The organism is Sphingobacterium deserti, assembly GCF_000757725.1.
In the GTDB taxonomy this organism is placed as follows: domain Bacteria; phylum Bacteroidota; class Bacteroidia; order Sphingobacteriales; family Sphingobacteriaceae; genus Sphingobacterium; species Sphingobacterium deserti.
Genome location: NZ_JJMU01000014.1, coordinates 115344 through 173014, shown reverse-complemented (window position 1 = coordinate 173014; position 57671 = coordinate 115344). Strand labels below are relative to the sequence as shown.

The 57671-nt window shown below is 42.4% G+C and carries 36 protein-coding genes (2 of these 36 cut by a window edge); 23 read left to right on the top strand and 13 right to left on the bottom strand.

The window, feature by feature from the left end; genetic code table 11:
- The 3 genes from hisF to DI53_RS04935 form a co-directional block, all read left to right on the top strand.
- Positions 1-51, top strand: the 3' end of a protein-coding gene (hisF, locus tag DI53_RS04945) for an imidazole glycerol phosphate synthase subunit HisF (protein ID WP_037496092.1). It extends 702 nt beyond the left edge of the window; only the last 51 of its 753 coding nucleotides appear in the window; its start codon lies off the left edge, out of view; it ends in the stop codon at positions 49-51.
- Between the two features lie 97 nt (positions 52-148).
- Entirely contained in the window at positions 149-733 is a 585-nt protein-coding gene (hisIE, locus tag DI53_RS04940; protein WP_037496089.1) for a bifunctional phosphoribosyl-AMP cyclohydrolase/phosphoribosyl-ATP diphosphatase HisIE, read from the top strand.
- Between the two features lie 56 nt (positions 734-789).
- On the top strand, positions 790-1704 hold the full coding sequence (locus DI53_RS04935; protein ID WP_037496086.1) for a WD40 repeat domain-containing protein: 915 nt from the start codon (positions 790-792) through the stop codon (positions 1702-1704).
- A gap of 269 nt (positions 1705-1973) precedes the next feature.
- Here the strand turns inward: DI53_RS04935 and DI53_RS04930 are convergent, their stop codons facing one another.
- The 4 genes from DI53_RS04930 to dacB all read right to left on the bottom strand — a co-directional run bounded on the left by DI53_RS04930 (position 1974) and on the right by dacB (position 7415).
- On the bottom strand, positions 1974-2453 hold the full coding sequence (locus tag DI53_RS04930) for a GAF domain-containing protein (RefSeq protein ID WP_037496084.1): 480 nt from the start codon (positions 2451-2453) through the stop codon (positions 1974-1976).
- Between the two features lie 129 nt (positions 2454-2582).
- A complete protein-coding gene (gene ruvA / locus DI53_RS04925) occupies positions 2583-3167 on the bottom strand; it encodes a Holliday junction branch migration protein RuvA (protein WP_037496082.1) in 585 nt (194 codons plus the stop codon).
- A gap of 366 nt (positions 3168-3533) precedes the next feature.
- Positions 3534-5810 (bottom strand): NADP-dependent malic enzyme, encoded by a 2277-nt coding sequence (locus tag DI53_RS04920; protein ID WP_037496079.1) that lies wholly within the window; start codon positions 5808-5810, stop codon positions 3534-3536.
- A 195-nt stretch (positions 5811-6005) separates the two neighbouring features.
- Positions 6006-7415 carry a D-alanyl-D-alanine carboxypeptidase/D-alanyl-D-alanine endopeptidase gene (gene dacB / locus DI53_RS04915; protein WP_081939385.1) on the bottom strand — a complete coding sequence of 470 codons (1410 nt, stop codon included), beginning with the start codon at positions 7413-7415 and terminating at the stop codon, positions 6006-6008.
- Between the two features lie 167 nt (positions 7416-7582).
- Between dacB and DI53_RS04910 the strand changes: the two genes are divergently transcribed.
- Positions 7583-9358, top strand: coding sequence for an aminopeptidase P family protein (locus DI53_RS04910; RefSeq protein WP_037496205.1), 1776 nt, complete (start codon positions 7583-7585; stop codon positions 9356-9358).
- A 4-nt stretch (positions 9359-9362) separates the two neighbouring features.
- The gene (locus DI53_RS04905) at positions 9363-11609 is read left to right on the top strand and encodes a glycoside hydrolase family 20 protein (protein ID WP_037496076.1); all 2247 of its coding nucleotides are present in this window, start codon (positions 9363-9365) and stop codon (positions 11607-11609) included.
- 219 nt (positions 11610-11828) lie between these two features.
- Here the strand turns inward: DI53_RS04905 and DI53_RS04900 are convergent, their stop codons facing one another.
- Positions 11829-12299, bottom strand: coding sequence for a helix-turn-helix domain-containing protein (locus DI53_RS04900; protein ID WP_037496075.1), 471 nt, complete (start codon positions 12297-12299; stop codon positions 11829-11831).
- A 746-nt stretch (positions 12300-13045) separates the two neighbouring features.
- Between DI53_RS04900 and DI53_RS04895 the strand changes: the two genes are divergently transcribed.
- Positions 13046-14140 carry an IS200/IS605 family element transposase accessory protein TnpB gene (locus tag DI53_RS04895; RefSeq protein ID WP_037496073.1) on the top strand — a complete coding sequence of 365 codons (1095 nt, stop codon included), beginning with the start codon at positions 13046-13048 and terminating at the stop codon, positions 14138-14140.
- 197 nt (positions 14141-14337) lie between these two features.
- On the opposite strand, the gene DI53_RS04890 is transcribed toward DI53_RS04895, so the two are convergent.
- From DI53_RS04890 to DI53_RS04880, 3 genes are all read right to left on the bottom strand, one after another.
- Positions 14338-15543, bottom strand: coding sequence for a DUF4374 domain-containing protein (locus DI53_RS04890; protein ID WP_037496071.1), 1206 nt, complete (start codon positions 15541-15543; stop codon positions 14338-14340).
- Positions 15544-15557: 14 nt separating this feature from the next.
- Positions 15558-17924 carry a TonB-dependent receptor plug domain-containing protein gene (locus DI53_RS04885; RefSeq protein ID WP_037496069.1) on the bottom strand — a complete coding sequence of 789 codons (2367 nt, stop codon included), beginning with the start codon at positions 17922-17924 and terminating at the stop codon, positions 15558-15560.
- A 378-nt stretch (positions 17925-18302) separates the two neighbouring features.
- A complete protein-coding gene (locus DI53_RS04880) occupies positions 18303-20081 on the bottom strand; it encodes an alpha-L-fucosidase (protein ID WP_037496204.1) in 1779 nt (592 codons plus the stop codon).
- A gap of 257 nt (positions 20082-20338) precedes the next feature.
- On the opposite strand from DI53_RS04880, the gene DI53_RS04875 reads away from it, so the two are divergent.
- Together DI53_RS04875 and DI53_RS04870 are read left to right on the top strand one after the other, a co-directional pair.
- Positions 20339-22627 carry a GH92 family glycosyl hydrolase gene (locus DI53_RS04875; protein WP_052072074.1) on the top strand — a complete coding sequence of 763 codons (2289 nt, stop codon included), beginning with the start codon at positions 20339-20341 and terminating at the stop codon, positions 22625-22627.
- 83 nt (positions 22628-22710) lie between these two features.
- Positions 22711-25083 (top strand): glycoside hydrolase family 3 N-terminal domain-containing protein, encoded by a 2373-nt coding sequence (locus DI53_RS04870; RefSeq protein ID WP_037496067.1) that lies wholly within the window; start codon positions 22711-22713, stop codon positions 25081-25083.
- A 97-nt stretch (positions 25084-25180) separates the two neighbouring features.
- Here the strand turns inward: DI53_RS04870 and DI53_RS04865 are convergent, their stop codons facing one another.
- Positions 25181-26407, bottom strand: coding sequence for an acyltransferase family protein (locus tag DI53_RS04865; RefSeq protein WP_241462373.1), 1227 nt, complete (start codon positions 26405-26407; stop codon positions 25181-25183).
- 360 nt (positions 26408-26767) lie between these two features.
- Here DI53_RS04865 and DI53_RS04860 point away from each other — a divergent pair, with 360 nt between their 5' ends.
- From DI53_RS04860 to DI53_RS04835, 6 genes are all read left to right on the top strand, one after another.
- The gene (locus tag DI53_RS04860; protein WP_052072071.1) at positions 26768-27964 is read left to right on the top strand and encodes an ROK family protein; all 1197 of its coding nucleotides are present in this window, start codon (positions 26768-26770) and stop codon (positions 27962-27964) included.
- A 248-nt stretch (positions 27965-28212) separates the two neighbouring features.
- Positions 28213-31575 (top strand): SusC/RagA family TonB-linked outer membrane protein, encoded by a 3363-nt coding sequence (locus DI53_RS04855; RefSeq protein ID WP_037496063.1) that lies wholly within the window; start codon positions 28213-28215, stop codon positions 31573-31575.
- Between the two features lie 21 nt (positions 31576-31596).
- A complete protein-coding gene (locus tag DI53_RS04850; protein WP_037496200.1) occupies positions 31597-33201 on the top strand; it encodes a SusD/RagB family nutrient-binding outer membrane lipoprotein in 1605 nt (534 codons plus the stop codon).
- A 325-nt stretch (positions 33202-33526) separates the two neighbouring features.
- On the top strand, positions 33527-34720 hold the full coding sequence (locus DI53_RS04845; RefSeq protein ID WP_052072070.1) for an ROK family protein: 1194 nt from the start codon (positions 33527-33529) through the stop codon (positions 34718-34720).
- Positions 34717-37962 carry a SusC/RagA family TonB-linked outer membrane protein gene (locus tag DI53_RS04840; RefSeq protein ID WP_037496061.1) on the top strand — a complete coding sequence of 1082 codons (3246 nt, stop codon included), beginning with the start codon at positions 34717-34719 and terminating at the stop codon, positions 37960-37962. Before DI53_RS04845 ends, DI53_RS04840 begins: the two co-directional genes overlap by 4 nt.
- Positions 37963-37988: 26 nt before the next feature.
- Positions 37989-39572, top strand: coding sequence for a SusD/RagB family nutrient-binding outer membrane lipoprotein (locus DI53_RS04835; protein WP_037496060.1), 1584 nt, complete (start codon positions 37989-37991; stop codon positions 39570-39572).
- Between the two features lie 356 nt (positions 39573-39928).
- Here the strand turns inward: DI53_RS04835 and DI53_RS04830 are convergent, their stop codons facing one another.
- Positions 39929-40372: a hypothetical protein gene (locus tag DI53_RS04830; RefSeq protein WP_037496058.1), complete on the bottom strand. Its 444-nt coding sequence runs from the start codon at positions 40370-40372 to the stop codon at positions 39929-39931.
- A gap of 709 nt (positions 40373-41081) precedes the next feature.
- On the opposite strand from DI53_RS04830, the gene DI53_RS04820 reads away from it, so the two are divergent.
- From DI53_RS04820 to DI53_RS04800, 5 genes are all read left to right on the top strand, one after another.
- On the top strand, positions 41082-42518 hold the full coding sequence (locus DI53_RS04820) for an alpha-L-fucosidase (protein ID WP_117624843.1): 1437 nt from the start codon (positions 41082-41084) through the stop codon (positions 42516-42518).
- Between the two features lie 12 nt (positions 42519-42530).
- Complete coding sequence (locus DI53_RS04815) at positions 42531-43571, top strand: sialidase family protein (RefSeq protein WP_037496052.1); 1041 nt, start codon at positions 42531-42533, stop codon at positions 43569-43571.
- 238 nt (positions 43572-43809) lie between these two features.
- The gene (gene rpsO, locus DI53_RS04810) at positions 43810-44088 is read left to right on the top strand and encodes a 30S ribosomal protein S15 (RefSeq protein ID WP_037496050.1); all 279 of its coding nucleotides are present in this window, start codon (positions 43810-43812) and stop codon (positions 44086-44088) included.
- Positions 44089-44303: 215 nt separating this feature from the next.
- Positions 44304-46481, top strand: a complete 2178-nt coding sequence (gene pnp, locus DI53_RS04805) for a polyribonucleotide nucleotidyltransferase (protein WP_037496048.1) — start codon at positions 44304-44306, stop codon at positions 46479-46481.
- 122 nt (positions 46482-46603) lie between these two features.
- The gene (locus tag DI53_RS04800) at positions 46604-47524 is read left to right on the top strand and encodes a hypothetical protein (RefSeq protein WP_037496046.1); all 921 of its coding nucleotides are present in this window, start codon (positions 46604-46606) and stop codon (positions 47522-47524) included.
- 110 nt (positions 47525-47634) lie between these two features.
- Here DI53_RS04800 and DI53_RS04795 read toward each other — a convergent pair whose 3' ends face one another.
- Together DI53_RS04795 and DI53_RS04790 are read right to left on the bottom strand one after the other, a co-directional pair.
- Positions 47635-47964, bottom strand: a complete 330-nt coding sequence (locus DI53_RS04795; protein WP_037496043.1) for a DUF493 domain-containing protein — start codon at positions 47962-47964, stop codon at positions 47635-47637.
- A gap of 77 nt (positions 47965-48041) precedes the next feature.
- Positions 48042-50300: a GH92 family glycosyl hydrolase gene (locus tag DI53_RS04790; RefSeq protein ID WP_037496040.1), complete on the bottom strand. Its 2259-nt coding sequence runs from the start codon at positions 50298-50300 to the stop codon at positions 48042-48044.
- A 220-nt stretch (positions 50301-50520) separates the two neighbouring features.
- Here DI53_RS04790 and DI53_RS04785 point away from each other — a divergent pair, with 220 nt between their 5' ends.
- Entirely contained in the window at positions 50521-51522 is a 1002-nt protein-coding gene (locus DI53_RS04785) for a LacI family DNA-binding transcriptional regulator (protein WP_037496037.1), read from the top strand.
- Here DI53_RS04785 and DI53_RS04780 read toward each other — a convergent pair.
- Positions 51509-51886 carry a methionine-R-sulfoxide reductase gene (locus DI53_RS04780; protein WP_037496197.1) on the bottom strand — a complete coding sequence of 126 codons (378 nt, stop codon included), beginning with the start codon at positions 51884-51886 and terminating at the stop codon, positions 51509-51511. The genes DI53_RS04785 and DI53_RS04780 overlap by 14 nt on opposite strands.
- Positions 51887-52288: 402 nt before the next feature.
- Here DI53_RS04780 and DI53_RS04775 point away from each other — a divergent pair, with 402 nt between their 5' ends.
- The 3 genes in view from DI53_RS04775 to nrfD are tightly spaced (at most 42 nt apart) and all read left to right on the top strand, a layout consistent with a single transcriptional unit that may run on beyond the window.
- Positions 52289-53569 (top strand): cytochrome c3 family protein, encoded by a 1281-nt coding sequence (locus DI53_RS04775; RefSeq protein WP_037496034.1) that lies wholly within the window; start codon positions 52289-52291, stop codon positions 53567-53569.
- 42 nt (positions 53570-53611) lie between these two features.
- Complete coding sequence (locus DI53_RS04770) at positions 53612-56626, top strand: TAT-variant-translocated molybdopterin oxidoreductase (protein ID WP_037496031.1); 3015 nt, start codon at positions 53612-53614, stop codon at positions 56624-56626.
- 27 nt (positions 56627-56653) lie between these two features.
- A protein-coding gene (nrfD, locus tag DI53_RS04765; RefSeq protein ID WP_037496028.1) for an NrfD/PsrC family molybdoenzyme membrane anchor subunit crosses the window boundary here: on the top strand, positions 56654-57671 show its 5' portion. It continues 464 nt past the right edge of the window; the window shows 1018 of its 1482 coding nt (coding positions 1-1018); the start codon lies at positions 56654-56656; its stop codon lies beyond the right edge, outside the window.

Here is a 57671-nt window from a genome sequence, read left to right as displayed (position 1 = left end):
ATTCCTAATCTAAAACGCGTGTTGTACGAAGAAGGCATCGTGGTTAGATAACGTAGTATTATGTCGTATCGAATTATATTCTCACTTCTAACTTCGCACTTCTAACTTTTGAATTTTTACTTTTTACTTTTGAATTTTACTTTTTAACATGCTAGATTTTGGAAAGGGAGACGGATTAGTTCCCGTAGTTGTTCAGGATAATCAAACATTGGAAGTGCTGATGCTTGGCTACATGAATGAAGAAGCGTGGGAAAAAACCCAACAAGAGAAACGCGTAACGTTTTACTCTCGAAGCAAAAACAGGTTGTGGACAAAAGGAGAGGAGAGCGGAAATTTTCTAGATCTCGTTTCTTACCATGTCGATTGCGACCAAGATACACTTCTACTTAAGGTGGTGCCAGCTGGTCCTACTTGTCATACCGGCGCACGTAGTTGTTTCCAAACCGAATACAACCAAAACTTTATCTTAGCGTTAGAAGGTATAGTCCAGAAGCGCTACGACATTCCGTCGGAAACGTCTTACGTCAACAGTCTGCGCAACAAAGGAATTAACAAAATAGCCCAAAAGGTAGGGGAAGAAGCTGTAGAGACTGTCATCGCAGCGCTTGCAGAAACAGAGCATGATTTCATTAACGAATCATCGGATCTGTTGTTCCATTTATTGGTCTTGATACGTGAAAAAGGGCTTGACCTAAATACTTTGGCGAAAAACCTGGAAAGCCGTCATCAATAGCTTTCTAATGACATAAAACCTATCGAAGTGCTGTATATTTGTGCAGCACTTTTTTTATGTATACGATAGATATCTCTTTAAAAACGACATTATCCGGGCATCAGAATCCTATTTTTGCGCTTTCAGAAGGTTTGGATGCATCAAGTATTTTTAGCGCTGGTAACGACAAGGGTGTCGTTGAATGGGATTTGGAAACAGGAGTTTTTAAGCGAATAGTATGTGCCGTGCCCGCATCGGTATATTGCTTACACCTTGTGCCAGAATTATCCCTGCTACTGGTCGGGATGCGTAACGGCGAGATTTGGTGCGTTGATGTGGTAAGACAGCAACTCATTAAAAAAATGAATGTGGAGCGTGGCGCCATCTTCGCCATAAGCACGCTGACAGAGAAGCGCGAGATTATTGCTATTGGCGAGGAAGGCGTGGCCTATGTGTGGTCATTAGATAGCTTTGATCTGTTGTATCGTTTCACGGTGTCGAACACTACGGTACGTACCATACAACCTTATCGAAATAATAAACAACTTGTTTTCGGCGATAAGGATGGGTATATCTATTTATATGATGTAGCGGATTTTAAACAAATTGAAAAGCGTAAGATTCATCATATGCCTGTCACGGCTGTAGCCGTCAGTGATTTACACCTGTATACAGGAGGTCGAGATGCAAAGCTTTACCAATTGCAACAGAAAGATCTGAGCGTAGTTCGTGAGTTAACTCCCCACCTCTTTACTGTATATAGCATTCTACCTCATCCGCATTTGCCTATTATTGCGACTGTAAGCCGGGATAAGTCGATAAAAATATGGGACAGCACAAGTTTAGCTCTACTTAAAAATATTAGTTTGGAAAGAGGATATGACAGCCACCGACTTTCTATCAATACAGCGATGTGGATCGAGGATAAGTTAGTCACAGCGGGAGATGATAAGCTTCTTAAAGTTTGGGACGTTTCCTTAATAAGTAAGTAGCTGCTTGTTATCTTGTGGTTTTTAGAGGGATTGTCCAACCCACATTCCTTCGTTCCTTCGCCAGGACATGGCCGTACTTTTGAGGGGCAAAAGGTACGCAAAACCCCGTCGCTTGAAACCTTTGCAGGGCGGGGAAGTGCTTTGGCAAATTTCAACATATTGCAAAGCTTTCGATGCGACATATCGCTCAATAAGGGGCAGGTGCATTTGTTTTGAGCTCAATGTAGATCCTTACTACGCATCACTCATTACCCAATACTCACTACGCACTACACATTACCCACTACCAATTTCGCTATTTCTACCAGGTGTTGCTGATCTACTTCATCAAAATGGTTAATGTATTCGCTATCCACATCTAGCACCGCTATACACTCCTTATCTTTAAAAACCGGAACGACAATTTCCGATCTGGAGAGCGAGCTACAGGCGATATGACCCGGGAATGCATCCACATCAGGAACGATGATCGTTTCCTGACGTTTCCAGGCGCCACCACATACACCTTTTCCGTAAGCTATTCGTGTACAGGCTACCGGTCCTTGAAATGGACCTAAAACAAGCTGTTCGCCTTTAACAAGGTAGAAGCCTACCCACCAAAAATTAAACTGCTCTTTAAGGGCAGCAGAGACATTAGCCATATTTGCAATGATATCGTCTTCGCCTTGCAGTAGTGCGCTGATCTGTTTTGTCAGCAATTCATACTGTTCTTTTTTGGAGCCCTTTGCAATGGTTAAGTCTTCAGCCATATTGTGTGTGCGTTTTATGTTATACAAAGATAGGCGTTCGAGTGCAAATAGATGTCATGACGCAGTTAAGATGTAGTGCGGGGAGCGCTTCATCATTCGGGAGATATACGAAGGGGTTTGCGGAAATTCTTACAAACGCTTTAATGCAGCTTTTATCAACGCTTCAACAGAAAGCGTAGGATCTGCGGTCACCAAGCTGTTTAATACCTTCTCCGCTTGCGGCTTTCCAAAACCCAGCATCACCAGTGCTGTCAGTGCTTCTTCACTGATAGATAGCTTGGCGGCCGGCAGCGGAATCAACGCATCAGGGCCTTGTTTTTTCAATTTATCCTGAAGTTCTAAAATCACGCGCTGAGCAGATTTAGGCCCAATACCTTTTATCTTCTGGATCACTTGCACCTGCCCGTTGACGATAGCGCTCTGTATTTCTTCTGGTGAAATTGAGGAAAGCATCATTCTCCCGGTATTTGGACCGATGCCGGAAACCGAAATCAGGTGGTTGAAGAGCTGCCGTTCGCCTTCGGTGGCGAAGCCATAAAGCGTATGCGCATCCTCCCGCACTTGAAAGGAAATGTATAGCTTACACTGCTCCAAATCCTTGATCTGTGAAAAAGTTGTCAGCGAGATATGCACATGATAGCCGATGCCGGAAACATCTAGGATAACATGTGTTGGAGCCTTAAACACGAGTTTACCACTGAAATAATCGTACATTTAAAGGGGGGTTAAAAAGTAAAAAGTAAAAATTAAAAAGTCAAAAGTGAGAAGTCAAAAGTGACAAATTAAAAAGTAAAAAGTAAAAATTAAAAAGTCAAAAATGAGAAGTCAAAAGTGACAAATTAAAAAGTAAAAATTAAAAAGTGATAAAATAAAAAGTTAAAATTAGAAAGTGAAAAATCACAAATCAAATCTTAATGGCCAACGCTGAAAAATGCGCCATTGCGAGGAAGTATGACGACTGCCTAAGGCAGCAAATTTAAAATTTTAGCACCTAAGATGCTTCGTCGTACTTCCTCTATCTCGCAATGGCTTGGTGCCCGCTTTTTACGCGGGCTCTTTTTGCAATGCTTTTACGCGCGTTTAGTTGGCGGATTTTTCGTGCTCCTGAACATCCACAACTGCAATTGTCACCATGTTAACAATTTCGCGTACCGAACTGTCTAATTGAAGCACGTGTACGGGTTTGTTCATTCCTAAAAGAATAGGACCTACGGCTTCTGCGTTGCCTACTTCTTGTAAAAGCTTGTAGGCGATGTTTCCAGATTCCAAGTTAGGGAAAACCAATGTATTTGCTGCCTGTCCGTTTAATACGCTGAAAGGGAAGTTCGCTTTTAGCAGTTCGCTATTCAGGGCAAAATTCGCCTGTATGTCGCCATCTACAATAATGTCTGGCGCTTTTTCACGGAGAATTTTGGCTGTTTCGCGTACTTTGGTAGCAACTCGACCGTCGTTTGAGCCAAAGTTAGAATAAGACAATAAAGCAATTCTCGGTTTAATATTGAATCGCTTGATAGCATCTTCCAACAGCATGGTTATTTCGGCTAACTCTTGTGGATTAGGATCTTCATTTACCGTCGTATCTCCGAAAAATATAGGTCCTTTCGTTGTTAGCATCATGTACATTCCAGCTACACGACTATTCGGCTTTGCTCCGATAACCTGCAAGGCAGGTTTGATGGTAGCCCCGTAGTTTCTGGTCAGTCCGGAAATCAAGGTATCTGCTTCACCAAACTGCACCATCGACGCCGCAAAGTAATTGCGATTAATTAATAACTTCCTTGCATCTTTCTCCGAAATACCTCTGCGCTGTCTTTTTTTGTATAGGTGTTGTGCAAATTTGTTGAAACGCTCTGTTTCAGTCTCTTCATTTGGATCGATAACCGGAACCCCAGCTAAATCAAAATCATATTCCTTGATCAGATTTTCTATCTTTTGCTTGTTCCCCAATAATATCGGGAAAGCGATCTTTTCTTCGTTAACGATTTGTGCTGCACGTAACGTTTTGTAGTTATCCGCTTCAGCAAATACAACTCGTTTCGGGTTAAGTTTTGCTTTCGTTGTCAGGTTGCGCATAATGCCATCATCCTTACCAAGACGCTTCCGCAAATCATCCCTGTATTTATCCCAGTCAGTTATCTCCACGCGAGCCACACCTGAAGCTATCGCCGCTTTTGCTACCGCAACGGACACTTCGGTAATTAGCCGAGGATCTGTTGGTTTGGGTATAATATAGTCTGGACCGAATTTTAAGTTGCTGGTGTCGTAGGCTTGGTTCACCTCTTCCGGTACAGGTTGTTTTGCCAATGCTGCCAAAGCTTGTACGGCGGCAATTTTCATGTCTTCATTAATTCCGGTTGCGCGAACATCTAGTGCCCCGCGGAAAATGTAAGGGAAGCCTAAAACATTGTTTACCTGGTTTGGAAAATCAGAACGTCCAGTACCCATAATCACATCATCACGTGTCGCGACAGCAAGATCATAGGCTATTTCTGGGTTAGGATTTGCCATCGCCAACACAATTGGGCGCGGATTCATAGAAAGCAACATGTCCGGGGTTAAGACGTCGGCAGCAGACAGTCCAATGAATACATCGGATCCTTGGACCGCTTCTTCCAATGTACGGATGTCACGGTCTGTTGCGAACTCAGCTTTTGTTTTATCTAAGTTCTCGCGATCCGTGCGAATGACACCTTTACTGTCAAGCATCACAATGTTTTCTTTCTTTGCACCTACAGACATATACATGCCCGTACAAGAAATGGCGGCAGCACCTGCTCCGTTGACGACAATTTTGATTTCGCTGATGTCTTTGCCGATCAACTCGCAGGCATTAATTAGTGCAGCGCCTGAGATGATGGCCGTACCATGCTGATCATCGTGCATAACCGGTATATTCATCTCCGCTTTCAAGCGTCGTTCTATTTCGAAGCATTCAGGCGCTTTAATATCTTCCAGATTGACGCCACCAAAAGTGGGCTCTAAAGCCTTCACTATATTAACAAATTCGTCGACGTTTTTAGTGTCCAATTCGATATCGAAAACGTCGATATCTGCAAAGATTTTAAATAGCAAGCCTTTCCCTTCCATAACAGGCTTACCTGCTTGTGCACCAATATCTCCAAGCCCAAGTACCGCAGTACCATTACTAATCACCGCAACCAAATTACCTTTTGACGTATATTTGTAAGCATCCTCTGGGTTCTCGGCGATTGCCAGACACGGCTCGGCTACTCCCGGTGAATATGCTAATGATAAATCCCGTTGCGAATTGTGCGGTTTGGTAGGCACGACAGCAATTTTTCCGGGTCTCCCCATTGCATGGTAATCCAGCGCGTCTTTTTTTCTGTTGTTACTCATTTTTCTAAGTAAAAAATAAAAAGTAAAAATAAAAGACGGAACTTTGGATAGCTTTAATTTCCCTGAATTCAGCAGTATTGCCAAGATCAGGGTTGCAGTTAACCTTGATTCCTTCTGGTATCTTTACTAACAATAAATATTAAATGTCAGGTTACAAAGCTAAAACATCAAAGGTGAATTAACTAATTTTTGAGATTATTTCAGATTATCCAATAGCTTAAACATATCTTGCCGCATGGCCGCACTGCTTCCAGAATAGTTGTTTATCAAGAGCGAGAAGGTGAATGCAGCTTCTTGATATCCGGTGTAGCCCAAAACGCCACCTATCGTGCCGCTTTTCATCGTCATACCGTTAATGTTAGGCAAGCTTTTCCGAAAGTCATTAAACCAAGGGCGTCCTTTAGCATAGTGCATTATTTTAGCGATCGCCATGGTCGTGACGCGATTCTGCGGAGAAAGGCCTGAGCCATCTTCAATATGAAGTTCGCTCGAAGAAATTTTTAGCTTTTGCTCCCAATATTTGGCTAGAAGCTTCGCAGCTTGTTGGGTATCAGATTTATTGCCGCTAAGCTGGCCAAAGCTTTTCAGCAATGCTTCGCCGTACAAGTTTATGCTCTTCTGATTGAACCAATGAACAATTTCTTTAAGGGGGGGAGATGTATGCGTATCTAATGCCGTTTTCGACGAGGTTAGTCGTTCCCCTTGATTCATCATGCGTTTGCTTGTGGTCGCTATACTATCTACTAATATATCCTGATCGTTCAAAGCCTGCAAAAGCTCGCTGGCAAGGTGTAGGGCAGGGTCGGGCATAGATGCTTCAATCTTTTTATTCAAGTCTTTGCCATACGTACCGCGCAGGTAGATTAATGTACTATAGGGGGAAGAGTAAGCATAGACGTTATCGCCTGAGCCAGCAGTACCTGTCGTCACCTCGTTTACAATGGTGACGTGGCCTTGTTTGATTTCATCGCGAAGCTTAGCTGGCTGTCCGACTGCACCTGCTACGAAGTTTAATCCGAATTTGTTTTCGCGCCAATTAAGACCAGAAATGCCAGCGCCATAATAATTACCAATATCGTTCCAGCTCCAACCACCTGGAACATCATTCCCATTGTAAAAAAGATCATCACCAATAATGCGCCCATGGATGGCTTTGATGCCGGCATTTTTGATGGTGTAAATCCATTTATTTAATAGCGTTTCGCCGTTAGCCTGTGGATAACGATCACTGCCCAGCGTAGGATCGCCGGTGCCGCTCACGATGATATCACCCTGGAGAACGCCCAAACTGTCAATGGAGCCGGTGTAGCTCAATTGTGTTTTGTATGTATAATTAGGTCCTAAAATGTCCAATGCCGTAACCGACGTGATAACCTTCAGTGTGGAGGCTGTTGGCAGTCCAGTCATTCCATTATCGGAAAAAACAATTTCGCCAGTTTGGCCATCCAGCACGGTAAAGGATGCTAAACCATTTGTTAGTTTTGAAGACTTGCTAAACGTTTGATAAGCAGTAGCGATCTTTTCCTTTTTAGATTGTGCTATGGAATATGTGCTGGTAAACAGGCCCGCGGACAGGGTCAATATTGAAATTATAAGTGTATTCATACGCATATTCTTTTAGACAAACATATCGAATTTTAGTTTCATTTCACTGAAAATAAAAGCAGTGTTCATCCTTTCATCCCGAAATTATTACCTGGTAAATAAACTTGGCCGTTACCAAGTCTATGACATATTCTTTAACTTGCACGCACACCAGAAAAATGAACAACATGACACATATAGCACGTTTAAACGCCATCCGGGCTGCGATGGCCGACCGTGGAATCGACGCGTATATTATACCCTCATCAGATCCACATATTAGCGAATACTTGCCAGAGCGTTACAGATGCATTGCTTGGACATCAGGCTTCACCGGATCTGCGGGAACTTTGGCTATCACGAAAGATTTTGCCGGATTATGGACAGATTCGCGCTATTTTGTACAGGCGAATGAGCAGCTAGCGGGAACAGGTTTTGAACTGGTCAAGCTAAAAGCACAGGGTGCCGCGGAGTATGCTTCGTGGTTGGCTGATACGCTGCCAGCGGGGAGCACGGTGGCATTTGACGGAAATTTGGCGTCTTTGTCTGTTGCACAAGCGGTAGAAGAGGCTTTAGCGCCAGTAGATATCCGCGTGGACGGTCACGTCGATTTGTTGGAAACAGTATGGGAAGGGCGTCCCAACTTGCCCGTTGAAAAAGCATACCTTTTAAATAATCAGCAAACAGGGGAATCTACAATGGATAAAATTGCCCGTGTAAAAGCTAAACTAAAGGAGAAGCATGCAGCTGCACATATCGTGTCAACCCTAGACGATTTAGCTTGGTTACTGAATATCCGCGGTAGCGATGTAAAATGTAATCCCGTAGTGCTTGGTTTTTTCCTGATTGATGAAAGCAAAACCACCCTTTTTATAGACGGTGCCAAATTGAGTGAAAGCGATCGTGAACGCTTAAAGCAGTCGGACGTGGAAATACGTCGTTATGAAGAAGCGTTCGCAGCGGTAGCGAGCCTAGACGCAAAATCTATACTGATTGATCCGAAACGTACCTGCTTCGCCATGTATGATAGTGTGCCAGCGACGACAAAAATCATAGAAGATATCAATCCCTCCACCCGTTTAAAAGCGGTGAAAAATGCCGTGGAAATTGCGCATACGCGAAACGCCATGTTGAAAGATGGTGTCGCGATGACTCGGTTTTTTAAATGGGTAGAAGAGGAAGTTTCACATGGAAAGTTGAGCGAGCTCGCTATTGCAGAACAGTTGCAGGAATTTCGGGCGGCCGGCGACGACTTTGTGGATATATCTTTTGACACCATTGCGGGCTATCTGGAACATGGTGCATTGCCCCACTACAAAGCTACAGAAGAAAGTAATGCAATCCTTGCGCCCAAAGGTTTGCTGCTTGTAGATTCGGGCGGGCAATATAAAGACGGTACTACGGACATCACACGCGTTGTGTCTTTAGGCCAGCCTACAGAACGCGAAAAGGCGGATTACACCATCGTATTGAAAGGAACCATTGAAGGCAGTCTTGCCATTTTTCCTTCAGGAACGCGCGGTTATCAAATCGATGCCATTACGCGCCGCCCTATCTGGGAAACGTTGCGCAACTATGGGCATGGGACGGGACATGGCGTGGGCTTCTTTCTGAATGTACACGAAGGGCCGCATACATTCAACCCTTCCAATGTTGATATCCCGGTTGAAGAGGGGATGATAACCTCTATCGAGCCGGGGCTGTACCGTGAAGGTGAATACGGTATCCGTATCGAAAACCTTGTGCTGAGCCGGGCCTTGGAAACCAATCAATTTGGTGAATTCATGCATTTTGAAACTCTTACCTTATGTTATATCGCCACAGACCTGGTTGAAAAATCATTGTTAGACAGTAAGCATATCGACTGGTTAAATGCATATAATGCCTGGGTATTTAAGTCGCTAGCCGAACATTTGACGACGGAAGAAGCTGCTTGGTTGGAGAATAAAACACGCGCAATTTAATACCATGTCGAGAATAGTAATAATTGCTCTGCTGGCCTTTTGTTGCCTGTCGAGCACTGTACGTGCGCAAGAAACGCTAATTCCCCGTCCACAAAAGATGGAGGTGCGTCCGGGAGCCTTTCCTTTTGATAAATTATCTCTCGCTGGCGGGGATAAAACCAATGAGGCTCATTATCTGGAAACGCAATGGCGGTCGATTTTGGAGAAAAAACCTTCCCGCGGGGATGGTAAGGGTACTGTCAAGCTACTTCTTGAACCTAGTAAGGGAGATCATCCTGAGGCTTATAAGTTGCTGGTCCACGCAGGTGGTGTGGAGATAAGATCCAGCAGCAGCACTGGAGTTTTTTATGGTGTCCAAACCTTATTGCAACTTTTGGAGGAACATAGGCATGAAGCCTCCCTGCCATATTTAGAAATCACAGATTATCCGCGATTTGGCTATCGAGGGATGCATCTCGACGTTTGCAGGCATTTCTTCAGCGTGGAGGAAGTGAAGCATTTTTTGGATTATATTGCAGCCTATAAAATCAATAAATTTCATTGGCACCTAACGGATGACCAAGGCTGGCGGATAGAAATTAAATCCCATCCGAAACTAACCCGAATCGGGGCTTTTCGTGAGCGAAAGCCATTTGATGGCGATGCACAAAAAACGGCTGATTCAACAGTTTACGGTGGGTTCTACACGCAGGATCAGATCAGGGATGTAGTAGCTTATGCTGCAAGCCTGCATATAGAAGTAATTCCAGAGATCGAGATGCCTGGGCATGCGCAGGCAGCTTTAGCAGCGTATCCAGAATTGTCCTGCACCGGAGGGCCATTTTCTGTTGGCGTTAATTGGGGCGTTATGAAAGATATTTTTTGTCCGAAGGAAGAAACATTCGCTTTGCTGGAAGATGTTATTGACGAGATAATACCTCTTTTCCCGAGTTCATATATTCATATCGGGGGTGATGAAGCACCCAAAGATCGCTGGAAGGCCTGTGCGCATTGCCAGGCATTGATTAAGAAAGAAGAATTGAAGGATGAGCATGAATTGCAGAGCTACTTCATTACGCGGATGGAAAAATACATCAATTCTAAAGGGAAGAAGATCATTGGTTGGGATGAGATTTTGGAAGGTGGACTGGCACCAAATGCTACGGTGATGAGCTGGACAGGGATTGAAGGGGGCATTCAGGCTGCCAAATCGGGTCACGATGCTATTATGACGCCGGCCTCACACGTTTATTTTGACTATTATCAGGGAAACCCGCAAACAGAACCGTTGGCATTCTCCGCTGATTTACCTTTGGAGCAGGTATACAGCTACAACCCTATTCCGGAAGCATTGACAGACGAAGAGGCGAAACATATTTTGGGCACCCAAGCAAATATGTGGACCGAATATATACCTAATTTTAAACAGGTGGAATATATGCTTTTTCCACGGTTGATGGCCTTAGCAGAAGTCGCTTGGGGTACATCCAATCCCACCTCTTATAAGTCTTTTGAAGATAGAGTCGTCAGCCAGTTCAAGCTATTGGATCGGAAAAATATCCATTACAGCAAAGCTATTTTTGAAGTTGTGGGTGAGGCCTCTCGAGATGCGGATAAGTTAAATTATACACTAAGCACGCGAAAAGATCCCTTATCTATACGCTACACCCGTGATGGTAGCGAACCCCAAGAGAAATCTTTTGTTTACAAAGACGTGATAAACGTTGGCGACGCAACACTTATTAAAGCCGCCTATTTCGAAAATGGAAAGAAAATCAGCCATACCATTAATCAGCATTTTGTACATTCGAAAGCAACTGGCAAACCAATACAGCTTGCCGAAGCGCCACATGCAAATTACGCGGAAGGCGGTGCAGCAGCATTGGTAGATGGTATTTTAGGTTCTCGAGCTGTGCACAAGAAGCATTGGCTCGGTTTTATTAGGAAGGACGTAGAGGCCACTATAGATTTGCAGAACGTGGACACAATAGCGAGCGTAGGTGTATCGGTATTAGAGAATAAAGGGATTGGCGCACATTATCCAGCATCTATAACTGTGCTTACATCGACAGATAACCAAACATTTCGAACCGTGAAAACGCTAATGGTTGAAGAGATCCGCAAGGCGGACGGTTTTGTTAAGTTGGCTATTACGCCGCAAAAAGCACGTTACGTTAAGTTCGTGGTGAAAAGCAGTGGGAAAATCGCCGCGGGAAACCCGCTTGAAGGAACAGATAGTTGGCTGTTTGTTGATGAAATCACGCTCGACTAATAGAAAACCCAATGAAGGGGTCTAAAAAGTGATGATTTTCGTCATTGCGAGAAGGAGGAACGACGACGAAGCAATCTTAGCAAAACAACAATGCAGATTGGTTTCCTTGGGAGGTCGTCATACTTCCTCGCAATGACGCAATTTGAAGTTAGTCAATTATCATTTAGACAGCCCTGTTGTTTTAAATGTCCTTGCAAGCGTTTAGACTACGCGCTTCACTTAGGGTCTTCTATATTTCTTTATGTTCCCTTCTTTAACGTATTCCAGCTCGCCTTCCTTGCAGTAGCTCGTCAAATACACGGAAAACTTGTTACTATCTCGTTTATCTGAATCGAGCTCTTTGATGACCTCTGCTACACGCTTAGGCTGCTTGAAGAAATCGCTGTTGTACACGAGATCATCTAGCTTTTGCGTAATTTCCAGTCTTCTCCTAGACTCGGGAGGCAAATCGTAAAGAGGTCGTAAGTCAATATCATCAACAAGCACATCCTTTGGTTGTATTTGCAATGCACGGCAGATTAATAAGAAATTGTTTAGCGTGGAACCCTTCCCGTTTTCAAATGTTGAAATCATGTTTACCGTTAGCCCAGTCATATTAGAAACGTCTTTTTGAGAGTAGGATAATTCCTCTCGACGCGCTCTAATTTTTAGACCAATTTCTTTTAAAATACCTTTATTTATTCCACTCACAAGCCAAATAAAATAAAAACAGGTCTAATTTTAATACATTTATTTTTGTATAATAACTTTGCGCAATATATTTATTTTATATTTTGCGCAAAATATATAAGTTTACTATATTTGCTTTATAAGGATTGGCCAAATAACTTTCACAGAGATGTTTAAACGGTTTTATTGATATAGATGTATAAGGTTCTTTGAATTATTTACCGCATTTAAAAGCATCATGCGAATACAGGTATATCGCGTATTTTGATAGTGTGGCAACGCGTACTATTGTTTTAAAACGAAACTTAGAGGCTCCTTGTGGCGCCGTAGGGTGAGGACGCTGGTCACTCACTGAATACTAACAACAGCCGTTACGGCTTATACATTTTTGGGAAGTATACACAACTAATTCTAAACATAATGATTCCATGCGATTGTACGAGGTCAATATGTCAAAGCAAAGTCTTACGGATATATCGCTGTCAAAAATTCGTTTAATTGCTCTCTTTAAGGGGTGGGACGACATTGCTGGAAATACTATTTACGACATGTGTTTATAGCAAAAAATGAAAAAAAATCAATAGGCCCCTATTGGAAGAAGGCGGGATAGAGGATTTGCTGCGGTAATTTGACTTTGCAGTACAGAGCCGGAATATCATAGTCCCTTGGCGACATTTGATAGTTCATTCAATGCTATTGACCAGCGCTTTGCATGAACGAGGTTGTGTATGGACGACGTTTGCATGTAAATAACATAATGGATTGATATGGAAAAGCAGACTCATATCTTGGTGCGAAAAATTCAATTGTACATAGATTGCGATAATACGGAACAACGCAGGGCGTATTACAGCACGCTGTTCGAATGGCAGTCACTAGTGTTTAGAGGGTCTAACTTAGTCTTTACTCATCAGTATGTGCAAGAGCGAATTTGCGATTTCATTTATTTGCAAGATGATATCCGCTTGAAGCTGTCCAGCCGCAAAAAAGATGAGCAGGGAATATTCACCACCTCCCGCTTAAATACGACCTATCAATTGTTGTCTCACTATTTTAAAGGGCAGGTTCCAGCGAAAATATTGACCAGTTTGAACGTCAGCGCCGTCAAGTGTTTCAATCAGCATCGTGTGGCGTATTGGAAAGGTGAGCGGTCGTTGTCTACCTCGAAACGAGATGTCCCCATACCGTTTTCAGGGTTTGATATGAAATTCAGAAGAGACGCTGATTCAAAGGAATTTAAATTTACGCTTTTTAAAATTCCCTTCCGAACGTATTTGGGTAAGGACCGTGGGAGCAAACGAAAACTTCTGGAAAAAGCCACATCAGGACAAATCAAAATTTGCGGAAGTTCACTTCAAATTCTGAAGGGTAAAATTTTCTTATTGCTCAGCTTAGAAATGCCTAAGATACAACATGCTCTTGAGCCATACGTTATTGCAGAAGCTTCGCTTTCCCTGGAGTATCCTATTACCGTACTGATCGATAGGGATAATTATCGTATCGGAACCAAAGAAGAGTTTTTATATCAACGACTCGCCATTCAGGCGGCGAGAAACCGACTGCAAAAGGCAGCTTCGTTTGCAAGAGGCGGGCATGGCCGCAAGCGAAAGACGAAAGGACTGACGAATTTTGACGATAAGGAAAAGCGCTACGTAGAAAATCGACTCCATAATTACAGCCGGAAGTTGATTGATATCTGTATTAAAGCGGGGGCCGGCACCTTGCTCTTGACAAACCAAACGGCTAGGGAAGAACGCGCGGCAGAAGAGCGATTTGTGCTGCGAAACTGGAGTTACTATGGGCTTATACAAAAGATAAAGTATAAAGCAGAGATGGCAGGGATTGAGGTTATCGTGGAATAGGGCTTACGTAAGAGGTCGTCTTTCCCGATAGATTAAAAAAAGCATGAACGCTCGTCGGCGCTCATGCTTTTTTATAAAATCGAGCCTTTAGTCTACACGCGATACGGCAGTTTACACAGGTTATTCTTGAAAAGAATAGCGTTTATGTTGCCCTGCGGGTTTTTTGAAGACTATAGGTTACTCGAAGATCTTTAATCCTAAAGTTTCATGATAGATTTAATCAAACCATCTACTTTTAAGCCTTTCGTTGCTACCGCAGTTTGTGCATTAACCTGGTAAACGATGTTTTCACTTTCTCCATTTACACCGACAGATACGGTGCCGTTTTCAACATAGACAGGGAAGCCAGACTCGTTGATAGTTGATGGCAAACCTGTTACCCATTTGAATTGTTTGCTTGCAACGTCAACTATAGCGTAGCGTGTTTTAGCACCACGTGCAGCATTCGCATCGCCATACATGGCTAAGAAAAATAGGTTATCTGCAATATATTTTGATGCTCTGACACGGTGTCCTCCTGATGCAGCAGTCAGATCAAAGAAATAAGTGGCATCAGTTTCCAATGTATTCGCATTGATCTTTAGTATACCAGATGGGTTCTTTGAAAGTGGGTACGTAGTCGTCGTCGACCAATAGTTCGGATGACCGGCACCAGCAAATGCATATACATCGCCGTTTCTAGTTTGGTGTACGCCCGAAGTTAGAATTCCTGTCCTTTTATCAAGGAACGTTTTTTCTAAGGTCATTGAAGGGTACGAAAAGACCGCAAAACGACTTTCATCTAGGTAGTTCGTCAAAAACTCTGAGCGACCGGTACCATCTACTACCGTATAGAATGGAGCCAAAACTTTATTATTTGCAAGTAAAATTGGCGTAGTGCTTAAGGACGCCACTTCTCCGTTGCCCGCTAAATCTTTATTACTTATACTGGCAGTACCTTTTACTGCTACGTTCTTTCCATCAATCAACGTAAAAATAATATTGGGGATATTGAAACGCGGATTGTTACGAATCATTAACACATCATCGCCTACAAGTGCGTTGACATCTGTACTTTCTCCTTGTAAACTTTGCCCAGCAGACAAATTACCTTCAGCTAGAGTATAAGAGGTGATTGATCCGGGATTTCCCTGTCCGTAGCGGAAGCTGAAGATACGGTCTGCCGCTTGGACGTAGGTGCGATAGCCCAATTGCTCAACGCCAGTCCCTGTGGTAGTGATGGATCCTTCCTGTAAAGATGGCGCAGTCAACAAGTAATCTGTGCTATTCGTACTACTTAACGTAGCCGCGGCAATGACGTAAGATCCTGGGGTCTCTACCTGTGTTGGCCCGTCTGATTTGCTACAACTGCTTAATGCTAATCCCAGACCAGCAAAAAGAGATAATGTATTGATTGTTCTCATTTTCGTATGTTTTTTTATTTATTGATGAAGTAACGTAGTTTAACGCTGAATGCGCGACTTGGCTTTTGCAGCATGAAATTGTCATATAGCCTGTTATCGAACAGATTTCGACAGGCTAATCCAATGTTGTATCGACCATCCTTCAATGAATAGGTAGCGGATAGGTCATGTGCAAACTGTTCAGGGATTTGATTCTTTAAACCACCTTGTGAAGGCCATGCCAAATAGAATTCATGTACATACAGTAAATTGTATGTGATGGTTAAATGATTTCCACTGCCGGCCAAATCATGTATAAAATAGGAAGCATCTCCATTACCATAGAAGTATGGTATATTGGGGATACGATCTTTGTAAACCGGACTAACCCTTGAACTACCGGGTTCAAATTCTACTTCGTTACGTAGGTTCTGATAAGTCCCGCTAAGTCCGATCGTGAAATTATTATGGTATCCATATCGCAGGCTGAAGTCAACGCCGCGGTTAGAAACATCCAAAAGGTTTCGCATCACTTGCTGCGTACCATTTGGATTTAAATCTGGGCGAATGAAATCTTTAGCTTCACGGAGCAAAAAATTGACATCGCCGTGCACATGATGCATTTTTGCGATTGTCTTGACATAAGATAGGCCTAGGTTTATGTTATTACTGGACTCTGGTTTCAGGGCTACATTTCCCTGTGTATTGATTAGATCTCCAAATAATTCGTAAGGGTCTGGCAGTCGGTAAGAACGTTCGAAGGAAACTTTAGCCTGTAATGAAGGTTGGATAAAATACGTACCTGCCAATCCATAGCCAAAAGCAGAAAATTTGGTGTCCATTTGACGGTATTGCAGTGGTTGACTTGCATCGCCTCCGGGGGTGAATGCTTCCGCAAACCTAACGTTTTGACGCAAGTCCTTCGCAAATACTGTCGCGTTCCAACGATCTCGGCTGTACTGGTAACTTAAGCCCAATACGTTTTTTATCGATTTTCGAGGCTGCTCATAGGCTTCGTTAAATGGAGCCAATTCATCGGAGCCTTGACGATTAAATGTACTCACTGTATTATTTAGGCTTAGGGTGTTTTGTTCGTTGATTCGATAATTTACCCCTGCGGCTCCAACTCCCATATTATTCCGGAACTTGTACATGGAATAGCTTCTCTCGCCTGCAGGGGCCGTGCGATCAATGTGTTGGCCTAACCAATTGTACAGACGCGCTACCGTATCGATATTTTGCTCATATCCTAGGTTGTAGTTTGCGTTGACATAAACATCTAATCCTTTTACGATGTCTTTTTTTCGGTACTTTAATGTGGGCATTACGATACTTCCTCGCCGAAACCAGTCACCAAAGACCGTTTCCATTGTGGCGCCGGTCTGAATATCAGCGCGGTTTTGACCGAGATTTATCCCAATTAACAAGGCGTCTGCAAAAGACTTTCCGACTACACCAAACTGTCCGATTACCGTTTCGTTGCGGTAGGTATCATGGAATCGACGTACGCGTGCATCAGCGTAGTATTGCCTCGTTTCCAAATCTGAAACTGCTGCATTGACCCAATAATTATTGTCTGAATAGTTTTGGTACGCATTCAATTGGAATGTCCAGCCAGAAGGTGTAGTGAAAGCACTATTGATAGTAGTGCGGTGCGTGTTAAAAGATCCATAAGAATAGGATACATCCAAATAATTGGGCTTGCCATTTCCAGTCACAATGTTTACAGCGCCACCTAAAGCATCCGACCCTAGCCAAACAGGTACCACACCTTTGTAAACCTCCAGTCTTTCCGCGAGGTTAATAGGAATATTGTTGATTTGAAAGGATGATCCGAAATTATCCATCGGGATCCCATCGATAAAAAACTTCACCTGATTGCCAGTGAACCCATTCAAAGAAAAGTTAAAGGCAGAGCCCACGCCCCCTGTTTCGCGCACCCGAACACCAGATACGCGATCTAATGCATGCGATAGGTCAAGCGTTGTGTTATGAAGAGCTTTCGCGTCAATTGCCACTACGTTATAGGCTTGTCTATTCACATCTTGGCTTTCTGTTCTTCCCAGAACATTTACTTCTTCTATCTCTTTATCTTCTTGCTCAAGATTGAAGACAAGCACATCTTTATTTGCTGTAGGTAACTTGACTTGATTCTTAAGGGGCTTTAAGCCAACAGCGGAAATTTCTATTTTAATTGTTGTTCCGGAGATGCCAGTAAATGTAAAGATACCGTTGTCATTGCTGTGTATGACTTGGTTGTTGATGCGAGCTGTTGCCGATGGTACAGCTTCTCCACCCGCTAGGACACGAGCTGTAAAGGTTTGTTTTTGTTGTTGTGCTATTGTCGAAAAAAATGACAGCAGCATACAAATAGTTAGTAAAAAAGTACTATTTTGTTTCATCTTTTAATGGTAATGCGTTAGAAGGTGCCTGCGTTGAAAACGCAGATAAATGCGGGTCTGATTGCCGTTAGGCCCGCTCTTAGCGCCATGCTCGAATTGCCGTTCGGTATGGCGCTACTTTTTTATGATGAATTCATAAGTTATGCGATGTAGTTGCGTCCTTGTCTTCTAGCCTAAATATCAAAATGATTGCCTAATCACTTATTTATTTAGATTTAATATAAACAACGCAAAGGTATATGTCTCGCTTCTAAGGTGCAAGTCTTTTGGAGATTTTTTTTAAATGTTACAATGAGAATCTAAAACTTATCAGGCATCATAGAAATAAAAAAGCCCTTTTGGAGCTTTCCAACAGGGCTATGTTGTTTTTCATCAAATCTACTTCTTTATGATCCAAAGTCTATTTAACCACAATGGCCGCCGGTTTAGCGATTGAAATTCCAATGTGTACTTCCCGGGTTGCGTGATTGTAATTTCACCCAATCTTCGATCAGCAAACTCTTCGACATAGTTTTTTTCATTGGGTTCCACCACGACTTTTCCATCAGGTGTTACCACGGCTTCTGCTGTTTGACCTGCTAGGGTGATGCGGACGGGTAGACCTTCATCATTTGGATTATGGGCCGATAAATCGATGCTGTACTGACCCGCTTCAGGCAGATATACAGACCAGCTTATCTTTTCATCACCCATAATCAGGTGCGCAGGACGCTTCCCATCATACTTAACCAGCTTCACGTTGTTTGCATCTTTAGCATTCATTCCCGTCAACGCAAATCCGCCAAAGGTTGATTCGGTAACAACGTCTTTGTCTAACTCAATGGTTTGAAACGTAAGTTTAAGTATGGAAACAAAGGGATCAGGCTGTTGTTTTGGTAACTGTATATGCAATAGCGGGCCATACTTATCAAATGAACAGGGTTGCGTTTGATTGTTTGCGAGCAATTCTATTTTTTCCGGCTTACTGTTTAATCCTGTTACGCGAAGGATACGATCCAAAGGCCAGTTGAAAACATGTAGATAGATAATGTTCTCACCTTTTTTGCGCGTCAGTTTACCCCAATCATGTCGGTTCGAGTTGAATTCAAGCCCGGTATTTCCGTATACTGACTCCCCATAATTTTGTAACCAATGCCCGATATCGTTCAACCGCGATGTACTTTCGAAAGGTATTGAGCCATCAGCGCGAGGGCCGATGTTCAATGTAAAACTACCGTTCAATGCCACGTTGCTGATCAGTGATTCAAATAACTGAGCAGTTGATTTCCACTCTTTCTCCTGTCCGTTGTAGCCCCACGAATGTGCGATTGTTCCCGGAGTTTCCCAAGCATGCTCTGTATAGGTTGTGCCGAACTGATTATCGCCCAAAGTTTCAAAGTCTACAAATTCACTATTGGTATCCAAACCAAGCCGCGAATTAATAAGACAGTTCGGTTGCAAGGATCTGATAAGAGAGGCTGCCTGTTCGAGCTGTTCCTTTTTAAAGATCGAACGCTGGTAGGGTATCCACATGTCAAACCACATCACCGCGATGTCTCCGTAATTGGTTAACAGTTCACGCAGCTGCGGTATAGCTTTTTCCTGCCAATATTGATCAAATTGTGCGTCCGTAACATGTCCCGTCAGTTCCTGATTATGATCCCACGCGTAGGGATGCTCCCAATCTATCCAGTGCGAGTAGTAAAAGCCGAGCTTCATATCGTGCTTTCTACAGGCTTCTGCTAGTTCTTTGATGACGTCGCGATTGCTTCCAGACAATTTCGGCAACGAATAGTCGCCCACTTGCGTGTTCCATAGCGCTACCCCATCATGGTGTTTGGCGGTCATGATGATGTACTTCATGCCAGACTTTTTTGCTGCCAGTACCCATTCTTCCGGATCAATCCGATCCCAAACAAAGCGCTCTGCGAGTTTGCCATATTCCTCTTTTGATATACGATTCCTATACCGTAACCATTCCGCATAATTATTCAAGTAGCGTAGTTGCTCTCCTTTCCACATGCCTTCGGCGGCACTGTATAATCCCCAGTGTATAAACATGCCGTAGCGCGCTTCTTCAAACCAGGAGCTTCGGGAAGATTGGGCTTGCGCATTCTGCAAAGCGAAAAAGCATTGGTAAGAAAGAATCAATGCGACAAGGATATAAATTTTCTTCATGTTAGCGTTTTTGGCAATGGCTACGCCTGTGCTTATGTCTGGCGCAATAATGTGACCAAGGTAATTATATTTTTTAAAATTTAGACTGCAGTATGCGATTGGGTATTGAAGGGTCAATTATGTAAAAATCCGAGGATAATATTTTTTTTATGTGCTAAAACGTTAATTTAGTCAGTTGGTTGGGTAGGGATTGTTGAAAAATCGCCATCTTTACTTTGTGTGTTTACATTTTATATAAACTATATAGTTTCTTGTTTATGATCGTAATGAAAGGTTTCGTTAAGAAACTCGTTCTTTTTAGTGCGCCCATTTTTGCGTTTAACGCATGCGGTGTTCAATCTGACCTTCCAAGCGCGGAAGAGCTTACACAATATGTAGATCCGTATATTGGCACGGGCGGACACGGCCATGTTTTTGTAGGTGCGAATGTACCCTATGGCGCCGTTCAGCTTGGTCCTTCTAATATATCGACGGGTTGGGACTGGGTGTCGGGCTACCATATTTCTGATTCTACCATTATGGGCTTTTCCCATCAGCATTTGAGCGGTACAGGTATTGGTGATTTAGGTGACATCGTCTTTCTACCTTTTACTGGTGAGGTACGTTTCGACCGCGGCGAGGCCGGTGATCAAAAAAGTGGCGCTTATTCTGTCTTCAACCGCGATAGCGAAACAGTTCGTCCAGGCTATTATGCCGTCCATTTGGACCGATTTAACGTGGATGCGGAATTAACGGCGACCGCACGCGTGGGTTTTCATAAATATGTTTTTCCTAAGGAAGAAACGCCTAAAGTTTTAATAAATCTTGATGCTGGAATAGGTTGGGAAGGTGAGAAGGAAGGACATATTGTTTTAGAAAATGACTCCGTTGTTTCTGGCTACAGATATTCGATGGGCTGGGCTAAAAATCAAAAGATATATTTCACCGCCAGCTTTTCGCAACCGGTTGTCAGTATCCGTTTAGCAGATAGCACCGCTGTACAGCCGGGCGACAGTATCCGTGTAAAGCGGGCCTATGGCGAGCTAAGTTTTGCGAAAAATGATGGAGGTAAACCCTTGTTGGTAAAAGTCGCTGTTTCGCCTGTCAGCATCGCAAATGCAAAACTAAATATGCAGGATGAGCTTTCTGGATGGGATTTCGACGCAACAAAAAAAGCTGCTGATCAAGCTTGGAACAACGAGCTTTCAAAAGTGCATGTAGAAACAAAAGATACCATAGCACGTAAAATCTTCTATACAGCGCTTTACCATACGATGATCGCGCCCTCACTCTTCAATGATGTGAATGGTGATTATATGGGTTCTGACTTTAAGCCGCATCGTTTGGAGTCTGGAAATAACTATACGACCTTTTCCCTATGGGATACCTATCGCGCTGCACATCCTTTGATGAGTATTATTCACCGTGATCGTTTGCCGGATATGGTGAATACGATGCTGCGCATTTACCAAGAGCAGGGCAAACTTCCTGTATGGCATTTGGTGGGCAACGAAACCGACTGTATGGTGGGCAATCCGGGAATTATTGTCGTGGCTGATGCTTACTTGAAAGGTGTAGAAGGGTTTGATAAGGATCTTGCTTATGAAGCAATGAAGGTATCAGCGATGAAAGACGATCGCGGGTTGGCATCCTATAAAAAGTATGGTTATGTGCCCTATGATAAAGAAAAAGTAGAATCGGTAGCAAAAGGTTTAGAATTTGCGATTGCGGACTGGAGCTTGGCACAGGTGGCAAAACTGCGCGGCGCAGACGAAGATTACCGCTATTTTAGCGCGCGAAGTCAAGCCTATAAACATTATTTTGATAAGGATCTTCAGTTTTTGCGCGGCAAGGATTCAAAAGGAAAATTCAGACCTGGAAAATTTGATCCGTTTCATTCTGCGCATTTAGCGAATGACTACACGGAGGGTAATGCATGGCAATATACCTGGTTGGTGCCGCACGATGTAAATGGATTTATAAATTTGTTTGGTAGTGAGGAGAAGTTTATCAATAAATTGGATTCCCTTTTCGTCGTTGAAGGTGATCTAGGAGAAGAAGCTTCACCGGACATCAGTGGCTTGATTGGGCAATATGCGCATGGCAACGAGCCGAGTCACCACGTCATTTATATGTATCCTTTTGCAGGGCAGCCATGGAAGGCAGCGGATCGCGTACGCCAAACATTAGCTACGCTATATACGGACAAAGTGGATGGTCTGTCGGGAAATGAGGATGTAGGACAAATGTCGGCTTGGTACGTCATGTCCGCCTTAGGATTTTATCAAGTTTCACCTGCTGGTGGTCCATTTATATTCGGAAGCCCGCTTTTCGATAAAGTAACCTTAGCGTTGGATGCTGGAAAGTCCTTGACGATCGTTGCCCATAACAACAGTAAAGAAGCGAAGTATATACAGTCCGTAAAGTTGAATGGTAAGGCCTATGAGAAATCATACATTAGCTATGCCGACCTTATGCAAGGTGGTGAGTTAACGTTTGAAATGGGGACCACGCCGTCGACAACATTTGGCGTTGCGAAAGAGGCTAGACCAACTTCCGTACAATAAGAGCTTGCCTGGTAGAAGAGTAAATTATTCAGACTAAAGTATCGCGCCAATAGGCGTCATCTTTATTGAAGCATATACAACGAATGAAAATTAAACATGTACTTATTTTAGGCATGACGGGTTTGTTCTTAACCGGACAAGCTCAGGTTTTGCCTTACAAAAATAGCAAGCTCCCGATCGCGGATCGTGTTGAAGATTTGATTGGCCGCATGACGGTAGAAGAAAAAGTGGGGCAACTCTCCAAGTTGTTGGGGTGGGAAATGTATGAGAAATCGGGAAACAACGTGCGTGCCAGTCAAAAATTAAAAGATGTGGTGAAGCAACAGCATATAGGTTTATTGTGGGCAACGTTACGTGCTGATCCATGGACACAAAAAACATTGACCAACGGTTTAAGCCCTCAGGAGGCTGCGAGAGCGACTAACGCTATCCAGCGCTTTATGGTGGATAGCACGCGTTTGGGAATTCCATTATTACTTTCAGAGGAAGCGCCACATGGACACATGGCGATTGGTGCCACGGTTTTTCCGACAGCTATCGGGCAAGCAAGCACTTGGAACCCGACATTAATCCAAACAATGGCGAGCGCAATTGCACGTGAAACATACGCCGTAGGTGGTAAAAATGGCTACGGCCCAGTGCTGGATTTGGCACGTGACCCACGCTGGTCTAGAACGGAAGAAACCTATGGGGAAGATCCTTACTTGATCGCGCAAATGGGGCAGGCCATGGTGAAAGGATTTCAGGGTGAAAAAATTGGGCAAACGGATAAAATTATTTCTACGCTCAAGCACTTCGTTGCTTATGCTGTTCCTGAAGGGGGGCATAACGGTGGAAGTGTAAGTATAGGCGAACGATCGCTGTTACAGAATTTTTTACCTCCTTTTGAGGCTGCGGTTAAAGCGGGTGCTGGATCAGTGATGACAGCGTATAACTCGATCGATGGTGTACCTTGTTCTTCAAACCCTTGGCTCCTAAACGAAATTTTACGTAAACAGTGGGGGTTCAATGGTTTTGTGGTATCTGACTTATTAAGCATATCTGGACTCAATGGCGGTCATGCTACAGCGGCGGATGCAGTCGACGCTGCGCAACAAAGCCTCAATGCTGGTCTTGACGTAGACTTAAGTGGATCTGGGTACAATCAAAATCTATTGGACGCCGTGAAAACAGGCCGTGTAGATCAACAAACGTTGGATAGGGCAGTGGCACGTGTGCTTCACCAGAAGTTTGCGTTGGGGTTGTTTGATCAGCCTTATGTGGATGAAAGAGTTGTTGACAAGAAAGTAGCAACAAAGGAACACATTGATATTGCTAGAAGAGTAGCGCGTGAGGCGTTAGTTTTGTTGAAAAATGAGCACAATCTTTTGCCCCTCAGTAAATCGCTTAAACGGATTGCTGTGATCGGGCCTAATGCCGATAATATGTACAACCAGTTGGGGGATTACACGGCACCGCAACCTGATGAGAAGGTGAAAACGGTATTAACGGGCGTTCGAGCGGCCGTGTCGAAAGATACAAAAGTAGAGTACGTCAAAGGCTGCGCCATTCGAGATACCAGTGCTTCCGACATCGCGGCGGCGGTACAGGCGGCTTCTAAAGCAGATGTAACGATTCTGGTGCTTGGCGGGTCGAGTGCGCGCGACTTCAAGACATCTTATCAAGCAACTGGTGCCGCGAATATTGAAAGTGGCGCAAGTGCGTTAAGCGACATGGAGAGCGGAGAAGGATTTGACCGCGCAAGCTTGGATCTATTGGGCAACCAACTGGCGCTGCTGAAAGCGCTTCAAGCCACAGGAAAGCCCGTAGTTTTGGTAACGATCATGGGGCGGCCATTAAATTTGAACTGGGCAGCGGCGCATGTGCCGGCGATCGTCAATGCCTGGTATCCCGGGCAGGAAGGCGGTATGGCCATTGCTGATGTTCTGTTTGGTGATTACAATCCTGCTGGAAGATTGCCTATTTCTATTGCGCGATCTGTTGGCCAGCTTCCCGTGCACTATAACCATACGAAACCGAAACACCACGACTATGTGGAGTTTGATGCGAAGCCGCTATATGCCTTTGGTTATGGGCTGAGCTATACAAAATTTGCTTACAGCGATCTCGAGGTGACACTGGCTGAGCAAGCAGATGATTTCGAGTGTACCGTTCGCTTAAATGTTAAAAATACCGGGGCGCGGGATGGCGAAGAAGTGGTGCAGTTATATGTGGTCGATGAAGTAAGCAGTGTCGTCACGCCTGTAAAACAGCTTAAAAAGTTTTCACGACAAGCCATTAAAAAGGGCGAAACGCGCGAGCTTTTATTCCATCTTTCCAAAGAAGATCTTAAACTGTGGGGCTTGGATAAAAAATGGAAAACAGAGAAGGGAAAATTCACCCTGTTAGTAGGAGCAGCTTCTGATGATATCAGGTTGACCGACGGATTTACGCTGACGAAAGATTATTCCTTGTAGTCTACGTCTAGTTGATTTTTGTAGCCCTGTATGTTTCAACCCACATACAGGGCTTTTTTATAGAGCCTATCGTAGCACTACGCTTTACTTCGAACGACTAAACCTTCACATAAATTTTCTTTTTATCTAACAGGTAGCAAATAACCCACATCAGCGCTAAAAAGCAAAGCGAATAAGCAAACGATCCTACTTCTGGCGGGCCGGGGATCTGCGCACATATATACTTGTAAAACCATGCCAGCGCTTGCGTATATTGGGTAGATCCGTCCTCCGCAAGACCGTCAGGAATACGAAATAATCCCAAGAAGCGCGGTAGAAGTCCGCTAAGTACGAAAATGAACAATGGATTTTTACCAAAGACATCGAAAAATTTCGTCAGGCTGTTCCTGATGCCTTGCACCTCAATATACCAAATCATAGTTCCGATAGTCAGTGTGCCCAATCCCGTCGTATAAAGTACATAAGAACTAGTCCATATCTTTTTATTAATTGGAAATCCTAAAGACCATATCCAGCCTAGCACGATCAGCATAAAGCCAGTGACGGTAAGGCCTGCAAGCAGCTTAAAGTGCGGTTCGTTGCTTTGTGGTATTTTTGTCCAAAGCCAATTGACCTGTCCCTGTTGCTTTATGAACACACCTGCCAGGTAACCGAATACAACTTGGACGATAGCCGGAAGTGTACTGGCCAATCCTTCAGGGTCGAAAGGCACCCCTTCTCCTTTGTACATATGCGGGACTCCCAAAACCGCTTTGTCGATGTCTGTGCCAAACCAGCCGGCTAGCGAGTATGGATCTTCGCCACCCAAATACGCCGTAACTCCCCAATAGGCAAATAATAAGGCAGCAGACAGGAGGATTAGCGTTTTCGGTTTTACATAGAACGCCAGTATAGATGCAAAGAAATAGGCGATAGCTATCCGCTGTAAAACACCAAGGATACGGATCCCGCGTTCAGGATTGACAGCATTAACCCAGCCTTTGAACTGTAGACTATCATCTATCCATTCCACGAAGGGCCACCAATTTAACAGCAAACCGATAGCGAAGATCAAGACGGTGCGTTTAACGATTTTCCTCCAGAAAACGGCATCACCGGCCTCCTGCAATCGTGGAATCACAAAGGACATCGCGTTACCTACTGCGAAAAGGAAGAACGGGAAGACGAGATCCGTTGGGGTACAACCATGCCATGGAGCATGTTTGAATGGTGCGAAAATATGGCTCCACGAACCGGGATTATTGACCATAATCATCAATGCTACAGTAGCACCTCTAAATACATCAAGGGAATAATAGCGCATGCTTGTCTTTTCAGTTCTCATTTTGGCCGGTGTTAGGTGTGCTGTAAAGTTACAATTTGGCAGATTATTTAAAAATAAAAGATAGTGGAATAAAAAATTTCGATTTTTTTATTCAATTATGCTAGAAATAATCAACGTTATTATTCACTTTTTAGTGCAGTTTCAGGTGCCCTGAATATTCGATTTCAGCTGTGCTAAATTGTTTTTTCATTCTCTCGAAATTAATTAAGGCTACGGAGTTTACATATCCGATGTCTGATATCGGATTATTTAAAGTAAGAAATATGTTACAACTTTTTAAAATATTTAAAAAGTATTTGGAAGATATTCTTTTCGAATATATATTTGCCTTAACTAATTAACTAACTAATCACGGAAATTGTGGATAGCCTAAAATCATCGATATTGAAGCATCTGTACTTTAACAGTACACAATCCATTGCAGAGGTCAGTGATGGAATCGGTAAGAGCATTCCACTTATCACCCGGGCAATCAATGAACTGATGCATGACGACCTCATTGCGGAGGTTGGCTTACGAGCATCCACGGGTGGGCGACGGGCCATGAATTTCGCGCTCAATACGGCAGCACATGGATGCCTACTCGCCGTTGCAGTTGACCAATATTCTGTTAGCGTCACGGCATTTGATCTCGAAAATAAGCCAATTACCTCCGTGGTAAAAAAAGCCATTGAGCTGAAGCAGGAGGAAGAAGTCTATGCGATCATCGTCGGTATGATCGAGGTGGTCATTGGCGATATTAACGACCGCGCAGTATTGGCTATTGGTATTACGCTACCTGGCTTTGTCGATCCGCAAACAGGGGTAAATAACTCCTACAACCCGGTTTCATCATTGTATTCGCTGCGTGATAATATCCGCAAGCACTTCCATATTCCGACATATATTGAGAATGATTCGTCAGCAATTGCTATTGCCGAAAAATACTTCGGTGCAGCGCGGTTCGTTTCCGAGGCATTGGTAATAAACCTGAACTGGGGTGTGGGATTAGGTATGGTTATTCAGGGTGGCCTATTTCGCGGGCATAGCGGTTTTGCAGGTGAGTTTAGCCATATTCCGTTAGCGGATGAGAACCGATTGTGCTCCTGTGGGAAAAAGGGCTGTCTGGAAGTGGAGGCTTCGTTGCACTGCGCAATCGATGATATTCAGGAGTCGTTGGCCAATGGCGAGCGGTCATACTTGGAAGACATTTTCTCGCAAGAGAAGGGCATCCAATTCGAACATTTGCTTACAGCGTATGAAAAAGGTGACCAATTAACCATTCGCGCCATTAAGAAGATCGCGCATATGTTGGGCAAAGGAATTGCCACATTGATTCATATTTTAAATCCGCAAAAGATTATTGTGAGTGGTCGCGGAGCTGCTTTCGGGGAGGCTCTCGTGCCGCAGATCTTGTCCGCTGTGCAGGAATATTGTATCCCACGGTTAGCGCGACAAACGAAACTGGAGATATCCGAAATGACTGATGTCCAGCTTTTCGCCTCTGCCTGCATCGCAATACAGCAATTGGAATGGAATAAGAAAGTTAAAAATCAACTGACGGATAAAACCGCTTAATAGGTTTCTTTACTGGCTATAGAAATTCAACTGCATTTCGGCTAAGTAAACAACCTTTAATGCACTAACCTAATTTTTAAAATTTATGCGAAGACTACTTTAGTTGTGTGTGCCGTAGTCTAAAGTACAATTACCGATAATTAACAGAAATAATGTATTAACAAAACTAATCAGAACAATTAGAGCCGTTACCCGTCGTGATGACGCGTTAAGACCAAATTATTACAACACGAATAAACTAATCGAAAATGAGCAAACTTTACAAAAAAGGTTGCATCTTATCGTTGTTGATGCTAATCAGCATCAGCACGTTATTTGCACAACAATCTGTTACGGGGAGAGTAACAGATGCAAACGGAGCGCTCGCGGGTGTTACCGTCGTCGTTCCCGGAACCAACCGAAGTACCCAAACCGATGCGCAGGGGAGCTTTAGCATTCAGGTGGCTAGGGGCGAAAAATTACGCTTTTCAACAGTGGGCTATGTCGCTCAAGAAATTGAAGTGACCGGGCAAACAGTGAACATTACTTTGCAAGAAGATTCCGGCGCGCTGGATGAAGTTGTCGTTACGGCAATGGGTAGGACAGTAGAACAAAGAAAACTTGGATATGCAATTTCTACCGTAAAAGGTGAAGATATTGTCAAGTCTTCACCGACCAATTTTGCTTCAGCTTTGTATGGAAAAGCTACAGGAGTTTCAATTAATACGAATGCTGGTGGTGGAAATTCTGCTGTGAGTATTGATATTCGGGGGAACATGAATTCCATCAGCTTTCAAAGGCAACCTCTAATCGTAGTGGATGGAGTTATTACAAGAAATGAGGAAGTTAATAACCAAAGCTTTTGGGACGATCAACGCATAAGAGGGAACGGTATTTTAGATATAAATCCAGAAAATATCGAAAGTATCAACATCCTTAAGGGGGCAGCGGCATCTGCCTTATATGGTTCTGATGCCGCCGCCGGAGTAGTTGTTATTACTACAAAAAGTGGGAAAGGATCGCAAGGATTTGGCGTGGATTTCAGTCTTTCCCAAGGTATTGAGCAAGTAGCAATGTTGCCGGATTATCAATATGATTTTGGTCCAGGATATGCGAGATCTGTAGGGGGGGTACAAAATGACGGTTTTATTCATCGTACGGTGTCCAATGGTAGAATTTGGTTTGGAACTCCGAATCAAGCATCAACGTTGAACATAGCTGCTCCGGGGCAGTACAACGAGGGAGATATTGTTTTGCAGCCTCGATTTAGTGCTTGGGGGCAGTTTGGTCCACGATTTAACGGACAGGAAGCTATTTTTTGGGATGGGCAGATCCGAAATTATGTAGCTTATAAGGACAACTATAAGAAATTCTATCAAGACGGTCGCAGCGGCATATACAATGTCGCTATTTATAATGCCAATGAAAAGTCGAACTACAGATTATCTTATACGCGGAATAGCTATCAAGGCGTTATGGAAAGTGGCCCCCAAAATAAAAACACTTTTAACCTTAACTCTACGTACCATATCACGCCAAAGCTAGATGTTAGTGTTATAGCAAATTATGTCAACGAGCATATTAACAATAGGCCTTATATGATAGATCGTATGACGAATAACTACACCGGGTTTTTAAGTGCCGTTAACAATATCGATTGGTTCGAGAAGTACTATAAGACTAGTCAAGGATATAAATATGTGACCGCGGCCGACAGAACGCAGAATCCGGAGGAGGCTTTCCTATTAAGCGTTGGTGGAGGAGATTACATGGACTACCTTTGGACACAAAGGGAAAGACAATATGATGAGTATAACAACCGTTTGATGGCTACAGGTAAAATAAACTATAAAATTCTAGATAATTTAAGTTTACGTGGTACGTTAGGGACCGACTTTACTAGTTTTCATTCAGAGAACAAGGAGCCCAACACAATTCCTTTGCACATAGGAACTTCCGGACATTACAGTGTCGAAAACAATAGATACAATATTTTATATGGTGATATCCTATTATCATATAACCTCAAGCTTTCAGAAAAGACAGCTCTAAATTTCCAAGCGGGTTACCAAGGAAGGGAAGAAACCTATAACTATTCGTCAGCTAATACAGAAGGCGGTCTCTCTCAGAGAAATTGGTTTTCCATGAATGCCTCAAACAGTGCAACACGCGGGTATGCGCGTAGAAGAAATCTTGTCAAAGATGGTCTTTTTGGTGTAGCGGGACTTGAATTTAATAACTACCTATTCGTAGAAGGATCTATTAGACAGGAGCGAACTTCGACATTATCGTCAGGTAATAATGTATTCTATTACCCGTCTATCAGTAGTGCTTTGGAGTTAAGCAATTTGTTGAAAATGCCAACATTCATTAGCTACAGTAAGTTGCGAGCATCTTTTGGCGTTGTAGGAAATCCTCCTGATCCGTATACTGCTAACGTCGTATACGACGCTCGATCTGTATCTGGTACACCAACATTAGTGTTACCTAATACATATGGAAATGATAATCTGCAAAACGAGACTAAGAGAGAATTTGAAATAGGTTTGGAAAACAATTTTCTAAACAATCGACTAGGATTAGATTTAACATATTACAACAACCAAATTGTTGATATGATCGTTCCTTTGGATGTCGCCTTCTCTACAGGAACATCCAAGATTATGCAGAACGTGGGAAACATGCGGAATTATGGATTGGAAATTGGTTTGAATTTTACACCAATTAAAAATCAAAATTTTTCATGGGATTCCAGAATAAATTTTGCTTTCAATCGTAATAAATTAACAAAGCTTGCTGAAAATCTTGAAATGCTCGAGCATACTAACGTTGACAATGGTTCGCTTTATGTCCGCTCTGAGGTTGGTAAAGCTGCCGGAGATATTTATACTTATGATTTAAAGAAGAATGCAGATGGCGACCTATTAGTTGATAGCCGAGGTTTCTATATACCGGATTATGATAATTTAATAGTTGCGGGGAACATTCAGCCAAAAACAGTGGGTGGGTTTATTAATGGTTTCCAATACAAATCTTTCCTAATTAATACAGTTATCGATTTTCGCTTTGGTGGTCAAGTGTATTCCCCGTCGATTCAGTATGGAAGAAGTGCGGGGATGTATAAGGAAACACTTTTCGGTCGCGATGAACAGACTGGCGGTATTCCATACTATGTGGCTACAGATGGTAGATTTGTCGATGCTCGAAATGGAGCTCCTTCAGGCGCCACCATTTTTCACGATGGGATCGTGTTAGAAGGGAAAAATGCAGATGGTTCAACGAACACAAGCGTGATAGAAGCCGGCGAATACTATAGATTGTCTAACTATTGGGGTAGCTATCCTGGTGCAGCAAGAACAGGTACCTACAAGTCTGCCGTTTTTGATAATGATTTCATTAGAATGCGGGAAATATCTTTTGCTTATACATTGCCAGCTACTTTAGCAAATCGAATAAAAGCAAAGAATGTGGTGGTATCAGCTTATGGCAGAAATTTATTTTTCATTCATAAAACAATTCCACATTTAGATCCAGAAGCAACTCGGGGCACAAATTGGATATCGAGAGCGAACATAGGAAATGCTGGAGTTGTTCCACGTTCTTTTGGGCTATCATTAAGAGCATCGTTTTAAATGAAGTTAATTTTGAAAATTATGAAAAGTATTAAAAAGAATGTAATATATATTGGCTTTATACTCGGTCTAATAGCGAGTTCCTGTAGTCAAGATAGTTTCGACGAAAACTATTATAACCCAGAATCCTCCGTGGAGGCAGACATTCCTCGATTGTTCTCTGGGCTACTGTTTAATCAAAGCAAGGCGAGCGCTAATACAATAATGCCACGGTATTGGAATCTTTATGTTTTTCACCTACCGATGCCTGGAAAATATAGCCAGTTATTTGGTTATACCGCGACTAATGGACGATATGAGCAACAAACTGCTTATACGCAAAGCCGTTGGCAATACTATTATACTGGACCTTTTTCATCCTATACGGAAATGATGAAGCTTTATAATAATTTGTCAAGCAGCGAAGAGAAGGCTGGATATGATTTGTTCATGCAGATTAGTAAAATATTTCTATATGATCAGACTGCGCAAATGATTGATATGTGGGGCGATATACCATTTAGTGAAGCTGGGCATATACTTACCTCAAGTGGCCTTATTCAAAATGCAAAGTATGATGATCAAAAGGAGCTATACTACAAATTTATCGATGATCTGAAAGTAGTAGCGGACTATTTAAATGCTTATCAAACCAATTCGTTTTATAAACCAATGTTCGACAAAGCTGATATCATTAATCAAGGGAGTCTTGAAAAATGGAAAATATACGCGAATTCCTTGAGATTGAGACTTGCTATGAGGATATCATATGCAGACGAAGCAAAGGCAAGAACTGTAGTCACTGAAATATTGGGAAACCCGACCTTGTATCCTCTCGTTACAACGATAGCAAACTCTATCAAAATAGATTCTAGGGGTGCAGAGTTGCGCAGTGTAGTCGGTGTAGACGGAATAAGAAACTCATTCGAAAGCGGGGGGTTTAATTATGCCCCAGGTTTTTTAATTAATGATTTGATGAAGCCTTCTAACGACCCTCGTCTACGCGTATTCTTTTCAAAAAATGCTAACGGAGATTATTTAGGTCTTGATCCAAATTTAGATCCGACGGTGCAGGAAGATCAGATCAGTAATAACTTAATTTCGCGCGTTGACTCTGCAACGTTTAGTAGGAATGATAAATTTCCGGGTATAATTTTTACCCCTGCAGAAATAAGCTTTTTAAAGGCTGAAGCAAACGAGCGTTGGGGCGTTGGGAGTGCTGCGAAGGATGAATATGAGAAAGGAATTCGACAGTCTATTGAGTATTGGTTTTATATAAATGCTTTGAATGATAACGCTGACGGTACCGCTTACAGACCAGAGACACCCGCTACAGAAGTAGAAATAATAAGCCTTTTGTCTAGCGCGAAAGTCAATTATTCAGGTACTCAGCAGCAGAAATTGGAGAAGATTGCTACTCAAAATTGGGCGAATTTTTCTGTAATACTTGCTCATCAAGCATGGGCAGAGTATCGCAGAACCAATTATCCAACGTTAATTTTTGCGAATGACAATTCATCTTCACAAAGTCTTCCGCCTTCTCGTTTATTGTATCCGGAAAATGAGCGTACTTATAATCCAACTAATTATGAGGCGGTCAGAGCAAAGGATAGAATCGATGCAAAGATATTTTGGGATGTAAATTAGTGTAATAGTCAAACCTATTGATTGAGTACTTTTAACTAAGTTTGATAACTGGGGACGTCATTTGGCGTCCCCTTTTTTTTAATATGTCTTTTTAACGTCTTCTAGTACTGCCTGAAAAATGAGGGATTCGAAAAAAACGCGCAAGGATTATATTGGTAAATATTAACTATAAAAACATGTGATGTAAATGCACCGGATAAATTCTTAGTTTTTAAAAATTAGCCATCACTTATTAATTATTTTAAAAAGTTGGCCATTTCAAAAAACTTTTTTTATTTTCACCGCCAGTTATGATAACAAACTAATCGATAGCCGAAAAGCTACAATGAATTTGACGAACGAAATAATTAAGCATCTCTACTATTCAGACTGTTTATCAGTATCGGAATTGAGTGCCTGCACCGGGAAAAGCATTCCTAAAATAGCGGGGGAGGTTACGAAATTATTGAGTAAAGGTCTTTTGCTGGAAGATGGATTTGCGGCCTCTACAGGTGGGAGGCGTGCTATGCGGTACTCTTTATCCATATCTAACTTACCAATCATTGTCACTATAGCTATTGATCAGTTTTATACATCCATCGGCGTCATGGATATCAGGAATACGTTACTGATTCCTATACGAACGTTTCCGGTACGCATATATGAAGACGAACAAGCTTTTGCTGTAATAATCGCCGCCGCTCAAGAAGTATTAGAAAGCGTCAACAAGCCAGAACATTGCCTAGTAGGGTTAACAATGCCCGGGTTTGTCGATAGCGAGCGTGGCTTGAATCATTCGTTCCCATCGGAATCATTATTCTTCAAAGTAAGACAGCATGTTGAGGCAGAATTAGGTTATCCTACCGCCGTTGCTAACGACTCCAGTGCTATTGCTGTGGCTGAACATAAATTTGGGAAAGGCAAAGGCAGTCAGGATATTTTAGTTATCAACTTCAACTGGGGCGTGGGGCTAGGGATGATTATCGGAAATAAGATTTATAAAGGGCATAGTGGTTATGCCGGGGAGTTTAGCCATATTCCGTTGGCAAATAGCCAAAAATTATGTTCCTGTGGAAAGAAAGGCTGTTTAGAAGTTGAAGCCTCGCTTGTTAGCCTTTTTGATTCCGTAAAGGTTGCTTTGCTTGCTGGGGAAGCTTCCCACTTACAACGAATAACTGAAGAAGGAAATGAGGTAGCACTCTCTGACTTAATTCATGCATTTGCGCATGGCGATCAAGTAACGCTCAGAGCAGTTAAAAACATCATACACATGCTTGGAAAAGGGATATCCACCTTAATCCATATAATGAATCCAGAGCGTATCATCGTGAGCGGAAAAGGGGAGCGGTTTGGGGATGATCTATTACCAGCACTTCGTTCATCTATTCAGGAATATTGTATACCCAGATTATCTCGGCTAACGGATATTGTCGTGTCGGATTTAAAAAACGTACAAACTATTGCAAGCGCTTGCATAGCGATGCAACAACCTAACATAATATACCCAAAACTAAAACACAACAAATTACAACAACAATGAGCAAAATTTACAAAAAGTGTTGCAGTTTAACGCTGCTGATGCTATTCAGCATCAGTGCGTTATTTGCACAGCAAACCGTCACCGGAAAAGTGACGGATGCCAACGGCGCTCTACCAGGCGTCACGGTGTCGGTATCGGGAACGACAAATGGCACACAAACGGATGTGGACGGTAACTATTCGATTCAGGCTCCTGCGGGATCGAAGCTACGCTTCACGATGGTGGGCTATTTGACGCAAGAGTTGACTGTTTCCGGAAACCGGTTAAACGTTAATCTTAAAGAGGATGCCGGTGCCTTAGATGAAGTGGTTGTTACGGCATTAGGTATCAAAAGGGAAACAAAGGCGTTGGGGTATGCCGCGTCTACAATTTCTGCAAAGGAACTTACGGAAGCCGGAAACACGAATATCGGTTCCGCACTTTATGGTAAGGCACCAGGGGTACGCATTTCAACCGCACCTGGAGGTGCATCCAGCGCGGTAAACGTGCAGATTCGTGGTATCAACTCCTTAAATTATAACCGTCAGCCGCTTTATGTTGTGGATGGTGTAATGATTCGGAATGACCAACAAGCTGGCGCGCGCGGTACGAACAACTCTGGGGGTGTAACTGATCCAGGTGGACAGGCGATATGGCAAGATAACCGTATCCGTGGTAACGGTATGTTAGATATTAATCCTGCCGATATTGAATCATTGACTGTATTAAAGGGAGCTAGTGCTACCGCGTTATACGGTTCGGATGCGGCAAGTGGTGTGATTGTAATCACGACGAAAAAAGGTACAAAAGGCAGAGGATTGGGGATTGATTTCAACTATTCGGGGACGATTGAGTCGGCTGCATTTCTTCCAAACCTGCAATATGAATTTGGTCCCGGATCTACAGCAACCAGTAACTTGGCGGCTGGGGCGACAGAAGAAGGATGGTTAACCGATCCGCGTTATCCTGGTGAACGCCTTTTGCGCTATAATACATACGCGCAATTTGGACCTCGGTATGACGGGGGTGATGTGAGATGGTGGGATGGCTCTGTTCGCTCGTATAGTGCTAACAGAGGAAACTATGCCGATATCTTCGATACAGGACATAATAGTAACTTCAATGTGAGTTTGTCAAATCAGACAGAAAAGATCAATTACCGCTTATCTGCGTCCAATATGGACTATAAAGCTATAGCGCCGGGCAGTAGACAAAATAGAAGCTCTTTCAACTTAAATAGTACAGTGAAGGTGTCTGACCGAGTTGATTTAGATGTAGTGGCGAACTATGTGAATACAAGAACGAAGAACAGACCAGGACTGATGGGTGATGTACTTGGATCCAATGCTGGTTTCTTCAGTGGTGCTGAAGATGTTGCGAAGATGAAGAATGAACTTTATCAAACTGCTGAAGGATATAAGTTTCAAAACAGGGGCGCAAATAGACCTGGTGAATTTCCATTGTCTTTCAATGGCACTAATTTGCTAAACTACTTCTGGCAACAGAAACGGAATATTTATGAGGAGGAAGAGAATCGCTTTTTATCTAGCGCAACATTAAGTTATAGAATTATCGATAAATTAAGTCTACGAGGACGTATTGGTACAGATGTGACTTCCCTAAATATTGAAAATAAAGAGCACAACGAAGCTTCTATAAGATTCAATGAAACTAACAGCACGGGTAAATATGAAGTTTCTAAGGGAATCTACTCCATCGTGTATGGTGACGCCTTGTTGACTTACGCAGATAAATTTTCGGAAGATTTTGATTTCAGTCTAAGTGGAGGTTTTCAATCGAGAACAGAAAACTACGACGACCAGATGTCTAGAACAGAAGGTGGATTAGTCTCTGAAAACTGGTTCAGTATTACCAATAGCTTCGGTCAAGCTGTTACCACGCATGCCCGTAAATCGATGCTGAAGTATGCTTATCTCGGACTAATGAATTTGGGATATAAGAACTATTTATTCTTAGAAGGTACAGCGAGACGTGAATCATCGTCGACACTTCCTGTTCAAAACAATACATACAATTACTACTCTGTGAATACAGGATTTGTATTCAGCGATGCATTCAAATTGCCTGAGTTCTTCAATTACGGAAAATTACGTGCATCATACGGTGTCGTAGGTAATGATGCGCCGATGTATGTTTCGAATGTCGCATTTAGACAGTCCGCATTAATTACGCCGACTAACCCCGTGACAGCGTTGAACGTAAATAGCAGCTATGGTAACTTAGATTTAAGACCAGAACGTAAATATGAAACGGAAGTCGGGTTAGAATTGAAGTTCTTAAATAGCCGTTTAGGTTTGGATGCGAGTTACTATACCAACCGTATCGAAGATCAAATTATGCCTTTAACGACTGCTGCTTCTACAGGCGCGCTGAACCAAATCGTGAATGTAGGCGAAATAGCAAATAGAGGTTGGGAATTATCATTAACAGGAACGCCAATTCAAAGCGAAAACTTTCGTTGGAACGCTCGTCTAAACTTTTCAAACAACAGGTCGAAGTTGAACTCGCTTCGGGAGGGTATCTCTAGGCTTGTTTTCTATGAAATGGATCAAAGCTCCCTTCGTTTAGAGGCTAGACCGGGTGAAGAATTGGGCAATATTTATGTGCATCCGAGAGCAACTAATGAAAACGGTGAATTCTTGATAACCAATACAGGTTATTATGTTATTGATAAATCACGTTACGAAAAAGTAGGCAACATTATGCCTAAGGCGATCGGCGGTTTAAGTAATACTTTCGTTTACAAAAACTTTAGCTTAGACTTCACTGCAGATTACCGTTTTGGCGGGCAGATGGTTTCTGCACCTCATAAATACGCCTACGCAGCAGGCCGTTTAGAAAGTACACTGGATTACAGAGAAACCGGAATTACGCTGGAAGGTGTAAATGAAAATTCTGGTGCGGTAAATGATGTTAATCTATCCGCAGCACAATATTACTTAAACACTTTCGGATGGGGTAACAACGCTTGGAATGAAAAGGCAGCCGTATTGGATAATAACTTTATCAAGCTTCGTGAGGCGGTAATTAGTTACAGAATTCCAGATTCTTTCACACAAAAAGTGAAAATTAACAATCTTCGTGTGTCGTTGATCGGTCGTAACTTATTCTACTTTTACCGTTCGATTAAAGACATTGATCCAGAAGCGCCAGTTGGTACACAATGGTATTCACAAGGCGTAGATATTGGTTCGAACGCAGCAACAAGAAGTTTTGGATTCTCTTTAAATGCGAACTTCTAATCGTTCACTTATCAAATAGTAAAACAATGAAAAAGATAAAAAATATATTAATCGCCATCTCCATGGTATTCGTGCTAGGAAGTGCAACCTCTTGTAAATCCCAGCTAGAAGATAAATACTTAGATCCGGAACAGACAGCGACACCAAACATCCGTGCATTCTTATCGCAGATGTTGACAAATTCAAGATTCAGATCGGAATATTGGCATTACCGTACTTTCATACTACAGCACCAAGCACGTTACACCCAAACGACATTCTTTACAAATGCGAATGGAATGTATCAGCAAAATGATTCTTATATCAATGGTTACTGGAATGATTTTTACGGTCCAGGTTTACTGGGTGTTTATAGAGCGATGGAAAGAGCCTACGCAGATTTGAGTGACACCGAGAAAGCGGATCTTGATCCATTTATGTATGCGGCGCGCGTAGTGCTTTATGATCAGGCATCCAAGCTTGTGGACAACTTTGGTGATATTCCTTTTTCTGAAGCAGGGAGTCTTCCAATGACTGATCAAATTAGTTTAGCTAAGTTTGATTCGCAGACAGAGCTTTATGCAGTATTTATAGAGGGGCTTGAAAACGCATCAACCTTTTTTAAAGGCTACAGTCCTACCAGTGATTTCACTAGGGCGGATATTTTAAATGGTGGAGTTGCTTTGAAATGGCAGAAATATGCTAACTCTTTACGTCTGAGATTGCTCATGCGTACGTCCAATGTGAATGAGAGTACTGCAAGAACAGAAATTATGGAAATGTTGAACAATCCTGCTGATTACCCTCTAATAGACGGTGATAATTTAGGTAATTACACGCCTTCTTCTGATGTTTTGTTAGCTCCATTAAGCACGTATACGTCAAGTTTATTAGATGCGCTGAGAGAGCTTCCGAGCCATTATGCGCCAGACTACATGCTTAACACGGTGCTTAATACATCGAACGATCCACGGATACCTGTGCTATTTGATAAATTTGGTAAAACGGTAAATAACGCATTTGTCCAGAATCCGACATATAGAGCCATGCCTATAACGTTCACGCAAGTAGAGTCAGAGCAGCAATTCCAAGACTACGCTGTAGTTGATTCGGCAACAGCATGGATTAACAATAAATTGCCTGGTGTTTTGATGACAGCATCGGAGGTGAACTTTATCAAAGCTGAGGCACAAGAGCGTTGGGGAAGCACGGCGGATGCAAAAGTGGCTTACGAAACTGCTGTTAGACAGTCGATCAGTTTTCACTATTATCTAAATACTACTAGTACGCACGCAACTAAAGTGTCGACTCCTGTGGATTCGGTGATTACCGCATTTGTAACTAATTCTAATATCGCTTACACCGGTACTCCGGCAAACAAATTGCAATTGATCGGTACGCAAAAATGGTTACATTTTGGTTGGTTGCAAGGTGAACAAGCTTGGTCGGAATACCGCAGAACAAAATATCCTGTCCTTCCAGCATTTCCGGTAGACGATTTAAATGGTTTTGAACGCCCGCCTGTACGTTTGTTGTACCCTTCTTCTGAAGTAACTAACAATAGCGATAACTACAGTGCTGTTCAAGCGAAAGACACCCGCGATACGAAGATCTTCTGGGATGTAAAGTAAACGTTGTCTTCATATTTTTATTAAGCCTGCATCACGATCGTGATGCAGGCTTTTTACTGTAACTAATATTAAATAAATAAAAAGCCCGCACAGCTTGCTGCTCGGCTAGTCTGCTGATTATAAATGTTTCAGAACGCCCTATCGGAAAACGTAATGTGAGACGAGTATTTATAAACGAAGAACTGGATCTATAACGTGTCGAAAAGATGAGCTTTCTAATCAAGAATCTGAATCAATACGTTTTTCAAAAGACAGCTCGAAAGAAAAAAATGACATGTTATTTTCGATTATGAAAAAGCAGATAGGTTTGGCCTTACTAATATAAACTTGATGACAGATTAAATAGTTACGGCCGACTAGCTTCGTACTGTTCCGCAATACCGTGATACCATAAAAGCAAAGAAGGCGGTAGATGAAATAACATATATAAATAGGTGGCTTGCGTTTATGGCTTTAAGAATCATGTAGTTGAATGAAATGGACGTGATAATACAAAGGATCAATAGGAAAAATCGCATCTTTTGATAGCTGGACGCTCTATTCTCGTCTGTGATTTCAAAGGGGTAATTCGCATATTGTGGTTTTAATACGAAAAACAGACTGATCAATAAGAGGCCTCCATTCGCACATAGCGCGTAAATTAAATGGACTTTATCCCCAATTTTATCCACCTCGCCAACAAGGTTTATATGCGTAGTGACAGGACTTGAAATTGCATCGTGATGGCGCGCTAAAAGCAAGACGCTAAAGATCAATATTAGTACCGCAATAACATACAAATAGATTAACTTTTTTGACATAATTTCGGTTTTTTAAAATTAAAGGGGGGATTGGTCGGCTGTAAAAATAGGATAAGCGCAGTCGTTATAGCAAAGAAAAACGAAAAAATTCCGTGCATTAATATAATCAATAGATGAAAAGAAATTGCAACAGGCAATAACATCTTTCGATATAAGATTTGTTCGTGTTAGCGCCAGGAAGATAGATGTCATAAAAAATGGTTTAATAAAGTTGTAAATATCGCCCATGTATATTAATTAAGGCTACCTAATTTAAAAACTCTATTTTGGTTAAATGACCGTTAATCCTAGGGAAATTCAAATATATAGTTATAGAATTTAATATGCAAATAAAAGGACTATAATTTTAGCGAAATAAAGTATGTTTGAGTCGATGTCTTCCAATTTAGTCAAATGAAACATGTTAATGTCGTTAGGCATTCACTTAATGTTGCCGTTGCTGATGAAAGCTATATTCGTTCGATATTAGTTGTTCTCTCATGATTTTCACAATCTATTATAGCGATGTGTTATCTGTTTAGTGTGAAACTGTCGGACATCGTTATCAATGGCAAAAGAAATCATGGAATTCGATATGACAGGGCTAGAAAAGGAATATTTAATTATTAAGCGGCGAATGCCGTTATACAGGTTCTTTCAACTTGCTCATCTTCCTTATAAACCGTATATTGGCTATTCGAATATTAATTAGCTAATTTAATCAATACGCATGCGTTCAATTTATAAAAACGTTTTAGCCTTAGCCTTGTCTTTTACGGCTGGCGCTGCTTTTTCCCAAGCTCATAATGTATCATCAGGGTACCAAAAGCCGACTGACCCGCAGGTTATCGAAAACCTCGAACAGTGGCAGGATATGAAATTCGGTCTTTTTATGCATTGGGGGACATACAGCCAATGGGGAATCGTTGAAAGTTGGAGCCTATGTCCGGAAGATGAGGGTTGGACGCAACGCAAGCCCGAACATGGCGTAACTTACAACGAGTATGTGAAGAATTACGAAAACCTGCAAACGACATTTAATCCGACAGCCTTTAACCCTGAGAAGTGGGCTGATGCGGCTAAAGCGGCTGGTATGAAGTATGTGGTTTTTACGACAAAACATCACGATGGGTTCGCCATGTTTGACACGAAGGAATCTGATTATAAAATTACCTCTTCCAAATCGCCGTTTTCCAGCAACCCGAAAGCCGATGTAACGAAAGAGATCTTTAACAGCTTTCGACAGGAAGGATTTAAAATAGGTGCTTATTTTTCAAAGCCGGACTGGCATACTGAGTATTACTGGTGGCCTTATTTCCCGCCGAAAGATAGAAATGTAAACTATGATCCCGAGAAATATCCAGAACGTTGGGAAAAATACAAGCAATTTACGTTTAATCAAATCAATGAATTGACGTCAAACTACGGCAAAGTGGATATCCTTTGGTTGGATGGCGGCTGGGTTCGTCCGTTCAAAACGATTGATCCAACCGTGGAATGGCAGCGCACGATTAAGGTCGAGCAGGATATTGATATGGATCGTATTGGTGCGATGGCCCGCAAAAACCAACCTGGTATTATCGTCGTCGATAGAACGGTGCCTGGCAATTGGGAAAACTACGTGACACCTGAGCAAGCTATCCCCGAACATCCGTTAGACATTCCTTGGGAAAGTTGTATCACGATGGGCGATTCTTTCTCCTATATACCTAATGATCGTTACAAACCAACCAAAAAGCTTGTCGAAACCTTGGTGCAGATTATCTCGCGTGGCGGGAACTATTTGCTAAATATTGCGCCTGGACCGAATGGCGATTTCGATCAAGCAGCCTATGATCGTCTGAAAGAGCTTTCATCTTGGATGGATACGAATGGCTCAGCAGTATTCGCTACACGTGCCGTTGCGCCTTACCATGAAGGAGATTACTACTATACGAAAAGTAAAGATGCCAAGCAACTGAATGTTTTCCATCTTTCCGGCGAAACAAACTACGTGGCACCATCTACGTTTGAATTTACGGTACCAGCTGGATTTTCTGTGAAACAGCTACGTGTATTGGGGGTTAAAGGCAAAGTGAAATGGTCGCAAAAAGGGGATAAAATAACGGTGCAAAAGCCGAAAGAAGCACTGAAATACGCTACGGCAATCCAATTGGATAGTAAATAAAAACCGGTAACAATGAAATTAATTGTATTGCTATTGGCTTGTGCATACCAGCTTGCCCCTCTTTGCGCGCAGGAAGGCATGGTGGAAGTGAAACATAGTGAGTTCTTATTTGAAACGGGCAAATTCTTCGCACAGTGTCATGCCTCCACCATTGAAGAAACCGCTGATGGTGTTTTGTTGGCCAGTTGGTTCGCGGGCACACACGAGGGGAGCAGCGATGTACGGGTCTGGGGGGCGCGCTACGAAAATGGCAAATGGACCGATCCACAGGTTTGGGCCGATGGCCAGCTTTCGGACGGCACGCAACAGCCATGCTGGAACCCTGTTCTTTTTCGCGCAGCAAAAGAAAGCCTAATGTATCTTTACTATAAAGTGGGGCCAAATCCGCGCGAATGGTGGGGGATGGTCAAAACATCTCATGATGGAGGTAAAAGCTGGTCGATAGCAAAACGTTTACCGCCGGGCATCCTAGGGCCAATAAAGAATAAGCCTTTAGCTTTAGCCGATGGCACCATACTTTCTCCATCTAGTGTGGAAATTAATGAAGATCGCTGGATGGCCCATGTGGAACGTAGTGACGATCAGCAGCAGACTTGGCAAGTTCATCCGATAGATCACAATGGGAAGATGAATGTTATTCAACCCAGTATCGTGGAGCATGCAGATGGCCGGCTGCAGGTACTTTGTAGAAGTAAAGAGGGGGTGGTGGCAACGGCCTGGTCTACTGATGGCGGCAAAAGCTGGTCGACATTGGAAAAGACTGACCTTATCAACCCAAATTCCGGAACAGATGCTATTTGTGTTGGGAATCGATTCTACATCGTTTACAATCCGGCACTGCCTGGAAAGGATTGGTGGGAGGGGCGCGCGAAACTACGTATGGCCACATCAACGGACGGTATGCATTGGTCAGATGTCCTACATCTGGAAGACGAGGAAAAAGGTGAATTCAGCTATCCAACGATCATGCAGGATGCAAAAGGATTAATCCATATCGTTTACACGCATAACCGCAAAAATATTAAGCATGTGCTGTTGAGGAGGAGGGAGTAATGTGCACTTAGTAATGAGTAGTTTGTAGTGAGCAATGCGTGACATCACTTCTCACTTTTGACTTCTAACTTTTGACTTATCACTTTTGATTTCTAACTTTTGACTTCCCACTTTTGACTTCTAACTTCTAACTTTTGACTTCCCACTTTTTTTACTTTTTAATTTTGACTTTTTACTTTTTAATTTCTACATTTGCAGGCAATTCATTAAATTTTTAACGCTTTAATATTATTCAAGAATGTATTTAAGTAAAGAGTACAAAGCTGATATCTTCGCAGAATTTGCAGGTGCAGCAGAAAACACAGGTTCTACAGAAGGACAAGTAGCTTTATTCACTAAAAGAATCGCTCACTTAACAGAGCATTTGAAAAAAAACAGAAAAGATTTTAACACGCAACGTTCCCTGCAAATGCTAGTAGGTAAACGCCGTTCATTATTAGCTTACCTGTACAAAAAAGACATCAACCGTTACCGTGCTATTATCAAAGCATTAGGTTTACGTGATATCATCAAATAAGCTTTTAGAAGTAAAAAATAAAAACCATCTACAGAACGTAGGTGGTTTTTTTGTTTTGGAGCAATCGGTTTAAAAATCTATAGCACTGTGCAATATTGTTTTTTCACATGCTACATCATAACGTGTAAATTTTACTTAACTTTGTATGATTTTTAAAGGTCTATAAATAAGAGGACATACGTAAAAGATGTAACGTATGTCGAAATGAATTACAAATGAGTTATAACGAAAAAAAAGTTTCGATCGACTTGGGCAACGGATTAGCCCCGATCGAGTTATCTACAGGTAAGTTAGCTAAACAAGCGGACGGATCAGTAGTGTTAAAGCAAGGAGATACCATGTTATTGGCAACGGTTGTTTCCGCGCGTGAAGCAAAACCAGGCGTTGATTTCCTCCCACTATCTGTTGATTACCAAGAGAAGTATGCTTCTACAGGACGTATCCCAGGTGGTTTCTTACGTAGAGAAGCACGTCTGTCGGATTATGAAGTCTTAATTTCACGTTTAGTGGATAGAGCATTGCGCCCGTTATTCCCAGAAACTTATCATGCAGACACACAGGTTATGATCTCGTTGATCTCTGCAGATAAAGATATTATGCCGGATGCATTGGCAGGTTTGGCAGCATCAGCAGCATTAGCTGTTTCTGATATTCCTTTCAACGGTCCAATCTCTGAAGTTCGCGTTGCTAAAATCGACGGACAATTAGTTCTTAACCCAACGCTTTCTCAATTAGAGCAAGCTAGTTTAGAATACATCGTTGCGGGTTCTGCACAGGATATCGTGATGGTTGAGGGTGAGTCGAAAGAGATTTCAGAAGCTGAAATGGTAGAAGCAATTGCTTTCGCACATGACGCGATCAAAAAGCAAGTTGCTGCGCAAATAGAGCTAGCGAATTTAGTTGGATCTAGCGTGAAGCGTGAGTTCAATCATGAGCCATCTAATCTAGAACTACGTGATGCTGTTTTTGCAGCGACATACGATCAGGTTTATGCAATTGCAAAATCAGGTTCTACAAAACACGAACGTGCGGAGAAGTTTTCAGAGATCGGAAAAGCATTCTTTGAAACCTTAGGTGAGGAGATTGATGAAGAAACAACATTCTTAGCGAAGAAATATTACCATGACGTACAGTATGACGCTGTTCGTAACTTGGTATTAGATGAAGGTGTTCGTTTGGATGGCCGTGATGTACGTACAGTACGTCCGATTTGGTCAGAAGTTGATTATTTGCCAGCAGCACATGGATCAGCGGTGTTTACACGTGGTGAAACACAATCGTTGACGTCTGTAACGTTAGGTGCTAAAGATGATGAGCAAATGATCGATGGCGCATTTATCCATGGATACAATAAATTTATATTGCATTATAACTTCCCTTCGTTTTCGGTAGGTGAGGTACGACCTAACCGTGGCCCTGGTCGGCGCGAAGTCGGACACGGTAACTTGGCTATGCGTTCCTTGAAACAGGTTCTTCCAGAAGGAACAGAAAATCCATACACTATCCGTGTGGTGTCTGATATCTTGGAATCAAATGGATCCTCATCTATGGCAACTGTTTGTGCAGGGACCTTAGCTTTATTGGATGCGGGTGTGAAATTGAAAGCGCCGGTTTCTGGTATTGCAATGGGGCTGATTACAGACGAGAAAAGTGGTAAGTATGCTATTCTATCGGATATCTTGGGTGATGAAGATCATTTAGGTGACATGGACTTTAAAGTGACAGGTACTGAAAAAGGTATTGTAGCTTGCCAGATGGACTTGAAGATAAATGGATTGAAGTGGGAAGTGTTGACACAAGCTTTGGATCAAGCAAAAGAAGCGCGTTTACACATCTTAAACGAGATGAAGAAAACAATCGATGCGCCTCGTGAAGATTACAAACCACATGCTCCACGCATCATCTCCATGACAATCGATAAAGAATTTATTGGTGCTATTATCGGGCCAGGCGGTAAAATTATCCAAGAAATGCAACGCGAAACAGTTTCGACCATCTCTATCGAAGAAGTGGATGGAAAAGGTATCGTTCAGGTTTTTGCCGACAACAAGGCGGCTATTGATGCTGCGGTTTCCCGCATCAGAGCAATCGTTGCGAAGCCAGAGATTGGTGAAATTTATGAAGGGAAAGTGAAATCTATTATGCCATTTGGTGCTTTCGTGGAGATTATGCCAGGTAAGGATGGGTTATTGCATATTTCTGAAATCGACTGGACACGTTTAGAAACGATGGACGGTGTGTTCAAAGAAGGTGATATGGTTAGCGTGAAATTATTGGATATCGATAAGCAAGGTAAGATGAAACTTTCGCGTAAAGTGTTGTTGCCTCGCCCACCACGCGAAGACAAGCCAAAGCAAGAACAAAAGCCGGCAAACGACGCGCCTAAAGCGTAAGTTTGAGACGCATAATTTAAAGCTGCATCCTTATGGTGCAGCTTTTTTTATGGAAAAAGTAGAAAATAGTCATCCTATCCATAGGAAGCAAACGACGTGTGGTAAGCTAACGACTTTTTTATATGCGCATTTATCTAACCTATTTATTTTTTCTTCTATCCGCTTTTGGATTTAGCCAAGAACCAACAGATCTGCAGTCGTTAGCGCAGCTAATCTCTACAAGATTGCCGGATACGTTACATTTAAATAGGCATGAACGAGTACATTTCAGCTTCTCTGCGGATACTACCGTACCTCTATTCGATTACGGGCGTGTATTAAATCAGTACGTTCAACCTTTGCTATCGAGCTACAATCGATTTTTTACGAAAGAGAAATGTTACCACCTCTATGTGTTTACGGATCCGATAACTTTGCGGAAGATTGTAAATTTTCAAGAGTTTACCTGTGGGAGACAGCTTTTTGGTCCGGTGGTTGTTTATGCGTCGGTGGCTCGGGGCTTTTATGACTTTAGAGACTCTTTATTACAAGACTGGGCCGCAATAATACGAGACCCTAATTTATTTGAGAATGTCAAGCAGGTGGATATACTTATTCATAAATCAGGTGAAGTTGAATTCACTGGAGATGATCTTCTTTCCAAAAGCTTGTATGCGGGATTAAAACCTAAATGGAAACAGGCAATTTACTATGGGCAACCCGTAAACAGTGTAACCACAGTGAAAGTTCGACCAGACCGTTCCCTTGATAAGGAATCTATTCAGTACACCGAAGTAGCTTACTTTATTAAAGACCGTTTTGAAGGTCAGGTGTTAAAATTTGATCCAGACTGGTCCGGGGTTCTAGATAGTAAAAAAAGTATAGCCGTATCTTTTATATATGACGCCTCGATTGGGCAGCTCTCCGACGTGGCAGTACATAGCAATGAAGGCGCGAAAGCGAAGAGACTGATGGACTGGATTTATGTAAATTACTCCCAAATAGAAAAGGATTTATTACATAGTGATAGTGGGTCAAGCCGATATCTGTTTTATATTGATTAGTCAATCAACTCTTAAAGTTTTCGAAATTTACTAAGACTGTTTTAGCACTTATTGCTTAAACAAGAAACGCTGTCATATTGACAGCGTTTCTTGTTTAAGCGATTTCATTATTACAACATTATTACCGATTCTATTTGCGATACTTTCTTGTAATAATCAATCACATCTTCCGCGTTATTGACAAAAGTCTCTACCGTGATGGACTTATATTTTCCGCCTGACGATTCCTTTTCGGCGAACTTTGTGCTGGGATGGATGAAGATGCTCTTTACCTCGCTCAGCTTCTCCGCATCAGCCTTTACGATGAACTTAAATGTGTATAAGCTTGGGAATTGTTCGACCGTATTTAATTTCACGCGAAAATTATCGTAAAAATCTGTTTGGTTGTTGCCTTCATTATCCGGCAAATCCTGGATATTTAATTTACTAAAATCAGTCATTTATTGTTCTCCTTCCGGCAGTATACTCCAATAATTATACCCAATATAATAGCTGTCTTTTTGTCTCTTATTTCCTGCTAGTTTTCCATTGATGTTGGCCAGCTGTTCTTTTGCTTACCAAACTTTTTATTTGGCTTATCCGCCATCTCAAAAACGAGCTCGCCGCCAAGAAGCATATCGTTGTGCTTAATGTACACTTTGTTGTATGCCTTCCCGTTTAGTTTAACCGATTTGATGTATACATTCTTTTTGCTGTTGTTCTTTGCAATAATGGTGAATGTCTTGCCATTTGGCATCGTGATGGCCGCTTTGTCTAAGCTAGGACTTCCAAAAACATATTCACCCCCCACTGGCGAAGCAGGGTACAATCCCATCATAGACCACACCGCCCAGGCACTCATCTGTCCGGCATCTTCATTACCTGCATAACCATCTGGACGGTCATGGTACATGGAATCCACAATATGACGAATCTTTTCCTGTGTTTTCCAAGCTTCACCAATATAGGCATACATATACGCGATATGATGACTAGGCTCATTCCCGTGCGCATACTGCCCGATGAAACCACTGGCATCTGGCGATTGGTTTTCGCCCGTCATATGCGATGGTGCTTTAAATAGTGTATCCAGCATAAGGCTTAGCCCATTTTTCTTTGGGAACAATTTCGCTAATCCACGTACATCGTGTGGCACAAAAAATGAATGTTGCCAAGCATTTCCCTCGATGTATTGGCTTTTATCAAAGTCGTGCTCTGAATAAAATGGATCAAATGGCTCTACAAATTTTCCATTTTTAAACTTGGCGCGCATAAAGCCCGTCTTCGGATCGAAGTGGTTGACGTAACTCTTCGCCCGCTTACTGAATAATTCGTAATCCTCTTTTTTACCCAGTTTTTTTGCTACTAGTGCAATACAATAATCGTCGAAGGCATATTCCAATGTTTTGGTAACGCTTCCGCCATTGACATCCTGCGGAACATAACCATATTCTATATAAGCCGGAACTTCGCGGATTTCTTGAAACGCACTATTCCGCATCGCTTGGTAGGCCCGTTCTGGATCTACGCCCGGCCATTCTTTAAGTACAGCATCAGCCAATACCGGTACGGAATGATAGCCTGTCATGGTATTGGTTTCAAAGGTGCTCAGGTCCCAAACTGGAAGTAAGCCGTTTTCATCATGAAAGGCCAGTAAGCTATTTAGAATGTCGGTGTAGCGCTTTGGCTGTGTAATTGTAAACAATGGTTTTAGTGCACGGAAAGTATCCCACATCGAGAAAAATGTATAGCGCTGCCCGCCGTTTGGCATTTGGTGTAATTCACCTTTTGCATTTTTGTAAGCGCCATCCTGATCGGAATATAAGGTCGGCGCCACCGCAGTATGATATAGTGCAGAGTAAAAAATAGTTTTCAGCCGTTCATCGCTACTTTCTACTTTGATTTTTCCTAATTCAGTTTCCCATTTTGCTTGCGCCTGGTCTTTTACATCGCTAAAACTCCAGCCCCCGACCTCAGCGAGCGCTGCTAAAGCCTTTTCTTCACTCGTCATAGAAAGCGCTACCTTTATTTTAACGTTGCTGCTTTCTGTAAAGACCAATTGGGCGTTAACCGCCTTCAGGTTATTTTGTTTTCCGTCGTTCGTTATGGCCACGCCTTGTTGATCTTTTACAGCAGCGCCGTTAAATAGATGTTCCTTTATCGGTGTAGAAGTGCGTAGTGCAAAGTATACACGCTGTCTATTTGCCCAGCCTTGAGAGTACCGTCTGCCAATTAGCGTGCTGTCGTTGACCACGCGGATTTCCGTTTCTAGGGGCTTATCCCAATTGTATGTATGATCCAAGTCTAAGCGTATGGTCGGCTTGGTAGTGCCAGATGGAAAGGTGTATTGATGAAAGCCGACCCGTTCAGTGCTTGTTAGTTCAGCTTGAATACCGTTTTCCAGTTTCACTTTATAGTATCCAGGTTGTGCAGATTCGTTTGTACGGGAAAATTTAACGCGGGTATCTATCTTTGCTTGCTGCATAGGTGCCAGCATAGGCATAACGGCTATATCCAACCAGTCGCCAATTCCTGTTCCGCTTAAATGCATATGACTAAATGCTGCGATACTGTCTGAAGAGATGTGGTAGCCGCTAACCCAATCCCACCCGCCTTTCCCGTTGTCGGGACTCAATTGTACCATAGAGAAAGGTACAGTTGCGCCTGGATAGGTGTGACCATGACCTCCCGTGCCAATCAGTAAGTTGACATGTTTGTTGAGATCCTGAGCATTCGCCAGATTCGTGGCAAGGCCGATTGCTAAAAAGCCGAGGCCAAATAGGTGTTTATTTATCATGATATGTTGTTAGCTATGTGCGTTTTATTTTAATTGCCGGACTATACTTCTTACCGCAAAAAATATGCGGAGATCAACGGTAGAATACCCTGGTTATAATATTACGAAAAAAAAGTGTTAAGCATAATAAAACCTTTTAGCATAATATTTTTTTAGCTGTTTTATTTTTTTGCTAAATATATTTAGTAGATTGCTAGCCTAAACGAACATAAACCAGTATATGAAAAAAAGAGTGTTGATTAGCGATATTGCAAAAGCTTTGGGTATTTCCGTCACCACGGTTTCCTTTATATTAAATGATAAAGCTAAAGAAAAAAGAATCAGCGATGCACTAACTAAACGCGTCTTAGATTATGTTAACAAAGTAGGGTACAAGCCTAATCAACTTGCAAAAAGTCTGCGAACTGGGCAGACAAAAATCTTAGGTCTTCTTGTTGAAGATATTGCTAATCCATTTTTTTCCAATGTTGCTAAACACATTGAACGTAGGGCTTATGAAACCGGATACCATATTATCTATTGCAGTATGGACAACGATGAGCATAAAGCCAAGGAATTGATCCAGCTGTTTATGGACCGTCAGGTGGATGGATTTATTATCACCCCGTCGGAAGGTTTGGAAGACACCATAGCTAATATCAAGCAAAATAACATTCCGCTGGTGCTGTTTGACAGATTTGTACCATCGGTTGAAACAAACTATGTAGTTTCAGACAACCGGCGTGGATCTTATGACGCCACAAAGCATCTGCTTGAGGGGGGCAATAAACGTATAGGTTTAATATCGCTGTACTCCAACCAGACGCAGATGCGGGATCGATTGGACGGGTATATGGAGGCGATGGACGAATTTCGTGTACAATCTTTTATCAAAAAACTGAATCTTGATACGTCTGAAGGTGAGTCTCAGGAACAAATTCGGGAGTTTGTGGTCGATAATAAATTGGATGCCGTTTTGTTTGCAACAAATTATCTTGCGGTAGATGGGCTAAAAGCGTTAAAGGAGCATAAAACGACATTGCCTAAGATGGTCGCATTTGATGAACATACTTTATTTAAACTTCACGATCCGTCCATAACTGTAGTATCTCAAGATATTGAACAATTAACGCGTGAACTCATTCACACGTTAATTGCTGAGATCACAGGCAAGCTCAAGGAGGTCAGGCAACTTACCATCCCTTGCCAGTTGATCATTCGGGAATCATCTACTTCTTCGTAGGTACGAATTTCATCGAGAGCGAGTTTACGCAATGTCGCGTGTCTTTTGCTGTAAACCGCTCACCTTTAAATACATGTCCTAAATGTGCGCCACATTTCGCGCAAAGTATTTCTACACGTCTCCCATCTGCATCAGTCTCGTGCTTCACCGCACCAGCAATCTCATCGTCGAAGCTTGGCCAGCCGCAATGCGATTCGAATTTATCTTTCGACAGATAAAGCGGTGCATCACAGCGTTTGCAAACATAGGTTCCTTCTGCCTTGTTGTCTAATAATTCGCCGGTAAATGGTCTTTCCGTCCCTTTATGAACGATGACATATTCCTCCTCAGCAGTCAATTTGTTGTATTTTGTTGTATCACTCATTACTGTAAATTTAGCGTTTTTATTTTCCACGTCTTGCGATCTTGATGTTTGACCGCAAGAAAGGAAGAAAATAGCAAGAATTGTTAATATTACGGGGCTCTTATACATAGTACGAAGTTCGCTAAATGCAACGATATCTTTGTTTTCTGTATGTCAAGAATTTCGGTGAGGGCCCGCCCAAATTTTTAGTATTATTTGCGCCTAGATTTGTGCCGAAAACCGCCTTCACGGCGCCATTTAGCTAATTATTTAGAATGGTTTTAAATTGATAATTTGAGTCATTAAATTGTCAGTGATTGCTTAATAAGTTATACTTTTGTGCATTGTTTGGAGGGTTTAGACCATTTAGACGACGTATTTTAAAAGTTTTATATCATAAATAAATAGTATAAAGTGCTAAATATGAGAAATATCTCATCCTTATTGGGAAAACTTGCGAAGACAATGTCAGTAGGCATGATGTTGTTATTTGCCGTTACAATGTCGAATGCGCAGGACGTTAAAGAGGGTCAGACGCTTTTCAAGTCTAAATGTACGACCTGTCACAGTGTGACGAAAAAAGTGGTTGGTCCAGCCTTGGCTGGAATGACCGAGCGTCATGATGAAGAATGGCTAGTGAAGTGGATTAAGAATTCACAGGCGATGATTGCTGCTGGTGATCCGACAGCCGTTCAGTTGTTCGAAGAAAACAACAACTTAGTGATGACTGCTTTTACAGATTTATCCGATGATCAAATTAAAAACATCATCGCTTATGTAAAAGATGAAGAAGCTAAAGCCGCCGAAGCTCCTGCTGGTGGTGGTGCTGAAGCTGGTGCTGCACAATCGGACGATGCAAACACATTTATGATAATCGGCTTAATAGCCATTGTTGTTTTGGCAGTTGTAGTCATTGTAGTTTTGAACCGCGTTATCCGCACTTTAGAAAAAGTTATCGCGAATAATCAGGCGGCTATCGAGGCAGCCCAAGCGCGTAACGAAACGGTAGCAGAAAATCGTTTTGCAAAATTTGCGCAAGCATTCGTCAAAAACAAAAAGTTGGTTGGCTTCTCGGTACTGATGCTTGTAGCTTTCCTAGCTGTTGCGGGTTGGAATACGCTTTGGAATGTGGGTGTTCATCAAGGCTATGAGCCCGTTCAACCTATTAAATTTTCGCACCAGATCCATGCCGGTGTGAACCAAATCGAATGTCAATATTGTCACGGTGGTGCTTTCAAATCGAAGAATGCTTCTATTCCTTCTGCAAACGTTTGTATGAACTGCCACAACACAGTTACAGCATCCGAGCATTACGACGGTGAGCTTTCGCCAGAGATTGCAAAGATCTATAGAGCGGTGGATTACAACCCAGATACTCGTGCTTACGGAAACAATCCGAAGCCTATTCAATGGGTTAGAATTCATAATTTGCCTGACTTTGCTTACTTCAATCACTCACAGCACGTTACAGTGGCGGGTGTTGAATGTCAAACATGTCACGGTCCAGTAGAAACAATGGAAGAGGTTTACCAATACTCTCCTTTAACAATGAAGTGGTGTATCGACTGTCACAGAACGACAGAAGTTAACACGGACAACGCTTATTACGATCAATTGATCGAGGCTCACGAAAAGTTGAAGAAAGGTGAGAAGATGACTGCCGCAATGATCGGCGGACTAGAGTGTGGTAAATGTCACTATTAATAATTAAATAAGAAAATACGCAATCTTTAATATAAAGCTTAAATGGATAGCAACAAGAAATATTGGAAAGGTTTGGAAGAATTGCAACAAACGCCTGCTTTCGTCGAGAAAAGCAAAGGTGAGTTTGCCGAGCCTATTCCTGTAGAAGATGTATTGAACGAAGCCGGATTGAGCACAAAGACACCACGTCGTGACTTCTTGAAAGCTTTGGGATTCGGTTTAGGGGCTGTAACCTTGGCAGCGTGTAATCGTACACCTGTTCATAAAGCAGTACCTTATGTTATCAAACCGGAAGAAGTAACACCAGGTATTCCTAATTATTACGCTTCATCATTCAACGGACAAAGTGTCTTGATCAGAACACGTGAAGGACGTCCTATCTTGGTAGAAGCAAACCCTAATGCTGTTGGTTTGGTACAGGGTACAGAGTCTGCGACAGTTTCGTCTGTTTTGGATCTGTATGACATGACTAACAAACTGCAGAACCCACAAATCGCGGGTAAAGATGTCGAGTGGAGCAAATTAGATACTACAGTTAAACAAGCTTTAGTAAAAGCCTCAAACTCTGGGAAGCAAATCACGCTTGTCTCAAGAACCATTAATAGCCCATCTACTTTACAGGCTATTGCTAAATTTAAAGAGTCTTTTCCAAATACTAACTTGGTTCAGTTCGATGCAATATCCTACAGTGGTATTCGCAAAGCCAATGAACAAAGTTTCGGTAGAGCAGTAATTCCTGCCTACAATTTTGAAAATGCGTTGGTTGTTTTGTCTGTTGGCGCTGATTTCTTGGGAACTTGGTTAGACGGCGAAGAGCATACGCAAGATTATATCAAAAACAGAAACTACAAGTCTTTAGAAGGTGGCAAGATGTCACGCCATATCCAATTTGAGTCGGGTATGAGCATGACCGGTACAAATGCGGACGTTCGTATCGCGGTAAAACCATCAGAAGAAGGTGCGGTATTAGTTTCTTTATATAACGAAGTTACAGGTTCATCATTGCCAGGTGCATTAACTGGGAACCAACGTGCTGCGACAGCCATCAAGTTGGCTGCGCAAGAATTATTGAAGAACAGAGGAAAAGCTGTCGTCGTGGCGGGTGCAAATAATGTAGATGCCCAGATTTTAGCAAATGCAATCAACGTTGCCATTGGTGCTTACGGCACAGTAATCGATCTTGATAATTTCTCCAAGAAATACCAAGGTTCTGAAGATGCCTTCGCGACTTTCTTAGCAGATGCGAATGCAGGACGTGTAGGTGTTGCGATGTTCTTAAATTCAAATCCTTTGTATGATTATGCTGATACAAAGGTGGTGAAAGACGCATTATCTAAAGTTGATTTTACGCTTTCGTTTGCAGATCGTGCAGATGAAACTGCTTCAGAGTTAAAAGCAATCGCGCCAACGAGCAACTATTTAGAGTCTTGGGGCGATGAATCTTCGAGAGAAGGATATTACACCATTGTTCAGCCGACTATCAATCCCGTATTCAATACGCGTCAGGCAGAGCAAAGCTTATTGGTTTGGTCTGGGAACATCATCAACATCTTTGACTTTGTTAAAAATGTTTGGGAGACCCAAATCTTAGCAGGCAGCGCGAAAAAATGGAAAGATGTATTGCAAACTGGTTTCGAATATAAAGGTAAGTTAACAGCTAACGCTTATACATTCACTGGAAACGTGCAAGGTGCAGCAACTAACTTGCAGGCTTATGCAAAAACGTTAGCAGGTGAAGGTTTCGAATTATCATTATATGAGTCTGCAGCTATTCGCGACGGACGTTTTGCAAACAATGCGTTCTTGCAAGAATTGCCAGATCCGGTTTCTAAAGTTACTTGGGACAACTATGTTGCTTTAAATCCGAAGGATATCGAAGCATTAGGATTGGGCGAAAACAGCGTGGTAACGGTAGAAGGAAACAACTACTCGGTTGAACTTCCGGTGTTAGCACAGCCTGGTCAAGCATTAGGATCAGCTTCCGTAGCCGTAGGTTATGGTCGTACGAAAGTAGGTAAAGCGGGTAATAATGTCGGTGTGAATGCTTATCCGTTTGCGACCGTTAAAAACGGTGTAACGCAAACTGCTGCTAAAGTAAAGATTTCTAAAGTATCTAGAACTTACGAGTTGGCACAAACGCAAACGCACCACACGATTGAAGGTAGAAATATCATCCGCGAAACAACGTTCGCTAAATATTTGAAAAACCCTGCATCGGAGTCTGGTCGTTTTGCAGATTCACATAAATCATACGATTTATGGAATAAGTTTGAGTCGCCAGGTCACAAATGGGTGATGGCAGTAGACTTGAACGCTTGTACGGGTTGTGGTGCTTGTATCGTCGCTTGTAACATTGAAAACAATATTCCGGTAGTAGGTCGTGATGAGGTTCGTCGTCGTCGTGAAATGCACTGGTTGCGTATCGATCGTTACTATACAATTGAAGAAGATGGTGTGGATTACACTAAAGAAGATGATATCGCAAATTTGAACGATTTCCAGAATGTGAAAGTTGTTCATCAGCCGATGATGTGTCAGCACTGTGATCACGCTCCATGTGAGACGGTATGTCCGGTATTAGCAACTGTCCACTCTTCAGAAGGATTAAATCACATGGCTTACAACCGTTGTTTTGGTACACGTTACTGTGCGAACAACTGTCCGTATAAAGTGCGTCGTTTCAACTGGTTCAACTACTGGAATGATTCACGTTTTGACAACTACTTGAACAACGAGTTTACACAATTGGTATTGAACCCAGATGTTACTACACGTTCACGTGGGGTAATGGAGAAATGTTCCATGTGTATTCAACGCATTCAAGCGGGTAAACTTCAAGCGAAGATCGAAGGTCGCCCATTGAAAGATGGAGATATCAAGTTAGCATGTTCAGGAGTTTGTAGCGCAAATGCTATGATCTTTGGCGACGCTAATGATCCGAACTCGGAAGTTTCTAAAGCTTTACGTAGTGAACGTATCTACTACGTCCTAGAAGAAATCAACGTTCAGCCGAATATTGGCTACATGACGAAAGTTAGAAACTCATTTGAAGCGTAATTTTATTTAATCTGAAATAAAGCAATTATGTCATCGCATAACGAATCAATATTAAGAGAACCATTAATAACCGGCAAGAACATCACTTATGCAAAAGTGACTGATGACATCTTGTTACCGGTTGAAAATAAACCCAACAAAGCCTGGTGGATAGGTTTTATCGTAGCCGCCTTGGGTGCAATGTTGTGGGTTGTGAGTGTTGGATACACTTTTTGGACAGGGATCGGCGCTTGGGGTTTGAACAAAACTGTAGGCTGGGCTTGGGATATCACCGACTTCGTATGGTGGGTTGGTATCGGTCACGCCGGAACGTTGATCTCGGCGGTACTATTACTCTTCCGCCAGAACTGGCGTAACTCCATCAACCGTTCCGCAGAGGCGATGACTATCTTTGCCGTTATCTGTGCCGCAACATACGTTGTTGCCCACATGGGACGTCCTTGGTTGGCATATTGGATTTTCCCATTACCGAATCAGTTCGGTTCCCTTTGGGTAAACTTTAACTCACCGCTTGTATGGGATGCCTTCGCGATCTCGACCTACTTTACCGTATCGTTGGTATTCTGGTATTGTGGTCTTTTACCGGATATTGCATCTGTACGTGACCGCGCAACAGGCTTAAAACAAAAAATATACGGTGTATTGTCTTTCGGATGGAATGGTTCCGTAAAAACATGGCAACGTTTTGAAATTGTGTCTTTGATCTTGGCCGGTATCTCTACACCACTTGTACTTTCGGTACACACGATCGTATCCATGGACTTTGCGACATCCGTAATCCCTGGTTGGCACACGACCATCTTCCCGCCTTACTTCGTTGCGGGAGCGATCTTCTCGGGTTTTGCGATGGTACAGACACTGTTATTGATCCTTCGTAAAGTCATGAACTTTGAAGACTACATCACGATGTTCCACATCGAGTCAATGAATAAAATCATTATGACTACAGGTTCAATCGTTGGTATTGCTTACTTGACAGAGCTTTTCGTAGCTTGGTATTCAGGTTCGGAGTACGAAATGTATGCCTTCGCTAACCGTGTTGCAG

What these genes read in the sequence shown, in the direction of transcription:
- DI53_RS04785 (WP_037496037.1), top strand. Translation starts at nt 50,521, where the DNA reads ATGAAAAAAAGAGTGTTGATTAGCGATATTGCAAAAGCTTTGGGTATT.
- DI53_RS04930 (WP_037496084.1), bottom strand. Translation starts at nt 2,453, where the DNA reads ATGGCTGAAGACTTAACCATTGCAAAGGGCTCCAAAAAAGAACAGTAT.
- rpsO (WP_037496050.1), top strand. Translation starts at nt 43,810, where the DNA reads ATGTATTTAAGTAAAGAGTACAAAGCTGATATCTTCGCAGAATTTGCA.
- DI53_RS04895 (WP_037496073.1), top strand. Translation starts at nt 13,046, where the DNA reads ATGGAAAAGCAGACTCATATCTTGGTGCGAAAAATTCAATTGTACATA.
- DI53_RS04800 (WP_037496046.1), top strand. Translation starts at nt 46,604, where the DNA reads ATGCGCATTTATCTAACCTATTTATTTTTTCTTCTATCCGCTTTTGGA.
- DI53_RS04875 (WP_052072074.1), top strand. Translation starts at nt 20,339, where the DNA reads ATGATCGTAATGAAAGGTTTCGTTAAGAAACTCGTTCTTTTTAGTGCG.
- DI53_RS04770 (WP_037496031.1), top strand. Translation starts at nt 53,612, where the DNA reads ATGGATAGCAACAAGAAATATTGGAAAGGTTTGGAAGAATTGCAACAA.
- ruvA (WP_037496082.1), bottom strand. Translation starts at nt 3,167, where the DNA reads ATGTACGATTATTTCAGTGGTAAACTCGTGTTTAAGGCTCCAACACAT.
- DI53_RS04835 (WP_037496060.1), top strand. Translation starts at nt 37,989, where the DNA reads ATGAAAAAGATAAAAAATATATTAATCGCCATCTCCATGGTATTCGTG.
- DI53_RS04935 (WP_037496086.1), top strand. Translation starts at nt 790, where the DNA reads ATGTATACGATAGATATCTCTTTAAAAACGACATTATCCGGGCATCAG.
- hisIE (WP_037496089.1), top strand. Translation starts at nt 149, where the DNA reads ATGCTAGATTTTGGAAAGGGAGACGGATTAGTTCCCGTAGTTGTTCAG.
- DI53_RS04910 (WP_037496205.1), top strand. Translation starts at nt 7,583, where the DNA reads ATGACACATATAGCACGTTTAAACGCCATCCGGGCTGCGATGGCCGAC.
- DI53_RS04820 (WP_117624843.1), top strand. Translation starts at nt 41,082, where the DNA reads ATGCGTTCAATTTATAAAAACGTTTTAGCCTTAGCCTTGTCTTTTACG.
- DI53_RS04880 (WP_037496204.1), bottom strand. Translation starts at nt 20,081, where the DNA reads ATGAAGAAAATTTATATCCTTGTCGCATTGATTCTTTCTTACCAATGC.
- DI53_RS04845 (WP_052072070.1), top strand. Translation starts at nt 33,527, where the DNA reads ATGAATTTGACGAACGAAATAATTAAGCATCTCTACTATTCAGACTGT.
- DI53_RS04830 (WP_037496058.1), bottom strand. Translation starts at nt 40,372, where the DNA reads ATGTCAAAAAAGTTAATCTATTTGTATGTTATTGCGGTACTAATATTG.
- DI53_RS04850 (WP_037496200.1), top strand. Translation starts at nt 31,597, where the DNA reads ATGAAAAGTATTAAAAAGAATGTAATATATATTGGCTTTATACTCGGT.
- DI53_RS04775 (WP_037496034.1), top strand. Translation starts at nt 52,289, where the DNA reads ATGAGAAATATCTCATCCTTATTGGGAAAACTTGCGAAGACAATGTCA.
- dacB (WP_081939385.1), bottom strand. Translation starts at nt 7,415, where the DNA reads ATGAATACACTTATAATTTCAATATTGACCCTGTCCGCGGGCCTGTTT.
- DI53_RS04870 (WP_037496067.1), top strand. Translation starts at nt 22,711, where the DNA reads ATGAAAATTAAACATGTACTTATTTTAGGCATGACGGGTTTGTTCTTA.
- DI53_RS04905 (WP_037496076.1), top strand. Translation starts at nt 9,363, where the DNA reads ATGTCGAGAATAGTAATAATTGCTCTGCTGGCCTTTTGTTGCCTGTCG.
- pnp (WP_037496048.1), top strand. Translation starts at nt 44,304, where the DNA reads ATGAGTTATAACGAAAAAAAAGTTTCGATCGACTTGGGCAACGGATTA.
- DI53_RS04790 (WP_037496040.1), bottom strand. Translation starts at nt 50,300, where the DNA reads ATGATAAATAAACACCTATTTGGCCTCGGCTTTTTAGCAATCGGCCTT.
- DI53_RS04840 (WP_037496061.1), top strand. Translation starts at nt 34,717, where the DNA reads ATGAGCAAAATTTACAAAAAGTGTTGCAGTTTAACGCTGCTGATGCTA.
- DI53_RS04865 (WP_241462373.1), bottom strand. Translation starts at nt 26,407, where the DNA reads ATGAGAACTGAAAAGACAAGCATGCGCTATTATTCCCTTGATGTATTT.
- DI53_RS04815 (WP_037496052.1), top strand. Translation starts at nt 42,531, where the DNA reads ATGAAATTAATTGTATTGCTATTGGCTTGTGCATACCAGCTTGCCCCT.
- DI53_RS04780 (WP_037496197.1), bottom strand. Translation starts at nt 51,886, where the DNA reads ATGAGTGATACAACAAAATACAACAAATTGACTGCTGAGGAGGAATAT.
- DI53_RS04855 (WP_037496063.1), top strand. Translation starts at nt 28,213, where the DNA reads ATGAGCAAACTTTACAAAAAAGGTTGCATCTTATCGTTGTTGATGCTA.
- DI53_RS04885 (WP_037496069.1), bottom strand. Translation starts at nt 17,924, where the DNA reads ATGAAACAAAATAGTACTTTTTTACTAACTATTTGTATGCTGCTGTCA.
- DI53_RS04890 (WP_037496071.1), bottom strand. Translation starts at nt 15,543, where the DNA reads ATGAGAACAATCAATACATTATCTCTTTTTGCTGGTCTGGGATTAGCA.
- DI53_RS04795 (WP_037496043.1), bottom strand. Translation starts at nt 47,964, where the DNA reads ATGACTGATTTTAGTAAATTAAATATCCAGGATTTGCCGGATAATGAA.
- DI53_RS04920 (WP_037496079.1), bottom strand. Translation starts at nt 5,810, where the DNA reads ATGAGTAACAACAGAAAAAAAGACGCGCTGGATTACCATGCAATGGGG.